At 44.2% G+C, this 57,671-nt stretch carries 51 protein-coding genes and 2 tRNA genes (1 of these 53 running past the window's edge); 7 read left to right on the top strand and 46 right to left on the bottom strand.

All coding sequences use genetic code 11. The features are described 5' to 3' along the window. From FYJ75_RS10485 to FYJ75_RS10445, 9 genes are all read right to left on the bottom strand, one after another. Positions 1-429, bottom strand: the 5' portion of a protein-coding gene (locus tag FYJ75_RS10485) for a xanthine dehydrogenase family protein molybdopterin-binding subunit (RefSeq protein ID WP_154430404.1). It extends 1,884 nt beyond the left edge of the window; the window shows 429 of its 2,313 coding nt (coding positions 1-429); the start codon lies at positions 427-429; the stop codon falls past the left edge of the window. Then, positions 416-895 (bottom strand): (2Fe-2S)-binding protein, encoded by a 480-nt coding sequence (locus FYJ75_RS10480; RefSeq protein ID WP_154430403.1) that lies wholly within the window; start codon positions 893-895, stop codon positions 416-418. The genes FYJ75_RS10485 and FYJ75_RS10480 overlap by 14 nt, the downstream gene beginning before the upstream one ends. Next, complete coding sequence (locus FYJ75_RS10475) at positions 895-1,692, bottom strand: FAD binding domain-containing protein (protein WP_154430402.1); 798 nt, start codon at positions 1,690-1,692, stop codon at positions 895-897. Before FYJ75_RS10475 ends, FYJ75_RS10480 begins: the two co-directional genes overlap by 1 nt. A gap of 15 nt (positions 1,693-1,707) precedes the next feature. Next, the gene (locus tag FYJ75_RS10470; protein WP_154430401.1) at positions 1,708-3,141 is read right to left on the bottom strand and encodes a uracil-xanthine permease family protein; all 1,434 of its coding nucleotides are present in this window, start codon (positions 3,139-3,141) and stop codon (positions 1,708-1,710) included. A gap of 19 nt (positions 3,142-3,160) precedes the next feature. Then, positions 3,161-4,354 carry a pyridoxal phosphate-dependent aminotransferase gene (locus FYJ75_RS10465; RefSeq protein WP_331467524.1) on the bottom strand — a complete coding sequence of 398 codons (1,194 nt, stop codon included), beginning with the start codon at positions 4,352-4,354 and terminating at the stop codon, positions 3,161-3,163. A gap of 298 nt (positions 4,355-4,652) precedes the next feature. Then, positions 4,653-6,491, bottom strand: coding sequence for a methyl-accepting chemotaxis protein (locus FYJ75_RS10460; RefSeq protein ID WP_154430400.1), 1,839 nt, complete (start codon positions 6,489-6,491; stop codon positions 4,653-4,655). Positions 6,492-6,670: 179 nt separating this feature from the next. Then, the gene (locus FYJ75_RS10455; protein ID WP_154430399.1) at positions 6,671-8,263 is read right to left on the bottom strand and encodes a xylulokinase; all 1,593 of its coding nucleotides are present in this window, start codon (positions 8,261-8,263) and stop codon (positions 6,671-6,673) included. A 23-nt stretch (positions 8,264-8,286) separates the two neighbouring features. Next, a complete protein-coding gene (locus FYJ75_RS10450) occupies positions 8,287-8,979 on the bottom strand; it encodes an L-ribulose-5-phosphate 4-epimerase (protein ID WP_154430398.1) in 693 nt (230 codons plus the stop codon). A 17-nt stretch (positions 8,980-8,996) separates the two neighbouring features. Then, positions 8,997-11,663, bottom strand: a complete 2,667-nt coding sequence (locus FYJ75_RS10445; RefSeq protein WP_154430397.1) for a translation factor GTPase family protein — start codon at positions 11,661-11,663, stop codon at positions 8,997-8,999. Positions 11,664-11,794: 131 nt separating this feature from the next. Between FYJ75_RS10445 and FYJ75_RS10440 the strand changes: the two genes are divergently transcribed. Next, the gene (locus tag FYJ75_RS10440) at positions 11,795-13,081 is read left to right on the top strand and encodes a DUF4317 family protein (protein WP_154430396.1); all 1,287 of its coding nucleotides are present in this window, start codon (positions 11,795-11,797) and stop codon (positions 13,079-13,081) included. Between the two features lie 193 nt (positions 13,082-13,274). Here FYJ75_RS10440 and FYJ75_RS10435 read toward each other — a convergent pair whose 3' ends face one another. The 10 genes from FYJ75_RS10435 to FYJ75_RS10390 form a co-directional block, all read right to left on the bottom strand. Continuing rightward, a complete protein-coding gene (locus FYJ75_RS10435; protein WP_154430395.1) occupies positions 13,275-13,832 on the bottom strand; it encodes a phosphohydrolase in 558 nt (185 codons plus the stop codon). Positions 13,833-13,851: 19 nt separating this feature from the next. Further along, positions 13,852-14,334, bottom strand: a complete 483-nt coding sequence (locus FYJ75_RS10430) for a CYTH domain-containing protein (protein ID WP_154430394.1) — start codon at positions 14,332-14,334, stop codon at positions 13,852-13,854. Then, positions 14,334-15,089: an alpha/beta fold hydrolase gene (locus FYJ75_RS10425; protein ID WP_154430393.1), complete on the bottom strand. Its 756-nt coding sequence runs from the start codon at positions 15,087-15,089 to the stop codon at positions 14,334-14,336. The genes FYJ75_RS10430 and FYJ75_RS10425 overlap by 1 nt, the downstream gene beginning before the upstream one ends. A gap of 9 nt (positions 15,090-15,098) precedes the next feature. Further along, entirely contained in the window at positions 15,099-15,974 is an 876-nt protein-coding gene (locus FYJ75_RS10420) for a methionyl aminopeptidase (RefSeq protein WP_154430392.1), read from the bottom strand. Between the two features lie 17 nt (positions 15,975-15,991). Then, positions 15,992-16,693, bottom strand: coding sequence for a hypothetical protein (locus FYJ75_RS10415; RefSeq protein WP_154430391.1), 702 nt, complete (start codon positions 16,691-16,693; stop codon positions 15,992-15,994). Positions 16,694-16,703: 10 nt separating this feature from the next. Then, on the bottom strand, positions 16,704-17,141 hold the full coding sequence (locus FYJ75_RS10410; protein WP_154430390.1) for a GatB/YqeY domain-containing protein: 438 nt from the start codon (positions 17,139-17,141) through the stop codon (positions 16,704-16,706). 66 nt (positions 17,142-17,207) lie between these two features. Then, positions 17,208-18,587, bottom strand: coding sequence for a C40 family peptidase (locus FYJ75_RS10405; RefSeq protein WP_195838991.1), 1,380 nt, complete (start codon positions 18,585-18,587; stop codon positions 17,208-17,210). Positions 18,588-18,781: 194 nt separating this feature from the next. Then, positions 18,782-20,341, bottom strand: coding sequence for a DUF3794 and LysM peptidoglycan-binding domain-containing protein (locus tag FYJ75_RS10400; RefSeq protein WP_195838990.1), 1,560 nt, complete (start codon positions 20,339-20,341; stop codon positions 18,782-18,784). Positions 20,342-20,420: 79 nt separating this feature from the next. Then, positions 20,421-20,663, bottom strand: a complete 243-nt coding sequence (locus tag FYJ75_RS10395) for a Veg family protein (RefSeq protein ID WP_154430387.1) — start codon at positions 20,661-20,663, stop codon at positions 20,421-20,423. A 172-nt stretch (positions 20,664-20,835) separates the two neighbouring features. Further along, a complete protein-coding gene (locus FYJ75_RS10390) occupies positions 20,836-21,252 on the bottom strand; it encodes a protease complex subunit PrcB family protein (protein WP_195838989.1) in 417 nt (138 codons plus the stop codon). Between the two features lie 785 nt (positions 21,253-22,037). Here FYJ75_RS10390 and FYJ75_RS10385 point away from each other — a divergent pair. Beyond that, the gene (locus FYJ75_RS10385; RefSeq protein WP_154430385.1) at positions 22,038-22,778 is read left to right on the top strand and encodes a lysophospholipid acyltransferase family protein; all 741 of its coding nucleotides are present in this window, start codon (positions 22,038-22,040) and stop codon (positions 22,776-22,778) included. A 3-nt stretch (positions 22,779-22,781) separates the two neighbouring features. Here the strand turns inward: FYJ75_RS10385 and FYJ75_RS10380 are convergent, their stop codons facing one another. The 5 genes from FYJ75_RS10380 to malQ form a co-directional block, all read right to left on the bottom strand. After that, positions 22,782-24,431, bottom strand: coding sequence for an alpha-amylase family glycosyl hydrolase (locus FYJ75_RS10380; RefSeq protein ID WP_154430384.1), 1,650 nt, complete (start codon positions 24,429-24,431; stop codon positions 22,782-22,784). Between the two features lie 146 nt (positions 24,432-24,577). Further along, positions 24,578-25,456: a sugar ABC transporter permease gene (locus FYJ75_RS10375; RefSeq protein ID WP_154430383.1), complete on the bottom strand. Its 879-nt coding sequence runs from the start codon at positions 25,454-25,456 to the stop codon at positions 24,578-24,580. After that, positions 25,456-26,850 carry a carbohydrate ABC transporter permease gene (locus FYJ75_RS10370; protein WP_154430382.1) on the bottom strand — a complete coding sequence of 465 codons (1,395 nt, stop codon included), beginning with the start codon at positions 26,848-26,850 and terminating at the stop codon, positions 25,456-25,458. The genes FYJ75_RS10375 and FYJ75_RS10370 overlap by 1 nt, the downstream gene beginning before the upstream one ends. Positions 26,851-26,945: 95 nt before the next feature. Next, complete coding sequence (locus tag FYJ75_RS10365) at positions 26,946-28,184, bottom strand: extracellular solute-binding protein (protein WP_154430381.1); 1,239 nt, start codon at positions 28,182-28,184, stop codon at positions 26,946-26,948. A 71-nt stretch (positions 28,185-28,255) separates the two neighbouring features. Next, the gene (malQ, locus tag FYJ75_RS10360; protein WP_235907083.1) at positions 28,256-29,752 is read right to left on the bottom strand and encodes a 4-alpha-glucanotransferase; all 1,497 of its coding nucleotides are present in this window, start codon (positions 29,750-29,752) and stop codon (positions 28,256-28,258) included. Between the two features lie 291 nt (positions 29,753-30,043). Here malQ and FYJ75_RS10355 point away from each other — a divergent pair, with 291 nt between their 5' ends. Both FYJ75_RS10355 and FYJ75_RS10350 read left to right on the top strand, forming a co-directional pair. Continuing rightward, positions 30,044-31,069 (top strand): LacI family DNA-binding transcriptional regulator, encoded by a 1,026-nt coding sequence (locus tag FYJ75_RS10355; RefSeq protein WP_154430379.1) that lies wholly within the window; start codon positions 30,044-30,046, stop codon positions 31,067-31,069. A gap of 26 nt (positions 31,070-31,095) precedes the next feature. Then, entirely contained in the window at positions 31,096-33,165 is a 2,070-nt protein-coding gene (locus FYJ75_RS10350) for a hypothetical protein (protein ID WP_154430378.1), read from the top strand. A 152-nt stretch (positions 33,166-33,317) separates the two neighbouring features. Here FYJ75_RS10350 and FYJ75_RS10345 read toward each other — a convergent pair whose 3' ends face one another. The 5 genes from FYJ75_RS10345 to FYJ75_RS10325 form a co-directional block, all read right to left on the bottom strand. Continuing rightward, on the bottom strand, positions 33,318-33,821 hold the full coding sequence (locus FYJ75_RS10345; protein WP_154430377.1) for a hypothetical protein: 504 nt from the start codon (positions 33,819-33,821) through the stop codon (positions 33,318-33,320). 32 nt (positions 33,822-33,853) lie between these two features. Continuing rightward, on the bottom strand, positions 33,854-34,759 hold the full coding sequence (locus tag FYJ75_RS10340) for a hypothetical protein (RefSeq protein ID WP_154430376.1): 906 nt from the start codon (positions 34,757-34,759) through the stop codon (positions 33,854-33,856). A 137-nt stretch (positions 34,760-34,896) separates the two neighbouring features. After that, positions 34,897-35,307 (bottom strand): helix-turn-helix domain-containing protein, encoded by a 411-nt coding sequence (locus FYJ75_RS10335; protein ID WP_154430375.1) that lies wholly within the window; start codon positions 35,305-35,307, stop codon positions 34,897-34,899. 101 nt (positions 35,308-35,408) lie between these two features. Then, a tRNA-Leu gene (locus FYJ75_RS10330) sits at positions 35,409-35,492 on the bottom strand. A 24-nt stretch (positions 35,493-35,516) separates the two neighbouring features. Then, a tRNA-Tyr gene (locus FYJ75_RS10325) sits at positions 35,517-35,598 on the bottom strand. 745 nt (positions 35,599-36,343) lie between these two features. On the opposite strand from FYJ75_RS10325, the gene FYJ75_RS10320 reads away from it, so the two are divergent. Beyond that, positions 36,344-37,342 (top strand): alpha/beta hydrolase, encoded by a 999-nt coding sequence (locus FYJ75_RS10320; protein WP_154430374.1) that lies wholly within the window; start codon positions 36,344-36,346, stop codon positions 37,340-37,342. 265 nt (positions 37,343-37,607) lie between these two features. Here the strand turns inward: FYJ75_RS10320 and ftsH are convergent, their stop codons facing one another. From ftsH to FYJ75_RS10235, 17 genes are all read right to left on the bottom strand, one after another. Beyond that, a complete protein-coding gene (ftsH, locus tag FYJ75_RS10315) occupies positions 37,608-39,464 on the bottom strand; it encodes an ATP-dependent zinc metalloprotease FtsH (RefSeq protein WP_154430373.1) in 1,857 nt (618 codons plus the stop codon). A 58-nt stretch (positions 39,465-39,522) separates the two neighbouring features. Next, positions 39,523-40,053, bottom strand: coding sequence for a hypoxanthine phosphoribosyltransferase (hpt, locus tag FYJ75_RS10310; RefSeq protein ID WP_154430372.1), 531 nt, complete (start codon positions 40,051-40,053; stop codon positions 39,523-39,525). After that, a complete protein-coding gene (gene tilS / locus FYJ75_RS10305) occupies positions 40,053-41,486 on the bottom strand; it encodes a tRNA lysidine(34) synthetase TilS (protein WP_154430371.1) in 1,434 nt (477 codons plus the stop codon). The genes hpt and tilS overlap by 1 nt, the downstream gene beginning before the upstream one ends. Beyond that, positions 41,486-43,354, bottom strand: coding sequence for a SpoIIE family protein phosphatase (locus FYJ75_RS10300; RefSeq protein WP_154430370.1), 1,869 nt, complete (start codon positions 43,352-43,354; stop codon positions 41,486-41,488). Before FYJ75_RS10300 ends, tilS begins: the two co-directional genes overlap by 1 nt. A gap of 203 nt (positions 43,355-43,557) precedes the next feature. Beyond that, entirely contained in the window at positions 43,558-43,857 is a 300-nt protein-coding gene (locus FYJ75_RS10295; RefSeq protein ID WP_154430369.1) for a septum formation initiator family protein, read from the bottom strand. Positions 43,858-43,893: 36 nt separating this feature from the next. Beyond that, entirely contained in the window at positions 43,894-44,271 is a 378-nt protein-coding gene (yabQ, locus tag FYJ75_RS10290) for a spore cortex biosynthesis protein YabQ (RefSeq protein ID WP_235907082.1), read from the bottom strand. Beyond that, positions 44,268-44,552, bottom strand: a complete 285-nt coding sequence (gene yabP, locus FYJ75_RS10285) for a sporulation protein YabP (RefSeq protein WP_154430368.1) — start codon at positions 44,550-44,552, stop codon at positions 44,268-44,270. The genes yabQ and yabP overlap by 4 nt, the downstream gene beginning before the upstream one ends. A gap of 57 nt (positions 44,553-44,609) precedes the next feature. Next, on the bottom strand, positions 44,610-44,849 hold the full coding sequence (locus FYJ75_RS10280; protein WP_154430367.1) for an RNA-binding S4 domain-containing protein: 240 nt from the start codon (positions 44,847-44,849) through the stop codon (positions 44,610-44,612). A gap of 67 nt (positions 44,850-44,916) precedes the next feature. Further along, complete coding sequence (locus tag FYJ75_RS10275; RefSeq protein ID WP_154430366.1) at positions 44,917-45,189, bottom strand: HU family DNA-binding protein; 273 nt, start codon at positions 45,187-45,189, stop codon at positions 44,917-44,919. A 188-nt stretch (positions 45,190-45,377) separates the two neighbouring features. Further along, positions 45,378-46,649 (bottom strand): PEGA domain-containing protein, encoded by a 1,272-nt coding sequence (locus FYJ75_RS10270; RefSeq protein ID WP_154430365.1) that lies wholly within the window; start codon positions 46,647-46,649, stop codon positions 45,378-45,380. A 36-nt stretch (positions 46,650-46,685) separates the two neighbouring features. Then, positions 46,686-47,663: a CotS family spore coat protein gene (locus FYJ75_RS10265; RefSeq protein WP_235907081.1), complete on the bottom strand. Its 978-nt coding sequence runs from the start codon at positions 47,661-47,663 to the stop codon at positions 46,686-46,688. 46 nt (positions 47,664-47,709) lie between these two features. Then, positions 47,710-49,053: a CCA tRNA nucleotidyltransferase gene (locus tag FYJ75_RS10260; protein WP_154430363.1), complete on the bottom strand. Its 1,344-nt coding sequence runs from the start codon at positions 49,051-49,053 to the stop codon at positions 47,710-47,712. Next, entirely contained in the window at positions 49,040-52,351 is a 3,312-nt protein-coding gene (locus tag FYJ75_RS10255) for a GGDEF domain-containing protein (protein ID WP_154430361.1), read from the bottom strand. Before FYJ75_RS10255 ends, FYJ75_RS10260 begins: the two co-directional genes overlap by 14 nt. Before the next feature lie 87 nt (positions 52,352-52,438). After that, positions 52,439-53,122, bottom strand: a complete 684-nt coding sequence (locus FYJ75_RS10250) for an RluA family pseudouridine synthase (protein WP_328596922.1) — start codon at positions 53,120-53,122, stop codon at positions 52,439-52,441. 162 nt (positions 53,123-53,284) lie between these two features. Beyond that, complete coding sequence (locus FYJ75_RS10245) at positions 53,285-53,554, bottom strand: hypothetical protein (protein ID WP_154430360.1); 270 nt, start codon at positions 53,552-53,554, stop codon at positions 53,285-53,287. Continuing rightward, positions 53,551-54,891 (bottom strand): MATE family efflux transporter, encoded by a 1,341-nt coding sequence (locus tag FYJ75_RS10240; protein WP_154430358.1) that lies wholly within the window; start codon positions 54,889-54,891, stop codon positions 53,551-53,553. Before FYJ75_RS10240 ends, FYJ75_RS10245 begins: the two co-directional genes overlap by 4 nt. Before the next feature lie 26 nt (positions 54,892-54,917). Further along, the gene (locus tag FYJ75_RS10235) at positions 54,918-56,108 is read right to left on the bottom strand and encodes an ATP-binding protein (protein WP_154430357.1); all 1,191 of its coding nucleotides are present in this window, start codon (positions 56,106-56,108) and stop codon (positions 54,918-54,920) included. Between the two features lie 413 nt (positions 56,109-56,521). Between FYJ75_RS10235 and FYJ75_RS14530 the strand changes: the two genes are divergently transcribed. Both FYJ75_RS14530 and FYJ75_RS14525 read left to right on the top strand, forming a co-directional pair. Then, a complete protein-coding gene (locus FYJ75_RS14530; protein ID WP_235907080.1) occupies positions 56,522-56,869 on the top strand; it encodes a transposase in 348 nt (115 codons plus the stop codon). Further along, positions 56,859-57,548 (top strand): IS3 family transposase, encoded by a 690-nt coding sequence (locus tag FYJ75_RS14525; protein ID WP_235907079.1) that lies wholly within the window; start codon positions 56,859-56,861, stop codon positions 57,546-57,548. Before FYJ75_RS14530 ends, FYJ75_RS14525 begins: the two co-directional genes overlap by 11 nt. The last annotated feature ends 123 nt before the right edge of the window (positions 57,549-57,671 follow it).

Raw genomic sequence — 57,671 nt, 5'->3', positions numbered from 1 at the left:
CGGATCCAGAACCGGCTCAAGTACTTCATATTCGACTTTGATCAGCTTCATCGCTTTTTCCGCAGCTTCCAGTGTCTCTGCGGCGATAATTGCCACTGGATCTCCAATCGCACGAAGTCTCTGATCCAATATCAGTCTGTCATAGGCACTCGGCTCCGGAAAAGTCTGCCCTGCCACCGTAAAACGCTGGTTCGGAACATCTTTATACGTATAGACGGCCTCAACTCCTGGCACAAGATATGCTTTACTTGTATCGATATTTCTGATCAGTGCACTTGCATACGGGCTTCTTAAAAGCTTTACAACAAGGCAGTCAGATGGTGTAATATCATCCACATAGACCGGCTGTCCAGTCACAAGCTGCATGGCATCTTTCTTGCGGATACGCTTGGTTACTACTTTGTATTCACGGTCATCACTGTGTAACATGATTCTGCACCTCCCCCTTTTTGTATGCGAGGTAGGCTTTGATGCCCCTCAGCTGCCCTTCATATCCGGAACAGCGACAAAGATTGCCCGAAAGATACTCGCGGATCTCATCGTCTGTCGGATCTGGATTTTCACGGAACATTGCGATTGCATTCATCATAAATCCCGGATTACAGAATCCACACTGTTCGGCACCTTCGTCTGCCACATATGCACCAAACGCCTTTGCCTCATCCTGAAGTCCCTCTAAGGTAACAACCTCGGCACCGTTCACTCTTGCAGCGATCGTGCTGCAGGACAGTATTGGTTTCTCGTTCACAAAAACCGTGCACAGACCACAGTTAGATGTCTCACAGCCACGTTTTACGCTGTAGCATTTTAATTCTCTCAGAAGGTCCAAAAGAATGGTATCGCTTTCGATACTGCGCGTTATTTTTTTCCCGTTCAGCTGAAATGTAATCTCCATCAGTTCAGACCTCCTTCCTTAATTGCCATAAGGGCACGTTTTGTCAGGACACCAGACATTTTCCGGCGGTATTCGGCTCCTGCACGGTAATTGCTTCCGGTTACCACATGTGTTCTGACATAATCTGCAAATGCAGCCACAGATTCCTCGTTAATTCCATCTTTTAAAAGACCGGTTTCATCCCGGAATAAAACTGCCCGTCCCGGTCTTGCACCGATCGTTCCCTGATATACACCATTCACTTTTGCCATACAACAGGTAAGCACCGGAAAATCGGTTTCACTGTTTCGGATGCACTGATAAGAACAGCCCTCTACCTTTTTCGGAAGAATTACTGCCTCCAAAACATCGCGGTCCAGTTTCTGATCCACATAATCAGCCAGTTCCACTTCGCCAGTGTGATACAGACGCACTTTTGCCCCAAGTGCAAGAAATAACGTCAGCACATCAGAAAAACCATATCTTCCATACAGGCTTCCGCCAACGGTCGCAAGATTACGGAACTGTACTCCGACAATGTGGCGCACGCTTTCGCGTGCTGCCCCGTTTAAATATTGTGCCAGTGCTTCACTGCATTCGATCTGGCGAAGGGTTACCATCGCTCCGATCACAAATGCATCTTCTGTTTCTTCAATCTGATCCAGTCCAAGGTCCGAAAGATCAATCACTCCGCCAATCGTGCGGTTCTGCTGTCTTAACCACAGGTTCCCGGCCATGATATGATTCGCCTTTTTCTGGTTCAGTTCATACGCCTCATCAATTGTTTCTACTCTGTAATACTGCTTAAATCTAAGCATTTATCCACCTCTTCTTTATTCCTGGTCTGCTTTTTCCACAGGCTTATCCTTTGGAAGAATGATATTGAGAATAATTGCAACAAATGCTGCAGGTACAATTCCGGACTCACCACAGATCAGCTGGAATACCTGAGGAAGGTGAGCAAGAATCGTGCTGTTTGCACCAAGACCATATCCAAGTCCAAGCGCTACGGATACGATGGTAATGTTTCTGCCATCCAGCGGCTCTTTCGTAATCAGCTGAATACCACTGATGACGATGGAAGAGAACATCATAACTGCAGCTCCGCCAAGCACGCTCTGTGGCATAATGGAGATCAGCGCTGCAAGCTTTGGAAACAGACCGCAAAGGATCAGAAAGATTGCTCCGAAGGAAAGTGCCATTCGGTTTACAACTTTTGTCATGGTTACAAGACCTACGTTCTGGCTGAAAGAAGTATTTGGAAGTACGCCAAATACCGCTGCAAGAGAAGAACCAAGACCATCACACATAACGCCGCCGGATAATTCATCATCCGTTGCTTCTCTTCCAAGTCCGCCGACCATAACACCGGAAATATCTCCCACGGTCTCAACTGCGGTTACAATGAACATGATCAGCACCGGGATAATGGCACGCACATCAAATACCGGTTTCACCGGAAGAATTGTCGGGAATGCGAACCAGCTCGCATCTCTTACTTTGTCAAAATTCAATACCCATGCTTTGGTATACTGTACACCATCTGCATCGATTCCGGTTGTCGGAAGAACAACACCCATAATACCGCAGATGATATATCCGCAGATAATACCGATCAGGATCGCTGAGGAACCAGCGATTCCTTTTGCAAAATGTTTGATTGCAAGAATGATACAAAGTACTGCAAGACCGATCAGAAGGTTCTCAACAGAACCAAAGTCTTTTGCAGAAGCTCCACCACCAAACGAATTCACACCAACGCTGATCAGTGACAAACCGATGGAAAGTACAACTGTACCGGTTACAACAGCCGGGAAGAATTTACGCAGCGGCTTTAAGAACAGACCGAGCACACCTTCAAAAAGACCACCGATAATGGATGCTCCCATCATTGCGCCATATGCAAGTATTCCGCCGCCCATGATATTGGCAACACTGCTGAATACCCCGATAAATCCGGAGCTTGTTCCCATGATGATCGGAACCTTTCCGCCGACAGGTCCGATGGAAAACAACTGGATCAATGTTACAACACCTGCAATGATCATTGCATTCTGAAGCAGTTCTACATAAACCGATGCAAAATCGGAAGCTGCTCCAATTCCACATGCTCCGCAGATTACAATAAGTGGTGTAAGATTGCCCACAAACATGGCAAGCACATGCTGAAGTCCGTAAAGGATTGCATTGCTGACCGGGATCTTACCGTAAAAGTCATACGGCGAAGTGAACTCATTTGTTCCCTTTGTCTCTTTTGTGATTTTCATAGTTTTCTCCTTGAATTAATTATTTATATTTCTTGTAAAGACGTTCAAACGCTGCAAATGAGCGTCTGATCATGTCTTCATCAACGCAGTAGGAAATCCGGACATAACCCGGGCAGCCAAATCCAGTTGCTGAAACGATCAGAAGATCCTCTTCCTTTGCTTTTTCACAGAATGCATCTGCATCCGGTTCAAGTGCTTTTACAAACATGTAAAAAGCGCCATCCGGCTTATAGCACTCATATCCAATATCGGTAAGTCCTTTGTAAAGGATGTCACGATTTTTCTTATAAAGACTGATGTCGCCGGTTGCTCCAATACATCTTGTCACAACCTTCTGGAAAAGACTTGGTGCACATACATAACCAAGTGCACGTCCTGCACCGCAGATTGCTGCATATATCTTTTTGCTCTCGTATGCTTCATCCGGAACAAGCACATATCCGATACGTTCTCCCGGAAGAGAGAGTGATTTGCTGTAAGAATAACATACCAGTGTATTGTCATAAAATTCAGTCACATATGGCACTTCAACACCGTCATATGCGATCTCACGATATGGTTCATCCGACAAAATAAATATTTCCGTGCCAAACTCCACAGATTTCTTTCTGAGGATCTCTGCAAGATGTGCAATCGTCTCCGCTGAATAAACTGCACCGGAAGGGTTGTTCGGCGAATTGATAATAACCCCCTTTGTATGCGGTGTCAATGATTTTTCCAGTGCATCAAAATCAATCTGGAAATTACTGGTATCCGGTGGAATCACAACAAGCTTTGCACCTGCGGATTCTACAAAAACACGATATTCCGGGAAAAATGGAGCGATTGTGATAAATTCGTCATCACGATCTGTCGTCAGTGCTTTAAAACAGATGGAAAGTGATGCTGCAGCACCCATTGTCATATAAAAATTGTCCGCATGAAAATGCGTTCCATAGGTTCTATTGAGATAATCCGCTGTTGCCTGTCTGCATTCAAGATCTCCCTGCGCAGAAGTATAACCGTGCAACTGGATGGAATTCAGTTCCTCTGTCAGTTCACGGATTGTTTCATTTACACAGTCCGGCGCCGGAACGGTCGGATTGCCAAGTGAAAAGTCATATACATTCTCTGCTCCGACCACTTCTGCACGCTTTTTTCCATACTCAAACAGTTCACGAATGGCGGAACGTTTGCTTCCAAGTTCATACATTTCTTCTGATACCAGTTTCATATTTCCTCTCCTTCATCTTTTATTCATAATAGGTAATTGCGAAACTATTTTAAACTTACTCTGGCATGTGCTGTGAGTACAAATAATCGCAGGCACGCTCTCGCTGCTCATCGCTGGCAACGGTACATAAGACGTCAAAATACAACGTCTAAGTACCGGCCGCTCTGAAGCACCTGCGAGTTACCTGTACTCACAGCACATGCTTAGTTTAGATTTTGATAGTTTCGCAAATGTCTATTATTCATCATGATAAAAGGGGGAATCTGTGTAAGATCCCCCCTGACCTGTTATATGCTGCCTATAAAGTATAAAGCTTAACCTGCTCTTTCAGTTCATCGGAAAGTCCCTTGGTATTCAGACATTCCTGATTAATCTCCTGCATAGAAGCAAGTACTTCCTGTGCGGATGCGCTTGTCTCTTCTGTCGCTGCTGCATTCTGTTCTGCAGATTCGCTGATCTCTACGACTGCATCACGAATTACTTTACAGATATCGGTCAGATCCTGTGTAATACCACCCAATGTATTGATCTGTCCATTGATTCCATCAATGTTTGCTGTGATATCTGTGTACTTCTCCTGAGTATTATGTACGCCTTCAACCTGTTTCTCAACGTTCTGTTTTACGTTCTCGCTCTGATCGGTTGCGTTCTGAACACATTCTTTCAGTTCGTTCAGCATTGCATTGATATCATGTACACAGTTTGCGGATTCTTCGGAAAGTTTACGGATCTCATCCGCAACAACCGCAAATCCTTTTCCGGCTTCTCCAGCCCTTGCTGCCTCAATCGAAGCATTCAGGGAAAGAAGGTTCGTCTGGGATGCAATACTCTGGATCATATCCGATGCCTTTGCAATCCGCTCTGTGCTGACGTTAATTCTTTCAATACTCTCAAAAATCTTATCAAAGGATCCTTCTGCGTCCTTTGTAACAGCAGAAAGCTGCTGTAATACCTCGGTACCTGCTTCGCTGGCCTCGGCAATCTGCTTGCTGGTCTGCATCAGTTCATTGGAGATTTCTTCATTTCTGGTAGCGATATTCTCAAGACGTTCCATCTGCTGTCCGGTCTCTTCAATGCTTCCTGCCTGATCCGATACTCGTGTCGCAATATCCGAAATCGCATCTGTGATCTCACTGACATTCTGACATACCTGATCTGATTTGACATTCATGGAATCCGAAGCTTCATTCAGATTATCACTGGATGTTCCAAGCACTCCCATGATATCTTTCATGGATTTCTGTAATTCATTCGACGCAACCGCAAGACGTGCGATCTCATGTCTTCCTTTTACCGGAATCGGGGTCTTTGTCAGATCTCTCTGTTCAAGCGCCGCAAGCTGTCCGGTTACAGTACGGATCGGTCTTACAACCGTAGAAGTAAAATACCGGATAACGATCAGAATGATGATGATCATAACTGCACTGCTGGCATAACTTGCCTTCTGACATCCGCTGATGATCTTATTGATCGTATCAGCCTGTTCCTCAAACGATTGCTGTGCATAACCAACCAGTTTGTCTACGCACTGGTTGATCAGGTTCGCATCATCGGTAAAAGATGACAGGTAAAATCCGGCAGAATCAACACCTTTGCTCTGTGACTGCTCTGCCATATTCTGTCCTTTTTTATAAAAAGAATCGAATTTGTCTGATACAATCTTCCATCCACTTGCATGTTCATGGTCAATATCACTTACCAGTTCTATGGATGCTTTAAGCTGCTCTGCATAATCATCACTCTTCTCATAGCCATCCTTTGGCACTGCCTGTTTCGCAGTAAGTGACGTCACAATGTTCTGAACCTGCAAAATATCCATGCGGATGTTGGACGCTTCCGTCACAACGACCATGGATTTATCCTCCATCTCCTGTGCTGCCGCTTTCGCCGTATTCAGCACAGAGTTGATTGCGATCTGTGTAACGATATATACAACGAGAATAGCTCCAAATCCCAATGCAAACAATGCATTTAATGATTTTGGTCCTTTCTTTGAAAGTTCATAGCTGACAGCCTTCTTATTTCTGGTCCCCTTCTTGCCTGCTTTGGCTGTCTGCGCTGTTTTCGTCTGTTTTGCAAGGCGTTTCTGTCTGCGCGCCTCTTTCCGTTCTTCCTTCTTCGGATCCTGTTTCTTCATCTTCCCTGATTTCCTTTGTTTCTCCACTGATGATTCCCCCTTATACGAAGAAAAAGTGGAACTCCATAAAATTCCACTTCTTCCTTTTCCCGTGAAAATACTATATCAATATTATATCATAAGTATCATTTTTTTCAATCTTTCACCAGTATTTTGTACTTTTTTGGCATATTGCCTAATTACTTCAGATGGCTTACAGCAGCCTGCTCAATTGCCAGTCCTTCCCTGTAACGCTCCATAAACTTTTCAAAGCCCATAACGGCTTCCCGTTCCGGCTGCACCACGTTCTTTCTGGCCCCAGTAAATACCTCTTCCGCCAGGTATTCTTCCAGAGTCTGATTCTCTTTTTTGTGGATCATGTAAGAGGCTAAAAGTGCCATTCCCCAGGCTCCGCCCTCACCTGCAGTTTCCATGACCGCAACCGGCGTATCCAGTGCTGCTGCAAGAATATTCTGTCCTACCCCGGCAGTCTTGAAAAGCCCGCCATGTCCGTAGATCATATCGATATGGACGTCTTCCTCCTTCAGCAGGATATCCAATCCGCTCTTTAACACTCCAAGTGATGCATAAAGATGTGTTCTCATAAAGTTTGCAAGCGTAAAATGACTATCCGGAGTCCGTACAAATAACGGTCTTCCCTCCTCAAATCCGGTAATGTGTTCACCTGAAAAATAATTATAGGCAAGCAGGCCTCCACAGTCTGCATCTCCTTCCATTGCTTTGCGGTAAAGTGTTCCATAAAGCTCATCCATATCCATCTTTGCGCCGGCTGCCTCCGCAAATTCCTTAAAAATCCCAACCCATGCATTCAGATCCGATGTACAGTTATTACAGTGTGCCATAGCCACCGGATGACCGGTCGGAGTTGTCACCATATCGATCTCATCGTGCACGCTTTTTAAATCCTTTTCCAGGACGATCATTCCAAACACCGATGTTCCCGCGGAAACATTGCCCGTACGCACTGCAACACTGTTCGTGGCTGTCATTCCGGTTCCTGCATCACCTTCCGCCGGTGCCACCGGGATTCCAGGCTGAAGTGTTCCGCTGACATCGAGTTTTTCAGCTCCTTCCGCTGTCAGATAACCGGCGATTTCTCCTGCAGATGCGACTTTTGGCAGAAGTTCTGTGATTTTCCAGCTATATCCCATCTCCTGCACTTTTTCCTGAAACCGGTCTAACATCTTTGCATCATAATCCCCGGTCTTTTCATCAATCGGGAACATTCCCGAGGCTTCTCCGACACCGATCGTCTTCTCTCCTGTCATCTGCCAGTTCATGTAACCCGCCAGTGTCAGAAGCGTATGAATCCGTGAAACATGCTCTTCCTTATTCAGCATTGCCTGATACAGATGTGCAATACTCCATCTCTGCGGAATATGATACTGGAACAACTCCGTCAGTTCCTTTGAAGCCTGCCCTGTGATCGTATTTCTCCATGTGCGGAAAGGAACCAGAAGCGAGCCTTCTTCATCAAATGCCATATATCCATGCATCATCGCACTGAAACCAAGTGCTGCAAGCTTTGTAATTCTGCAGCCATATTTCTTTTCAACATCAGCGAGCAGATTCTGGTAACAATCCTGCACACCCTTCCAGATGGCATCCAGACTGTAGGTCCAGATATGATTCTCCAGCTGGTTTTCCCAGTCATGGGTTCCCACTGCAATCGGTTCATTCTTCTCCCCGATCAGAACCGCTTTAATCCTTGTAGATCCAAATTCAATACCTAAAACCGCATTTCCATTCTCTATGTAACTTCTGTAATCCATAATTTTCCCCCTGTTTGTCTGTTTTACTGTCCGTAATATGCGTTTTTTCCATGTTTACGGAAAAAGTGCTTATCGCGGATGCAGTCCGGCGCCGGTTTCACATCCGGATTGATCAGTTCCGTCTTTGTTGCCATCTTTGCCACTTCCTCCAGTACCACTGCGTTATGCACCGCCTCTGCCGCGTCTTTTCCCCAGGTAAACGGGCCATGGTTCGTGCAGAGCACGCCCGGTGTATAGACCGGATTGATTCCCCGTTTTTCAAACGTCTCAATGATGACGCGTCCGGTGTTGGTCTCATATGCCTCATCAATCTCTTCCGGTGTCAGGCTCCTTGCACACGGGATTGGTCCGTAAAAATAATCCGCATGCGTTGTTCCGTAAAGCGGAATATCCCTGCCGGCCTGTGCCCATGCGGTCGCCTCCGGAGAGTGTGTGTGCACGATGCCACCGATATCTGTGTATTTTTTATACAGTTCCAGATGTGTCGGTGTATCAGAAGACGGCCGCAGACTTCCCTCCACCTTGTTGCCATCCAGATCCATCACAACCATATCCTCCGGTGTCAGTTTGTCATAATCCACACCGCTTGGCTTAATCACAAAATATCCTGTTTCACGGTCGATGCCGCTTACATTTCCCCATGTATATGTGATCAGTCCCCTTTTCGGAAGCTCCATATTTGCTTCATATACCTGTCTTTTCAGTTCTTCTAACATGACTTGTCCCCTTTCTCTCAGGCCTTCCCCTGTTTTTTCAGATATTCCTCATAAATTTCTTTTGCTGTCCGCCCCAGTTCCTCTTTCAGATTGGATGCACTCATTCTGAGCGCGCCCTGCGACATAACGGTAAGCTGTTCAAGTCCATCATTGGTCGCTACTGTTACGCGGTTCTTTTTCCCGATTTCATGCACAAGCTTTTCGATGTACATGTCTGCGGTTTCATCCGTCTTTGTATACACCACACGGATATTATGATATTGCTCCGTTGTCGCCGGATGCCCCTTCGTCCGGTAGGCATCAAAAACGACGATCACATGGCAGCCCCGATATCCCTGGTAGCTGCCCAGCGCGTCTAATAGTTTCCCCCGTGCCGAATCCATATTGGTTTTTGACAGCTCATTCAGATCTTCCCATGCAAAAATGATATTATATCCGTCAACGATCAGATACTCTTCCCCGGGGTCCTTACGCGGATAAATGACATTTCCCTGTTTGTCATGCTTTGGTCCACGGACGCCGGATGCATCTGCCTGGTTCTTTTTCCGCCATTTTTTCCGCTCCTGATCAAGCATGTCATCTTTGTTCATGCCAAACTCTCTCGCATAGATTTCCTGAAGTTCCCGGTCCAGTTCCCATGAACCTGCCGTCTCTTTTGGCTTTTCCGGTTTCCGTCCAAAATTGTTCTCTGCACCAAACGCATGCGTCGTATCCAGTTCACTGTCCGCCTTTTCATCCGGATGATATACATAATCGAGGTGCATATAGTCAGCCACCTGATCCCATGGGACAAGAAATCCCGCTCCGTGTGCACAGAATACCGATGCCGTCGGATTCTCTGTATCCGCCTCGCTGTCATAGCCCATCCGTGCGATCACTTCCTCCGCATTATGGCATACATCATATCCGTGAAGTGTCAGAGTAAGACTGCCTGTTCCGCGCGTATAGGCATGTACCTCGGTCATGTAATCCTGCATTGTTGCCACCGGAGCTGTTCCGGTCAAAACTGCCATATCTCCATCCGCTCCCGAGATATATTCCGGTGTATCCACCTTGCCTGCCCGAAGCCGTATATCAGACATTGCCCTTCCGACACAGTCCGCCGGCAGCATAAGCGTAAATGCATAAACCGGCTCAAGCAATACGTTTTCCGTGGATTTTAATCCCTGTCGTATTGCGCGGTAAGTCGCCTGTCGGAAATCTCCTCCTTCTGTATGTTTCAGATGTGCTCTTCCGGTCAGAATCGTAAATTTCACATCGGTCAGGGCCGATCCGGTCAGAACACCAGGATGTTCCCGTTCCTCAATGTGTGTCAGTATCAGCCGCTGCCAGTTTAGGTCCAGCACATCTTCACTGCACGCGGAAGCAACCTGAATACCGCTTCCCGGTTCACCAGGTTCCATCAGGATATGCACCTCCGCATAATGCCTGAGTGGTTCAAAATGACCGACACCCTCGACCGGACGCGCGATCGTCTCCTTGTATACAATACTTCCGGTTCCAAATGTTACCGTCACGCCAAACCGCTCTTTGATCAGTCTCGTGAGGATCTCAATCTGCACCTGTCCCATCATCTGTGCGTGAATCTCCCGCAGTTTCTCATTCCAGATAATGTGCAGCTGTGGATCCTCTTCCTCTAAAAGCTTTAATTTTCCAAACATATCGGATGGGTTTACATCCTGTGGCAGATAAATTCGGTAATTCAGCACCGGCTCGAGTACCGGAACTTCATCCGCTTTCTCCGCTCCCAGTCCCTGTCCGGGATACGTCGCTGTAAGTCCGGTCACCGCGCAGACCTCTCCCGCCTGCACCTCATCCACAAGTTCGTATTTATCCCCGGAATAAATACGGATCTGATCCGCCTTTTCCACCAGTTCCTGATACGTAATCTTGTCCTTCACATGAAGGTTTCCTCCAGTCACCTTCATATACGTAAGACGGCTTCCCTGCGCATCTCTTCCAATCTTGTATACACGAGCCGCAAACTCGTCCCCATACACTGGCTGCTTTGTATAAGATTTGAGACCTTCCCACAACATTTTTATGCCGTCCAGCTTCAATGCAGAACCATAAAAGCACGGAAAAACCTCCCGATCCGCAATCGCCTTTTTGATCAGCTCCCCAGAGACCGACTGATGCTCCATAAAGCTTTCCAGCATCGCTTCATTGCACATGGCAAGATGATCGTAAAACTCCTCAGTCCCCTGTACATCCCCGGAAAAATCCACACAACCGTCGGATAATTCCCGTTCAAGTTCCTTTTGGATCTTGCCGTGGTCAGTTCCGGGAAGATCCATTTTATTCACAAAAAGAAAGACCGGTACTTCATAATGCCGGAGCAGTCTCCATAGTGTCCTCGTATGTCCCTGCACACCGTCAGTTCCACTTATTACAAGCACTGCATAATCGAGCACCTGCAAGGTACGTTCCATTTCCGCCGAAAAATCCACATGTCCCGGTGTATCGAGAAGTGTGCATTCCATATCTTCGGTCACGATCCTTGCCTGTTTGGAAAAAATCGTGATCCCCCGTTCTTTTTCAAGCGCATTGGTATCCAAAAAAGCATCCTGATGATCCACTCTTCCAAGCGAGCGGATCTGTCCATTTTCATAAAGCAGCCCCTCTGATAAAGTCGTCTTTCCTGCATCCACATGTGCAAGAATTCCAAGAATCAGTTTTTTCATATCGTGTTACCCTTCTGCCTCCATATTACCTAACCTATAGTTTAACTTCAAAATACAAGAATAGCAATACCAGACTTGCGCTTGTGAAGAGCTCTGCGATATAATAGGGAATGCCATCAGGAGGTATACATATGAACAAAAAAGAAGTATTGGAATTAAAAAGACGTTTCAAAAAAGATGACGCAACATTTACCCAGCTGACAGGCTGTTATGTAGACGGAAATCATAACAAAGTCTGCAAATTCGGCGGTAAATTTCTGAACTTAGAAGAAGAGGAATATCATAAATATCTTGAAATTGCCAACAAGGCTTTATCCGGAACACTTGGAAACAACCTGCTTGATCTTTCTTTCCCGCTTCAGGAAGAAGAAGTCGGCGGAAGGCAGCAGATCCTTATGGCTCTGCGCGACAGCAGATTAGAGGATGAAACACTGTTAGATACCTATTATGATCTAATCATCGACACTTACGACCACGCGGGAAACTATCTGATCCTGTTATACCATGACACCTATGATGTCATGACAAGAACAACTGATAATGATGATCTCGATGAATCCGAAGAAGTCTACGATTATCTGATCTGTGCCATCTGTCCGGTCGCATTATCCAAACCGGGACTTGGTTATCTGGAAAACGAAAAACGTATCGGGCCTCGTATCCGTGACTGGGTTGTCGGCGCACCGGAGACCGCATTCTTATTCCCGGCTTTCAATGACCGCAGCACCGATATCCATTCTGCACTGTTTTATACCAAAAACACCAAGGAGCCACACTCAGAATTCATGGCAAACGGCCTCGGCTGTGATCCTGCCCGCACTGCTACTGAGCAGAAAATGGCATTCCACTCCATCGTCCGCAACGTGCTCGGAGCTGAAGACGAACACACTGAAAATCTGCTCGTAAACATCCAGCAGAACTTAAGCGACATGATCGACGAATACGAAGTTGTTCACGAAGATTCCGATGAAGAATTTATGCTGGATCGTGCCACTGTAGGAAAACTCCTTGAGGAGAGCAACATTCCGGAAGAAAAAGCAAGCCGCATCGAAAAGACACTGGATGAAACCTTTGGTGACAAACCTCCGGTTGCAAGCAATGTCATCGACACCAAGGCCATCGAACAGCATGCCATCGTCATGGAAAAAATCGAGCTTCAGGATCAGGTTGACGTGCTCACACAGCAGCTGGAAGAAAAGACGACCAAGCTCAATGAGACCACAACCGAGCTCACCGAGAAATCCGAAGCTCTGGATACCTACGAATCCGAAGTTAAAACCTACGATGTCATCCTGCGTGTAAAACCGGAGAAGGCTTCCCAGATCCACTCTCAGGAGATCGGAGGTAAAAAATGCCTTGTTATTCCAATGGATGAAAATGAACACGCTGCGATCAATGGTGTGAACACTACAATCTGATTTCCTATAAACCTTAGGATGTCAAAAGGGAATTTTTACTTTGAGAACCAAAAATTGCATAAAACAGTGACTATTCTGTTCCGTTGTCCGAAAATCTGTCACTGCTTTATGCAATTTTCTGTTTGCAAAACTATGAATCTCTTTTGACATCCTGACCTTATAAGACAAAAGGATGAAACAGCATATCGCTGCTTCATCCTTTTTCTGATTCCAGGATTTTCTGGAGCTTATCAAACAGGATCAAAAATTCCTTCTCCACTTCTTTGAATGGACGTGTTTCATATTCCGGTGTACTGATGAGAACCGGTTCTATTGGAAACAGGCATTCTCCCATAAAAAATTTAAACTCATAGTACAGACATCCATCATCGATATTGTGAATCAGTTCCTCTTCTTTTTCGGTCGGAAGTGAGCCAAGATACTTCTCATAGACGATGTTCTGCACCTGTTCTTCGATCTGCAGATACATCGTCATGTTCTTTTTGACCGGACGCGTTACATCAGACAGATATGCCTCACTTGCGTCATGCAGAAGACATGCCATTGCCACACGCGGGCTGTAATTTCTTTCCAACGCTTCATCACAGCACTGGATACAATGCTGCGCCACGGAGAAGAACTCCGGAAAATGTCCATTTGCTCTCGGTATCATGGAAAGTGCATGTGCAATATCTTCAATTGCTACATTTGCAGCTACCGGATTCATCGTATCAAATTTAATCTTGGTATATGTTGTAATACAATCTTTCATTTTTTCACCTGTCTTATGATTACTGGAAAAGCCTTGTACGCCTCCAGTAATTTTTCATCTTGTAAGCATCATCATCCGTGACCTCAGTGCCAAGGAAATCTTCCGGGACAAAAGCCTCCGCAGCCGCTTCGCTCTCAAATTCGATCTCGCCGTAATAAAACTCGTGCTCCGTGCCTGCATCAACGCAGCAAACCTCAAGAATATAGCCATCCAGATCATAGCTTCGGTAATCCTTGCAGATCATTGGATGTCCTACAAATTCTACTGCGTCCTGATAAAACTGTTCCTCAATCCCGGTCTTGATCTCGGTTCTGGAAAGTGTTCCATTCCCCTTTACCGTGAGACGGTAATTTGTCTTACCGGTATTGCGGTCTACCGCCTTGTGTATCCGTATTTCCGGTTCAACACTGATATACCCCTGCTCAATGTCCACCTGGCGCAGACATTTTAAATGCTCCGGGAATCCATTCATTCTGAATTTACGTTCAATCTCCAGTGCCATTACGACTCTCCCCACATGACGATCACCTGGTCTACGACCTCCTGCTGCTGTTCCTTTTTCGGGATTTCAGCCTCTCCATCGCCTTTTTGTTTTCCATAATTGCCGTAACCGGCATGATTTCCGCCTTCAATTACGTATTCCGTAAAATCCGATGGTAGATTTTTCTTCTCTGCCTCGTATTTTTTCCGGTTCAAAACGCCATCCTGGCTTCCGTAAATGCTTAAGACCTCCACATCTTTCTGTGACAGGTCTGCCGTACTGTATGCCCCCAGCAGTACAAGTCCGGTGATCTGATCCGAATGCTTTGCCGTATAACTTGCAGCCATCGCTCCCCCAAGCGAATGTCCCATCATATACCATTCATGAATATCTTTTTGCTGCTCGATCACCTGATCTGCTGCATTCACGTCAAATATTGCAAGATGAAACGGCATCCGCATCAGATATACCGTGTAGCCAGCCTGCATCAGGTTCTCCATAAGCGGTGCATAGGCAGTCTCTTCCACCTTTGCTCCCGGATAAAAGATGATTCCTCTGTCCGCAGGCTCGGTTCCCTGAAAAACATAATAATCTTTTTCTTCTGTAACTGTTCCGTTTGGGACACAACGCATTGCATCAAGTGCTTTCTGTGATGCATGATAATAGCTTCGCAGATAGAATATACAACCGTATACCACTACGATCACGATTGCAGCAACAGCCATAATCATCCAGACTTTACGGCTGTTCTCCATCTTCTTTTTCTGTGTCGACATATTTCTCTCCTACCAGGACAGAACTTCTGCCCCGTCTTCTGTTACAAGAACCATGATCTCCCACTGTGCTGATGGAAGACCATCCTGTGTATAGATTTCCCAGTCATTTTCTTCATTTACAAAAATATCCGGTTTTCCCATATTGACCATAGGCTCGATTGTAAAAATCATGCCAGGAACCATTAACATATCGGTTCCACGTTTGGTGTTATAACCAACCCATGGCTCCTCATGGAATTCCAGTCCGACTCCGTGTCCGCCGATCTCACGTACTACGGTATAGCCGTTTGCAAACGCATGGTCGTGTACCGCCTGTCCCATGTCGCCTAAAAATCCCCATGGTTTTACTTCTTTCAGTCCAAGCTCTACACATTCCTTTGTTACTTCTACGAGTTTTTTCTTCTCCGGACTTACTTCGCCAATGCAGAACATTCTCGAAGAATCCGAAAAATATCCATTCAGGATCGTAGAACAGTCTACATTGATAATATCTCCGTCTTTTAAGATCACATCTTCAGACGGGAATCCATGGCACACCTGATCATTTACAGAGGTACATACGCTGTATGGATAACCTTCGTAATTCAGCGGTGCAGGGATTCCTCCCATAGATGTGGTCATATCATAAACGATCTTATCGATTTCTGCCGTTGACATTCCTGCATGGATATGCTCTTCAATATAATCTAAGACTGCAACATTGATCTTTGCACTCTGTTTGATTCCGGCAATCTGATCTGCATTTTTAATGATATCGTGTGTCGGAACTTTGTGTCCTTCTGCTGCGATTTTTGCAATTCTTTCATCAAAATTCTGGTGGCAGGCTTTATATTTTCTGCCGCTGCCACACCAGCAGGGATCATTTCTTCCAATTTTTACTGACATACTACTCTTCTTTCTATCTACAATTCTGTGCCAAGTGTCACATGTCCAAAGGAAACGCGGCTCCAGACATTCCTGTAGATCTTACATTTATTCTTTTCTTTGAGCTGTTCATATGCTTCCCCGGAAAAATCATAATCTCCATGGTCCGCATTCTGCAGTTCTTCATAAACATACTGGTACTTCTCGGCGAGAGCGATTCTCGACATGGTATCCACAATATCGTCCTTTGTGATTCCAAGTCCGTCCTCTCCATTCCGGTCTGTCAGATCCGACCAGAAATCCTCGATCTTATTCTCCAGTTCTTTTTGTTCTTCCTCATTCAGGGCTGTTCCATCTTTCATTGCCATCTGATAGAAAATCTCATCATGTATCGCCATCTGGATTGCTGCATTTCTTGCTGCCACACGTACAAACTGACCATCGGTATGTACATTCCAGTACTGCTTCGGATCATCCGGATTGTATACCTCAGCCTGTTTCTCCACTTCGCCTTCCTCATATGCCACGTAAAATGCAAGCTGGCGCAGTGTAAGGTCTGTTCCATTCACGCATACTGCTTTCTGGTCCAGACTTTGCGGATAAGAAAGTGCCTTTTTACTGGTCGATGAGTCATAGGACTTCCACCCGAGTACAACAACAAGGACAGCCAGAACTACGGTAATGATGTATTTTTTTCTGCTTCTTCGGGCTTTTTTCAGCCACGTGAGAAATTTATCCATAGTGATCCGTTTACTGACAAAGTTTTGCAACTACCTGGTTGATGACTTTTCCGTCTGCTTTGCCTTTTAATTCCGGCATAACATTCTTCATGATCATTCCCTTGTTCTTAGAAGCAAGTACATCTGCAAATTTCTCTGTGATGAATTTCTCTACTTCCTCTGCTGACATCATTGCAGGTGCGAACTCCTGATAAATATCATAACGTGCCTGATATTCCTCTTTCAGATCCGGGCGTGATTCCGGGCAGCTGTCGATCTGCTCTTTTACCGTCTTTAACTCTTTTAAGATTACACGGTTTACAAGTTCTTCCTTGATGTCATCACGGCATCCCTCGTCAATTGCAACTTTTTTAGCTGCAGAAACAAGTCCGGAGATTGCGTCCTTTCTTACCTTATCTCTTGCCTTCATTGCAGCGATCATTTCTTTTTGTAAAGTTTCCATTTCCATGGTTCATTTCCTCCTGGTCTTTCATTTTATATGAAGTCTTTTGACTCTATAAGCTTGTCTGTTACTTTATCCGGCTCTTCGGATTGCAAGGATCGTATGGCAGTTTACACTACGATACTGGGTAATTCCCGCACTGGTGGACTGTGCCTCTACAATGCATCCATTGCCCATATAGATGGCAACATGTCCCGGATATACCACGACATCGCCTGCCTGCATATTGTTATAGCTTACCGGCTGTCCCCATGATGCAAAGGACTGGGAATATCTCGGTGAGCTGATTCCAAAGTGTTCCATGACAAGATGTACAAATCCCGAGCAGTCACAGCCTTCCGTCAGACTGTTTCCTCCCCAGACGTAAGGGTTTCCTACAAACTGACATGCATAGCTTACAATTGCACTTCCCGATACACTGGAAGACGGATTGTTGGAATCATCCGTCAGATAACCGGCACTTCCAATGCCACTGGCGCCACTTCCGCCACCGGCATCTTTCCCACTGCTGGAACCACTTCCGGATGAACTGCTTCCCGAGGAGCTGCCTCCGGAGCTGCTGCCCGATGAACTGCTGTTTGAGCTGCTGCCGGAGCTTGTATTTGCAGAAGCAGATGCCTGCTGTGCTGCCTCCTGTGCTTTCCGCTGCTCCTCAGCCTTTTTCGCTGCTTCTTCTTCCTGCTGTTTGATAACCGCATTCTGCTGTGCAACCGTCTGTGCATACTGATTTGCCAGATTCTGTGCTGTCGCAATCTGTGATTCATAATCTGCGGACTGTGCTTTCAGGTCCGAAATTACTCCCTCGAGTGCTGTCTGCTGTTCGGTATAGCTTGCCTGCATGGATTCCATATCTGCATACTGCTGTTCCAGCTGACTCTTTAAATCAGCCACCTGCTGTACCGTTGCCTGATAGTTATTTAACATCTCACGGTCAGAATCATAAACCTTATTGACATACTCGATACGGTTTAACATATCAGCAATTCCATCTGCCTCAAGGATTGCTGTCCAGATTGAATCGGATGTTCCGTTTTCATACATGAACTGAATCCGAAGTTTCATTGCGGCATACTGTTCTGCCTCTTTCTGCTGTGCCGCCTCAAGATCTACCTCAGCCTGATCGATCTGATTCTGTGTATCATCCATATCATCCTGAAGTAACTGCTGGTTAGTCAGAATGCTGGCCATTTCCTGTGCCTTATCAGACAACTGACTGTTGATCTGATTCTGAATTCCCTGAAGTTCACTGATCTGGCTGTTTGCATTATCCAGATCGCTCTGTGCCTTGTCACGCTTGTCCTTTGCGGACGTCGCATAAACAGTGAGTCCTTCAAATTTTCCTGTTTCTATTCCATCTGCCAGTGGAAACGCAAGCAGCATGGCAGCAACAAGTCCTGCCGATACGATACGCTTCCGAAACTGTTTATTTTTTATGTATTGATATAATTTCATTTTTCCTCCGATAACCCCTATTATGTATGCAGGCATACCTATATGTATTTTGGCACAAATTGACGGATTTTTCCATAGGTATTTTCTAACAATATGCGCTATTTGTATATCCTGCCATGCAAATGATAACATTCCTCAAAAAACCAGGGCATACTCTGACGCCCTGGTCTATTATACTACTGTTGTGCCATGAATCAACCGACCTTTTTCACAATTAAGATTCTGCTTCCCGCCTCCGGCTTTTCGGCCTTCAGCGAATTGGTCTGCATCAGTTCTCCGACCGTTGTATGATACTGTTTTGCAATATCCCAGAGTTCTTCTCCTTCTTTTACCACATATCCCATGATTCCAGGCTGCCTTTTTAATTCCTCAGGATCAAACGGTTCTTCCTGCAGATCCGTGATCCTATTATAATGATGTTCTCTGATTGCAAGCACTTCAAGGCTTACCGCTGCCTTCACTTCGTAGGTACTGTTGTCTAACAGGTTGACATTGATCTGGTCAATTCCGTGTCCCATATAAAACTGTACATCCTTTGACATTCCAGGCACTTCCACCAGCTGCTCAAAAGGCAGAATCTCCCGGATATGTTCTACAGGATAATTATCATCTGCCGTCACATACAATAAATGAACCGTGAGTACGCCACTTACAAAAATGCCCTCCGGTGTCTGCGATGCTTCATCGATATGAATATCTCCACGGCAGGAACAGATCTGAAGGATTTTTTCTTTTTCGCCTTCCAGATGCATCTGATCGCCCATCCGGATTTTGGCATGGTTTTTCACAACAAGTTCCTGATAGATGGCATCCTGTGTCTGCGGAAGTACCTTTTTATTCACCGCAAAAATATCCTGCAAAACACGGACTGTCTCTTCTCTCCATATCCGGACATTCGCTCCAAAAACCATCTCAATTCCAAGAAGCCGTTCTTCTCCGTCATAATCGCCGCGGCTTTCGATCTCCATACTTGCAGGTTCCAGCTGAACCCAGAATATATCACCAGAGGCAGCATCTTCACACTCTATATTCCCCTGAAACGGCATTGTTGTCTCAAACCACTGAACCTGCTCATCCTCCTCGGTCCGGTACAGGATTCCCACCTGCGCTTCTCCACGGATGCGTATCTCTCCGTTTTCCAGCTCTTTTTCTATATTCTGTGGCTGAATGCTCTGCCAAAGGATCTTATAGATATTCGGCTTTGCATTGGGAAGTGTGATCTCATTCCGGACACGTAAAATATCCTTTTTATCTATAATAAGATTCATTAGTGTACATTCTGTGTTTTTCTGCTGATACTCCACGGTGCATTCCGCTGACTCCGGAATCTCTTCGCTTCCTTTTTCCTCTGCTTCGGCCCGGATATCGAGGAGTGCTCTTACATCCAGTTTTCTGGAATTGATAAAATTCACAGACAGATCTTCCATATCCCAGCTGAGGTTCACCGGATCTTCCTCATCGACGCCGTCCATGCTGATCTTCTCCTGAAATGGAATCGCCCCCTGCAACGCCTCCACTTTGTTTTCTGCCTGATCACTCCGGTAAAGCACTGTAAAATCCATTCTGCCTTTCACCCATACCGATTGTCCTGTTACCTTCGGCTCCTCAAATGTGACATTTCCCATAGTATGTATGATTTTTACAACATCAGCTTTGCTATCGGGAACAATATAATCGTCATCCAGCGTGATCTGTGTAAACGCTCCTGCCTTTTTTCTGTTCTGCCTGATTTCATGCTTCTTTAGCTCCAACAAAAAAATTCCTCCACTTCGAACTTTGTATAAATACATATTCGAAGCAGAGGAATTTTATTCCAATCTTACATACAAAAGCTTAACAAAGCTTCATTCTGATGTCTTTCGTAATAATGTCTGTGTAGCTGAATGATAATAACTGAGGTGGGTTCTCCTCTTTGTCGTCATCTACCAATACCGTAAAAACACTTGGATATGCTTTCTGGATTACGCCTTCCTGGATGTCTACCTTGTTGCGTCCCCGATCCAGCTGGATCATAACTCTACTGCCACACTGCTGATGAACGGATGCCCGAACTTTGCTGATGTTTGCCTGTTCCATATGATGCCTCCTCTATTTAGGTATTTGATACCGCTTGTTACACAATATCTTGTTGCTTTAGTATAGCATAGCGTTAAACTGTCTACAAGTGTACGAAAGTACTATATTCATATTCTATTGAATATTTATACATTATGCATATTTAATGAAAAATTTTATCCAGTTTCCTGTTCTACTCAAAAACGACAGGTTCTTTCACCAGTTCCGTTTTCACGACAATATACGGACAACTTGGCGACTGTGAAATTGTTTTTCCCTTTTCCGGTCCGGATAATTCCGTTTTAAAAAACACCGCATTGGACGATAAATACAATTCCTTCACCTGGATGTTATACCCTCCAGTTTCCTGTTGCCCGTATCCCATAACTATGTATAAATATTCACCAGTTTCATATGTGAATTTAAAATGTGATTCTTTTTTTAAATCAATCTGCTCTTTGAGTTCCTCCGGAAGATCTTCATCCTCCACTACCGTATACTCCAGATCCCTTACTTTCTCCTTCTCCGCTTTCCTTACTCCGCAGCTGCAAAGCAGCAGCCCGCAGACCAGAATGCAAAGCAGCATTCCTGTTATCCCTGTTCGAAACATATCATTCATTCTCCGATAAACGGCCTTACTATAACATATGCCCTATAGCTCATTCACTATTCCGGTGAACAATCGTTTGCTTAATCAAAACAGGGTGGGCGAAAGGTGGGGTTGATTTTAGAATTGTCTAATTGCACCAGACAGCAGCTATTATGTTCCATTGTCCGAAAATAAGAAAATCTATGTCTGCCTGATTCAAGCTTTCTTAAAACGACGTGTACGTCTTAAACGTCCCGTCCATGGGACGTTAAGACTTTTGCTGCCGTCCATGGCAGCAAAACACTATGTCCAAACAGGCAGACTAAGATTTTCTAATTTTCTTCCAGGTCACAAAATCAGCTACTGCCTGGTGCAATTAAACAATCACTATACTTTGAACCACCTTTCACCCCCTGACCTGATTGATCGAATGATTGCTTTTCGCACGATGCTCTTGTATAATAAGTAAAGATTGCGAGCGCCAGAAGGCGCTTGGAAATATTTTTCAATAAGATTACACATGATGCCGTTTTTTGTACTCTGGAAGAGAATTAGCATTTCTTAATGCATCTATCTGCACATAGCAATGTTCTGCCATGGAAGGCAGAACAAATCCTAACGTGCCACGGATGGCACGTTTAGGATGGTTGCGTCAACCATATTACACATTAAATCAGATGCATTTAGAAATACTTATTCTCGGACAACAGAACAAAAAACCGGTATTATGTGTAATCGTTTTAAAGAAAAATATAAGCGCATTTTGGCGCTTAAAATCTACAAACATAACAAATGAGGTGTCTTTTATGCGTACCATTATAACTGTCATATTCGTATTTCTTTTTCTGGTCATTGGTCTTCCGGTGCTCGGCATCGAATGGATCATTTCCAAATTCAACAAGAAAGCAGCAGATCTTTCCACACTGCGCATTGTACAGTGGGGATTTAAAGTTGTGCTTTTCCTTTCCGGAACAAAACTGACTGTAATCGGCAAAGAAAACATTCCAACCGATGAGCCGGTGCTTTATATTGGAAACCACCGCAGTATCTTTGATATTGTGGCAAGCTATGCACAATGTCCCGGACTTACCGGTTATATTTCCAAAAATACGATCGAAAAGGTTCCGATCCTGCGGCTTTTCATGAAGCGTATCTACTGCCTGTTCATCGACCGTGATGATATGAAGCAGAGCATGAAGGTGATCCTGACTGCGATCGACTATGTAAAACATGGTGTTTCCATCGGTATTTACCCGGAAGGAACCCGTAATAAAGATAAGAGCGATTCTGCTTCTGTCCTTCCATTTAAAGAAGGCAGCTTCAAAATCGCCCAGAAAACAGGTTGTAAAATTGTTCCAATGGCAGTTACCGGAACCGCCGAAGTATTTGAAGATCACTTTCCATGGCTGCACAGCCAGCATGTGATCCTGCAATATGGGGAACCGATCGATATGAAATCTCTTGATAAAGAGACTCAGAAAAAGATCGGCACTTACTGTCAGGAGCGTGTTGTTGAGATGCTCGAAACCCATAAAGCAATGTTATAACTTTTATTTCAAGATACAGATCGATCTTGCCGGCATTTCCAATGCACCGTCTTCCAGTGTAATGACCGAGCCATCCACGGTCAGATATCCGCGGATCTGCATATCTTTTAATGCACTGTCACCAATTGTAATGGAAGCCGCCTCATCTGAGGTATTGTATACAATTCCAATCGTGCTGTCCTGATAAGTCTTTGTGATTGCTGCCTGTGTATCTCCACACAGCTCATCAATTTTGGAGATCTGTCCACGTGCGATTTCCGGATTCTCATTGCGGATACGGATCGCGCGTTTATAATAATTCAGAAGAGAAAGCGGGTCTTTCTCCTGCTCCTCTACTCCAGAAAATTCCGAGGTAATGTCCGGGTCTGCGTCCTTTGGTCCATCGGTCATACCAGTCTTATCTGTATCTGACCAGATCATTGGAAGCCTTTTATTCTCATCCTTTTGTCCGGAGCTTGCCATTCCGATCTCTTCCCCATAGTATACAAACGGGCTTCCACTCATCGTCATAAGAAGTCCCGCTGCAAGCTTCATTTCGTCCTCATCATCCTGCAACACATTAGATACACGTGTCATATCATGGTTTGTAAGGAACGGTGCGTCAATATAATCCGGATTTTTTGCCGAAAAATCAGTCTGGTATTTGATCATGCGGTTTACCAGTGAATCCGCCTTCATTCCGCCCTGTGCCGTCTTGATCAGTGCGCCATCTGTATTTCCTGCATCAAAGTTAAACATACTTGGCGTTCCACTCTGATAGTAATCCGCGATCGTCATTTCATCTGCCCACACCTCAGATACCATGTAAAAATCAGGATTCAGCGACTTGCAGTACTCATAATACCAGTTCATGATCTCCGTATTGAACGATGTTTTATTCTCCTCTAAATGCATGATCGCATCCAGGCGGAAGCCATCCACACCTTTTCCAATCCAGAACGCTGCAATATCCTCAAATTCTTTTTTCACATTCTCATTGGCAAAATTCAGATCCGGCATTTCCGACCAGAAACTGCCCTCATAATACCAGTTTGTTCCCGCAACCTGATAATAGGAGTTATTTTCCTTCTTATTTGAAAAATGATAATAATCCACATATGGACATTGTGCCGCATCCGGCTGCTGTCCATCTGGAAGCGTCTTCAGATACTCACATGCCTGTCTGAACCACTCATGCTGGGATGATGTATGATTCATCTCAAAATCCATCACAACACGGATTCCACGTTTATGGCACTCCTCGATCAGTTTTTCAAAATCCTCGTTGGTTCCATAAGATTCATCCGTTTTGTAATAATCCTCTACGTCATATTTGTGATAAGTCGGCGACTGCAGAACCGGCATAAGCCAGATTCCGTTAAAGCCCATATCCTGAATATAATCCAGTTTGTCGATCACTCCGTTGAAATCTCCGATTCCATCCCCATCGGAATCATAAAATGAATATACAAAGATCTCATAGTAATTCCGGTAATTGTCATCGATCACATTCAGACCTTGCTCATAATCATAGACAACCGGTTCATAATTCTGTTCCTGTGCAGTCTGTGTCTCTGTCTGATCCGTCTGACTGCCCCCATTCTGCCCACATCCGCATAACAGCCCCAGTGTCATGCCCAGTGTCAGGATTACACTTAAAATTCTTTTTTTCATTTCCTTTTCTCCTTTTTACCACGTTCTCCGCATTCATGCTGAGTGTTTCTCATTCATGGAAGCCGAAAGACTCAAACAAAAAACCTGCGCAACTTTCGATGCGCAGGTTTTGAAAGCTCCCCTCAGAGTTTCGCATTTTATAATGATTAGCCTTTGACAGCTCCGCCCATTCCATCAACATAGAATTTCTGTGTTGCAAGGAAGAGGATTGCGATTGGGATTGATACGACAACGGCTCCGGCTGCGAAGCAGGTATACCAGCTGTCGATATATTCTTTCTCCAGCATCTTCCAAAGTCCGATGGATACTGTATAATAATCGGAATCTGCACGGCAGATAACTTTTCCGAAAATGAAGTCTACCCATGGTCCCATGAAAGAAGTCAGGATCGTGTATACGATGATTGGTTTACTAAGCGGAACTGTGATCTTTGTAAAGATCTGCCATCTTGTAGCCCCGTCGATTGTTGCAGCCTCATCCAGTGATTTTGGAATCGTATCAAAGAATCCCTTTGCTACGTAGAATCCAACACCGGAGCCGGCAGAGAATACAACGATCAATGCAATACGGATCATGGCACCTTCTGCCATTCCAAGTGCACTTAAGATATAGTACACAGCGATCATGGACATGAAGGATGGGAATAATCCTAAAATCATTGCAACGTTCATGAATGGTTTTCTCATTTTAAAACGCATTCTTGACATAGAGTATGCAACGGACAATACAAAGATTGTTGAAATAATACATGTAAAGATTGCGATGATAAAAGTATTCATAAACATTTTTGGGAAGTTTAAGATACTTGTATCAGTAAACAGTTTTACATAGTTACTCAGTGTATAGGTTTTTGGAAAGAAAGTGGTTACGTAGGAACCTTTTTCTCCACGGAAACTTGTTATAATTACCCAGAAAATTGGCAGTACCCAGATAAAAGAGAGAACTGCAAGGAAAATATGGATTAACACATTTCCAACTGTTTTGCGGGCTTTTGCACCACTTGAAATTTTTGCTGTTTTGCTCATTACATGAATCCCTCCTCATCTTTGTAGGATGCAGTATTACGATAGGTCACAAGTGCAACGATTGCAAGGACGATGAAGGTCATAATACCGATAACGGCACCCAGGTTGTAGTAGTTCTTATCAACAGTCAGCTTGTACAGCCATGTAACAAGAAGGTCTGTCTTTCCGGCTGTTGCATCGACTGCTGTCGGGTTACCACCGGATAACAGGAAGATAACGTTAAAGTTGTTGATGTTTCCTGTAAACTGTGTAATCAGATATGGTGTCATTACAAATAACATGTATGGCAGTGTGATCTTAAAGAATGTCTGCACTGCGTTTGCACCGTCGATTTTTGCTGCTTCGTAAAGTTCTCCAGGAATGTTCTGTAAAATACCGGTAACCTGAAGGATCGTATATGGAATACCAACCCAGAGGTTGATTACGATAACTGTCACTCTTGCCCATGTTGCATTGGTGAAGAATGGAAGTGCCTGATCAATGATGCCATATTTCAGTAACAATGTATTAACGATACCTGTCTGTGAAAGCATTGTTCTCATGATCAGCAGAGAAACGAACTGTGGAACTGCGATGGATAATACAAAGCAGAATCTCCAGAATCCTTTCCAGTGTGTATCTTTACGGTTGATAATGATCGCAAGGATCATACCAAAGAAGTAGTTCAGTACTGTTGCAAAAATTGCCCAGATCAATGTCCAGCCAAGTACTGAATAGAACTGTTTACCAATACTGTCGCCGAAGTTTAAGATCTTTGCGAAGTTTGCAAGTCCAACCCAGTCAAATAATACCAGATGATCATTTACCTTACTGTAATTGGTAAACGCCATTGTGATATTGTAGATCAATGGAAGAATTGTGAAAACTAAAACTCCCATGATTGGTGCTGCCAGTAACAATTTATATAAATTTTGATCGAACAAACTCTTGATGTCTTCTTTAAATGTGTTCAGGTGCTTTCCTGTAGAAGCAAGCACTTCCGATTTGTAGGAGCTTTTTACAGCCTCTCTCCATACAACAATAAACATCAGTGTAATGAATACTGTTGCAACTCCATACAGCAGAATCAGTGATGACTGATCACCGGCTGTATACTCATAAACCATCTTACTGTCATTCCATACCTTTTGCTGTTCTCTCCATCCTAATGATGGGAGCATTGATAAATTATAAACTCCGGATTCTATCATAAATGCGATATATCCGATTTCAATGAGAAGGAACATAAGTCCTTTTCCGATCTGTTTGTGAACAAGATTACCTAAGCCCATAATCAGAAGGGACAGCTTGGTTATAGCATTACCCTTTGTTACAGCGCCCGTTACGGTATATGGATTCACAAACTCACTCTTTCTTTTACCAGCCTTTTTCACGTTATGGGCCTCCCTTTTCATACTCTTGTGTAGCATTACTAATCCAATGTATTGAATAATCCCCAGAGCGCCTTACGGCGCCCCGAGGTTTGTTACTTTGATAAAACTTACAGATTTTACTGTGCAAGATCTGTGTTCATAGCATCGTTCATAGCTTCTGTTTTCTCAGCTGCATTGTCATGAGTGATTTCTCCAGCAACAAGTGCTTTACCCATGTTCTCAGCTGGTGACCAGTAGTTACCCATTTCAGATACTAATGGCTGCATGATAGATGTATTTTTCATAACATCTGTAACTGCTGTAGCGATCTCATCATCAGCGATTTCAATGTTTGTATTTGTAGGAAGGATGTTTCTCATATCATAGTGATCTTTCTGAGCATCCTCGCTTGCAAGGTAAGCTGCAAGTGCCATAGATACCTGCATGTTCTCTGTGTTAGGGTTAACACCGATTGCTTTTGATCCCATGAAGGATTTCATCTGGCAGTCTGTTCCATCACAGTTGAATGTTGGAAGTGCTGCAACACCCATGTTGTCGCCAAGAGCTTCTTTAACTGCTTCAGCATCCCATGTTCCAGAGAATACTGCGTTTACAGAACCATCACGTAATCCTGCAAGACCAGCTCCGTCAGCATCGTTGATGAAGTTTGCGTTTGTTGTTAAATCTACTAAGTAGTTTGTAACTGCTGCAGCTTTATCTCCACCGAAGTCAATTCCTTCAGACTCTTTTGTTCCGTCTCCGAATAATGTACATCCGTTTCCAGCGTAGAATGCCTGAATATACCATGAGTTAGATAATGGGAAAGAAACTTTTCCTTTCTCTAACATTGTATCAAGGCTCTTGATATCGTCATCAGAGAATACACTCTTGTCATAGTACATGAACCATGTATTTGATGTGAATGGGAATGCTACTACCTGATCATTGTATGTAACAGATGCTGAGATTGTATCTGAGTTTGTTGTGTTTACATAATCAAGGTAATCTCCACCGAGCTCTGCAAGTGCATTTGCGGAAACCAGATCAGGGATATTATCGTTTGCTAACATGTAAACATCAGCAGCTTTCTTAACATCCTGTGTAACTGTTGATTTTGCATCACCCTCAGCACATACGCCATATTTGAATGTGATATCCCATTCCGGATGAGCTTCGTTGAAAGCGTCACACTCTTTGGATAACCAGCCTGTATCCTGGTCTTCCTGTGGGCTCCATACGGTAATTGTACCACTCCATTTGTCATCTCCGCTTCCTTCTGTGTTAGAAGCGCTGTCGCTGCCTTTGCTTCCGCATCCGGCTACCATTGTTGCAGTCATTGCTGCAACGAGTAAAACTGATACTACTTTCTTTTTCATCGTTTTCCTCTCCTTTTATTTATTTTCCCAAAAGTTGTTATATAAAATGCTCTGCGCACCCTATATCGATGTTATCTGCGGTATACAGCTGCAAGATTTCTGATCCATGCTCTTCGTTCCTCACTGAGCTGTTCCGTTCCAAGTCTCCATCTCCAGTTAAATCCGACTGTCGATGGTGCATTCATTCGTGCCTCATTTCCGAGTTTTAAAACATCCTGCATCTGGATGATTGCAATGTCAGCAGTGCTGGCATATGCCGCCCGGATCAGGGCATCCGGAATATCTTCTTTGCTTGAGATATTCAGGTATTCATATAAGTATGCAAGTTCATATTCCGTCTTCTCGTGGAAGTAACCCACGATGGTCTCATTGTCATGCGTTCCTGCATACACAACAGTATGATGATCTATGTAATTATGTGGAAGATGTTCATTTGCGGTGTCACCATCGAATGCAAACATCAGGACTTTCATCCCCGGCCATCCGGCTTTATCCAGAAGCTTCTTCACTCCCGGAACCGGCGTCTTTCCACCATAATCATCTGCGATAAAACAGCAATCTCCAATCACTTCATTCAGTGCATTGGTAAGTTTTCTGCCAGGTCCTTTCAGCCATTTTCCATTAGATGCATTCCATGCACCATACGGAACCGTATAATCTTTGACGATTCCAAGGAAATGGTCGATTCGGATGACATCGAACATCTTTGTCCGGTTCACCACCCGGCTTTTCCACCACAAGAATCCATCTTCTTCCATTCTCTTCCAGTTGTACAGTGGGTTGCCCCAGACCTGTCCATGTGAAGAAAATTTATCCGGCACTGCAGCAGCGACACAGCTTGGTGTTCCATCCGGTTCCAAAAGGAATAATTCCTGATTGGCCCAGACATCTGCGCTGTCGAGTCCTACATAAAAAGATACATCTCCGATGATCTGTACCCCTCTGGAGTTTGCGTACTCTTTTAAGGCTTTCCATTGATTATAAAATTCATATTGACAGAACTTCCAGAAACAGATGTCTTCTTTCAGTCGTTCCCGGCTGCTTTCCAAAGCCCCCGGCTCTCTTTTCCGAAGATCTTCTTCCCATTTCTCCCAGCTTTCATCACGATGTTCATGTTTAATTGCCATAAACAATGCGTAATCTTCCAGCCAGTCTTTCTGTTCCATCTGGAATTTTAAAAATGCTTCCTGTTCCCGTCTGAACCGGCTGAAAGCCTGTCTCAGGATTTTGTATCGGTTTTCAAAAAGCACAGCATAGTCAATTCCCGTGCGGTCATTTCCCCATTTGTAACTGCTGATCTCATTCTGACTGAGCAGCCCTTCATCGATCAGATTATCCAGATCGATCAAATACGGATTGCCTGCGAATACTGACATTGCCTGATACGGACTGTCCCCAAAGCTTGTAGGTCCAATTGGAAGTACCTGCCAGTACTTTTGTTTCAGATCAACCAAAAGATCAACAAACCGAAATGCCGCATTTCCCAAAGTACCAATACCATAGGATGATGGCAGACTCGAAATCGCAAGCAGGATTCCGGATCCTCTGGTTAATTCTTTTTGCTCCAAAATATCTCCCCTACTTCGTTTTGAATAATTTTCGTTGTTTTTCGTATCTGAGTTAATTTTAGATTTATTTCGTGAATTTGTCAATGTTTTTTGGTCAAATCGAACCGTTTTTGCCGTTTTGAACTGTTTTTTATTATCATTTTTGTCAATTTTTACAATAATATCATTCATAATTTTCGAAAAAAATCTACACAAATGATTGCGAACCCTTTTTTTCTACCTTATAATGGTAACGAACATTAGAATATTGAGAATTTACATAAAGAATATCGAAACAAAGGAAGGATCTATATGGCTACGATTAAAGATATTGCAACAAGACTTGGCATCTCTGTCAGTACCGTTTCCAAAGGACTGAACGGAGCCAGCGACATCAGCGAAGAACTTCGCCAGGTCGTACTGGACACAGCGGTTGAAATGGGATACAGCACCAAACGTTCCCGTAAAGAGGAGAACCGTAAACTCTGTCTCTTCATTGAGAATATGAACTACGAAAAAATCGACGAATTCGGATATGACATCGTACTTGGTTTTAAACAGAATGCATTCCGCCACAAATGGGATGTTACCGTTGTTCCGGTAACTCCGGCTTTTCAGATGGAGGAAAAATACGACACTTACCTATTAAAGAACGGATACTGCGGTGCATTCCTCTGTGGATTTGCACTGCACGATGAATGGATGAAGCAGCTGCAGCATACAACCATGCCGACGGTGCTTCTGGATAACTTTATTGCGAACAATCCAAATGTATGCTACATCGGTACCGACAGCTATGAAGGTATCGCAATGGCAGTAAACCATCTGTATACACTTGGCCACAAAAACATTGCTTTCCTGAATGGTTCGTTACATTCCATGGTATCAGAACAGCGTCAGGAAGCTTTTGAAACAAGCATGGCTTCCCTCGGTCTTGAGATCCAGCAGGATCTTATGGCTTACGGTTACTATGTTGCCGACAGTGCACAGTATCATGTACCGGGTTTCCTTTCAGCCGGAGCTACCGCAATCATCTGTGGTAATGATCTGATCGCATCCGGTGTCATCTCCGAATGTACGCAGCGTGGTTTCCGCGTTCCGGAAGATATCAGCGTCATCGGTTTCGACGACATTCCACTTGCCCCAGCAATGACTCCACCGCTTACTACGATTCGCCAGGACAGGAATGAATTAGGAAAAGGTGCATATGTTGTATTAAACTCACTCATTCACCATATCTCAATCAGCAAAATGCTTCTGCGCCCGCAGCTGATCGAGCGTGAATCTACAACACGGGTTTCCAAAGAGCCCCGCATCATAAAGGATGATTTGAAATAACCCTGTTTTTATCCGGAGGGATTTATATGAAGAAACACAATCTTCTCAGAAAATTTGGAATTGCAGTCCTGCTTTTGTCCCTGACACTGACCGGCTGTTCCACACGAACCATTGAACGCGCTCTCATGAGTGAAACGGAACGCTATGAGGACTCACACTCTTCTCCGTTTTTCTGGGATAATGCCACTCTGATCGAGGGGTATGATAACCTTTATGAACTTACGCCGTTTTCCTTCACCGGAAAACCTTATAATAATGTTACGAATTTTGGCGATAACCTTCTTGTCATCGGAGAGGGGTATTCTGCCAATGACTCCAATACGATCAACCATTATTTTTCCATCTACAGCCCATGGGAAAACCGCATCTTAAAGACTCTTGATCCGGACGACACCGACTGCACCGATTATCAGGTAGCCGGAGATCTTCTGCTTCTTATCAACCGTGACAAATCCACGATGTCTGTTTATAACACCGAACTTTCTCTGGAGCACACGTTTGACATCAGCAGTCTGTCTTACGATGATTCCACCCGGTTTTATGCCGGAAACGGTGGAAATGTCCTGTATACCGCAGGTTCCAATGGCACTTTACTCCGGCTCGACATCTCTTCCGATACACTTTCGATCGATCAGCCTGAGATTCCATATTATAATGTAAATCTCTGCGGGGCTTCCTCCGATGGCAAAGACCTGATCATCACCGGAATTGCACAGTCTTCTTTAAAATATGTAACTGCATTGCTTTCCTTTGACGACCTTTCAACGGATACCGAATATACCGGTCTTGCATATTATGTTGCCGGTGCTTCTAACGACGCTTTTCTTGCAGAGACAGACTATAACAAGTCAGGCTGGACCTATCAGACCCCAGATCATGATACATCCTACTTTTCTTTGTACGGTTTTCAGGATATTTCGCTCCTTTCAAACAATCAGATGCTTGTTGAACGGACTTCCGAATATCAAAGCGACAGTGAAAGTACTGCATCATTTTCCCTTTATGATGCCACCGGAAACTGTGTTTCCGCTTTTTCCTATGACCTTGGTGTCTATGACTCTTCCGATCTGCTCTATCTCTCCACACAGGGCGCTTACCTGGAAAGCTGCAATTGCTACTTTATGATCCTGTATGATGTAAACTGCAATCCTTCTTTCCTTGTATGGGATCTGAATACCAAAGGAACTGCTTCCGATCCGATCACCGTATACGGAAACGAAACCGATCTGGATAATTCGGTTCCCGATGTCCAGACAACTGAGAACGATTCTGAGGATTCTGAGCCGGAAGAATACGGCGATGAAGTAACTGCGATTGCAGACAGCGACCAGTATGACTGGGGCGATCTTTCCGAAGCCCATACATATGCTGCTGAACTGGAACAGAAATATGGAATTGAACTGTACATTGGGCCGGAAGTTCCCGATATGCTTGACGTTTTCCATGTAAAACAGGTGAAAAAGCCCGATCAGGTCATGAATGCGCTGGAAACACTGGATCAGATCCTAGCCATTTATCCTGCAAATTTCTTTGAACAGCTCTGTTATGGTGAGCTGAAAGGAGTACGTATCTATCTGGCCGGAACAATCAGCGGCTCACAACAGGATACGATCAGCGATCCAAGCGGCTTTGTCAATACGATCAATGAGCATACGGTCATGGTACTCGATACCGACTATTCGTGGGACTGGAATTACACCGTAAACCATGAACTTTCGCATATGATTGACCGGAGACTGGATTTTTACCATACCTGTAACCCGGGTTCAACCTATTCCGAAGAAGCATGGAACAGCTATAATCCGGATAATTTTACTTACCTTAATTCCTACGATTCCTATGAAGATAACCGCGCTTATACTTCAAACCGCACTTATTTTATCGATTCCTATGGAACGACCTACGCAACGGAGGACCGCGCAGAGATCTTCGGAACCGCCGTTGGTGATTATCTCGATGGCTTTACCGATGATTCAGTATTTTCCGGTGATTCACCGATATCTTACAAATTACAATATTACAGCAGTGCGATCCGCGATGGATTTGATACGACAGGCTGGCCAGACCAGCTTCCGTGGGAAACAATCTGTCAATAAAATAAAATCGGTTGCAATAAAACCTTAAATTTTATTGCAACCGATTTTTTAATCTTCATAACCCTTAACTATATGAGGATCGCCCTGAAACCAATCATCAAAATTTTTATCTGCCCATGAATCTTTATACAAATGAATATGAACCGTTCCATCTATCTTTGGGTTATCGCTGTTAAAACACGAACAAATACCATAAAAAAGATCCATGGATAGCAGATACAAAACAGTTGATATAAATACCCGACCCTGTTACTGGCTTCGCTCCAAAAAGCTTTTCTCGGATTATCCAGCCAATATACCTTGATCTTTGTCCTTAGCGGTGAGCCAGTATGTTCTCTTGGATCAGAATAAAATGTTTTGCAATATGTTTTTCCATTGACAACATAAGTATACCGGGCTGAATAGTACTCTCCCATGTTACCATGGACTCTTCTTGACCGGTTCCTTCCCAGTCTGTATGCATCGTCTTTGTGAATTGTGGCTTCTGCTATATTCCCATTCTTTACAGCCTTGTCAATTTTTTTCTTTAATCCTACTTTTTTATCATACAAAACTTTAATCACAAAAATATAGGATGGTATCAATGTCAAAAATCCAACATTAAATTGCCAAGGCTGTGAGTTTATCTCCTCCATAAACATATTGAAACTTTCCATAATCTTTCTCCCTTGCTTTTATACTGCATATGCTATGCTGCAGCAGGTGCCTTTGCTTTCTCCCAAAGCTTCTTGAAGTTACTTGATAACTTGCAGAGTTTTTCGTAAAGATCGAATGAAATCTCTGTCTGTGGAGCTACTTCCATGTAAGAGAACATCATCTTTACAAGCATATAACTATCGATAAATGCTACCTTAATGCAGATTGCAATAAGGATTGCAAGAACAACTGCGATTGTTGTGTTCCACTGTAATGCACCAAAGATCAGTGCTAATAAAAGAAATGGAACCATCCATGCGAAGAATGTCGAAACCATTACTACGATCGTTGTTACTGCTGCGTTCTTTAATAAATGTTTTGTGTTCTGGAAGTAAATTACGACACCGTCACAGCCTGCTTCAAATGCACCTTTGTCTTTCTGTAAAAATGAATATCCCAAACAGCACTCATCTACATAGCCCAATGATATTCCGATAAATTTCTGGGCAAATTCTGTAACCCCACTCATTCCAGGGATAAAATCAAGTGCGTTTCCTACATTTCCTACTACTTTCTGAAGCTGTTTCACTGCTCCGCTTACAAGATGGTCTAATACAAGATACACGTTTGTTTCAACAAATCTTTCTTTTACCATGTTCTTTCCGGTTTCCACCATGTTTTCCGGAATCTGTCCTGTTGTTACAGCCTGTGAAATTACTGCTACGTGTGCGGCTTTGATCATGTAACCGATATAATTCATAATGATCTTATATGCTCCGCATGATCCAAAAATCCATATGATAAACATTACCAATGTAACTACACCATTATTACACAGATAGGTAAGTCCTCCACACATAAGAAGCAGAATCAGTGAGATTGCAGTTACCGCTGCTCCTAATCCCAGCTTAATCATGTTGAATTTCATAGTTTTTAAATATACGTCTTTTACACTCATAACTTTTTTCTCCTCCATAAAATTTGTTCTGTTGTATCTGACGTATCAAACTATATCGAAATTGACGGCTTTATTCTACCAATCAGAATTGGCGGTTTTTCGCAACTACCGGTTGTTGGAAATCACATGATGTATCTCTACTGGATATTCATCTTCTGTTTTATCTCATTGATAATACATGCAATCTGATCGAGTGTATCGATGATCGCATCCATTCGTATTTTCTCTTCATCATCGATCACACCATCTTTGACGATGTCGAGCAGTTCTTTCGATATAACATCCATATCCTGTGCCGAACCTAAAAATTTGATGATTACCCGGTCTAAGCTTTCATCTCCATTAATATGGATCGTATCTTTCAGCAAAGAATCAATGCTGACATCAAATGTTTCACTAATCGCGATCACCTTATCTGTGTCAGGCATTGCAGTTCCAAGCTCCCACTTTGAGATGGCCTGTCTGCTGACTCCCAGTCTTTCTGCTAATGATTCCTGTGAATATCCGTACTGTGTTCTTAAAGCATACAGTTTTTCTGAAAAAGTCATTTTTTCCCCTTTTATTACCGCAACCAAAGGTTGCTTTCTGTGTTTTTCTACAAATAAAAAAGCCCCAAGCACTGATCTGCGTCAATGTCTGAGACTCTTCATGCCGGCGACCGGAATCGAACCGGTACTGTGTCACCACAACAGGATTTTAAGTCCTGCGCGTCTGCCAGTTCCGCCACGCCGGCAAGCTGTAAACATGTTGTTTACAATGGGCAGAGGTGGATTCGAACCACCGAAGCAAATTGCAGCAGATTTACAGTCTGTCCCCTTTGGCCACTCGGGAATCTGCCCATTCATATGAAACTATGAATGTCAGAAAATGTTTCTGACAAGATAAGATTATAACATAGCATTTTATCATGTGCAACATGAAATTTAATTTTCTTATACCCTGTGCTCCACATGTGATGCCTGTAGCTGATATTTGTGCGCATTCGCGTGTGATATAATTCGCTACGCTCATTATATTGCTTCTCATATGATAACACTGTAGCGAATGCTGATGCCATGTATTATAATTAGTATGTAAATAACGAAAAAACATTGATTACGCCCAATAATTTACAAGTTTCATCATGTAAAACAGCTGATTCTCCGTAGAGAAAAGAAAATGTGTGATTACACCGCCAATTTCGCATGATTTGACGGTGTAATCAATCACAAATGCTGCGTTACGGAGAATATGCCAGATATCCTGCATATTATGGCTATGAAATTAGGTGTAAATCCAACCAAATTCTCAATTACGGAGAATCATCTTACAATGGTTTATAAAGAATTGGAATATCCAAAGGTGATATCGACATTTGCGAAACTCTCGCCAATATAAATGAGCATGTACTGCGGATACAAGTGACTCGCAGGTGCTTCAGAGCGGCCGGTACTTAGACGTCGTGTTCTGACGTCTTATGTACCGTTGCCTGCGATGAGCAGCGAGAGCGTGCCTGCGATTATTTGTATCCGCAGTACATGTTAACATAATTCTTGAAAGAGTTTCGCACTTGTCGATGAACCTCCCCCATGAAAGGAGCATTTTATGAAGACATTTTTTACAAAAGCAAAAAAGATTTTACTTTCCGTATATTCTGCGATCCTTCTTCTGGTTCTCGGTGCGGCAGCGCTGTTAAACCGCTATCTGTTGAACTATGCGATCGGACGCGGAGGAAGTGGCGGCGACCGCAAGGTTGCACTGGATGTTACAGGGCCGGATAATCAGGTTCAGAAAACGATTGAAGAAAACCGGGCTGCCCAGATGAAGAAAAACCGCGAATTCCTTTCTGAACATAAAGAAAAACCGGTGTCCATCCGTTCCAATGATGGTTTTGTCTTAAACGGTGGTTATTTCCCAAATGGGAAAAGTCATCTTTGGGCAATCACCATCCACGGTTACCGGAGCAACCACACAAGGATGACTTCTGCCATCCAGCATTTTTATGATGCAGGCTATCAGGTTCTTGCACCGGATCTTCGTGCATGCGGCACAAGTGAGGGAAATTTTGTCGGTATGGGATGGCTGGACCGCAAAGACATTTTAAAATGGATCAACTGGATCATCCGTCATGATCCAAAAGCAGAGATCGTTGTCTACGGGGTCTCCATGGGTGCTGCAACAACCATGATGACAGCCGGTGAACATACACCGGATCAGGTGAAGGTATTTATCGAAGACTGTGGCTATACGAGCGCCTGGGATATTTTTGCAAACGAGATGCGCCTGCGCTTCCACCTTCCTGCTTTTCCAATCCTTCATACCGCAAACATCATTTCCAGGATCGTGGCAGGCTATTCTTTCAGCAGAGCATCCGCACTTGCACAGGTTGCGCGCTGCGAGAAACCAATGCTTTTCATTCACGGCACTGCAGATGACTTTATTCCATATAGCATGATGAATGTTCTGTATCAGGCAAAACCGGGAACAAATAAAGCCTCTGTGACTGCAGAAGGTGCAGGTCATACAGAGGCCATGTATGTATTAGGGGATCGGTACTGGAATGCCGTATTCCGTTTTATTGCCAAATATAACAGGGTATCCTAATTTTATAGATAAAAAAAAGACAGCCTTTCGATCCGCTGTCTTTTTAGGAGAAGGTATTTTTACTATGGGGTATAGCAAAAACTATATAATGTATTGGGGGTTTTTACAGGTATTATAATAGCATGTCCCATTGAAAAAGTGTGCACAAACTTCACAAAAACCATCGTTTGTTTTTGTACATTCTGTACACACTCTTGATCAAAATTTCTCGTTTAACTTTAAAAACAATTTAAGCGATATCTCTACGTCTGCAATAAGCAGTCCCCTATGCCTCTGTCTCAGAAGCAGGTGCTGCGCTATTGTCAAAGAGCGCCTCAAACTCATCTCTCGAAATCTTTTCTTTCTCAAGAAGAAGCTTTGCACAAGCATCCAGAACACTTCTGTTCTCGATGATCATCGTCTTGGCTTTCTGGTATGCATCATCGATAATGCGTTTTACTTCCTCATCGATTGCAGATGCAACACCCTCACTATAACCTCTTGTATGGGCAAGATCACGTCCGATAAATACTTCGTCATCATCATTGTCATAACAGATCAGTCCGATATTGTCAGACATTCCGTATTTGGTAACCATCGCTTTTGCCATTTTTGTTGCCTGCTTGATATCCTGGGAAGCACCGGTTGTAATATCGTCAAATACCAGTTCCTCGGCAACACGTCCACCGAGATCCACGATAATCTCCTGAAGCATATGTCCCTTGGAGTTAAACATCTCATCCTTTTCCGGCAATGGCATTGTGTAGCCTGCTGCCCCTGCGCCAGTCGGAATGATCGATACCGAATACACCGGTCCAACATCTGGAAGAAGATGGAACAGAATTGCGTGTCCGGATTCATGATATGCAGTGATCTTCTTCTCCTTCTCTGAGATGACACGGCTTCTCTTCTCCGCACCAATTCCAACTTTGACAAAGGATTTCTTAATATCATCCTGGGTAATATATGCACGTTCCTCACGTGCTGCAACGATTGCAGCCTCATTGAGCAGGTTCTCAAGATCTGCACCGGTAAATCCTGCGGTTGTCTGTGCGATCTGCTTCAGATCCACATCATCTCCAAGTGGCTTGTTCTTGGCATGTACTTCAAGGATTTCCTCTCTGCCACCAACATCCGGTCTTCCAACGTGGATCTTACGGTCAAAACGTCCTGGACGCATGATTGCTGGATCAAGGATATCCACACGGTTGGTAGCTGCCATTACAATAATTCCTTCATTGACGCCAAAACCATCCATCTCAACAAGCATCTGGTTTAAAGTCTGCTCACGTTCGTCATGTCCGCCGCCCATTCCGGTTCCTCTGCGTCTTGCCACCGCATCGATCTCATCGATAAACACGATACAAGGAGCATTTTTCTTGGCATCTTCAAACAGATCACGTACTCGTGAAGCACCAACACCAACAAACATCTCTACGAAGTCTGATCCGGAAATACTGAAAAACGGAACGCCTGCTTCTCCGGCGATTGCCTTTGCAAGAAGTGTTTTACCGGTTCCAGGAGGTCCGACAAGCAGAACTCCTTTCGGGATACGGGCACCAAGTTTGGTGTATTTTTTCGGAGCTTTCAGGAAATCCACGATCTCCTCAAGTTCTTCTTTCTCTTCCCGGAGTCCGGCAACATTCTGGAATGTCACTTTGTTATTCTCATCGGTCGAAAGCTTCGCCCTGTTCTTTCCGAAATTCATCATCTTGCCGCCGCCATTTTGTGCAGCCGCCTGATTATTTAACATTGTAAAGAGGATGAAACATGCTCCGAATATCAACAGATACGGAAGCAGCGTCATAAGCCAGCTCTCTTCCGGAACATCTGCACAGGTATAATCGGTAAAATCATATTTATCCATCAGATCCTGCATCTCGTTGACATCCGAGGTATACAGAATCTGCTGTGTTCCATTCTTATATTTCACTTTCAGGCTTCCGGTCGGGATCTCGCGGTTCTGGACAACTGTAACTGTGTCCACTTTTCCATTATCTAACGCATCCTGAAACTGGTCTTTCGTGTAGGAATTTGTTGCGGTGCTTCCACTCAGCCAATACCAGATCAGTATGACTACAAGAATCAGCGCAATATAAAATCCAAAGCCTCTGAGTGTACCATTCTTTTTCTTATTCACCATTTTTCTCCTTTACGCACCTGCTGCCATAAAACAGCCGGTATTTTTTCAGATGGAAGACTTATACCTCGTCTTCGATAAATCCGATATATGGAAGATTGCGGTATCTCTGATCGTAATCCAGACCAAATCCGACTACGAATTTGTCCGGGATCTCAAATCCGGTATAATCAACAACGACATCATCTACCACACGTCTGTCCGGTTTGTCTAACAGTGTTGTGATCGTAAGAGTCTTCGGATTTCTTGTGCGCAGCAATTTGCAAAGATGGCTGAGTGTATATCCTGAGTCAATAATATCCTCTACAAGAATTACATTTTTGCCCTCGATCGAACTCTCCAGATCTTTCTTGATATTGATAATTCCGGATGACTTTGTCTCTGATCCATAGCTTGACACCGTCATAAAATCAATGTTCATCGGAAGCTCAATTCTTTTAGCAAGCTCCGTAGTATAAAAAATCGATCCTTTTAAAATGCATACAAGATATACCGATTCTCCCTGGAATCTCTTCGTAATCTCTGCTCCGATCTCTGCGATTCGTTTGTTCAGCTGCTCTTCTGTCAAATGCACGCTTATGTTGTGATCCATTATTCTTTTCCTCCGTCGTATTTAATTTCCAGGATGTACCGGGTCTGCTCCGTCACCAGACAGGATGCACTGCTCCTGCCCCCAAGTATTGCAAAAACTTCGGATTCTTTTGCAACCAAAAGCATCTGATCCCGCTGCTCCTGAGGTATTTTCTCATTTACAAAATATTCTTTTAACTTTTTGCGATGCCCCTTGTGATCCGCGTAAAAAAAGTCTCCGGAACGTCGGTATCGTAATAAAAAGCCATTTTTTATCATATCATAATCGAGCCATTTCGTATATGGTTTTTTCGGAATTTCCTGCATGTTTCCATCAAAATCCATAACCCGGATCGTCACGGTTCCTCCGCCCGGAATATCCGGTATGCAAAGTCTGTTTCCAGGCATAAGTTCAGACTCCCGGATTTCGTATTCCCATGTACTGCGGACCATTTTGCCAGCCTTGAATAACCGGATCGTATCGTATTCTTTTCTGGCAATGATGCCATATGGAAGCCGGATCTGTTTTCCCGACTGCATCCCGCACAAAGCCAGCACATCATTCACATGGACTGCAGTGATATCCTTCTGTTTTCCCGCCGCCAGAAAAATTGCCCTGCGCACAAGTTCCTTTGCAACCGCAGAAGCATTCTGTTCCAGAAGATCTGCTTTCAGGATCACTGTATCCTCTCTTTTTTCAAAAATACGCTCCGCTTGCCTGTCCACCTCAGATTCCAGGAAATCCCACACCTCCTGCAGACGTTCTGCTGTCTGTCCGATATGTGGCACTGCCTGTGTATTTAACTGCATCAGCTGTGGAAGAATGACATTCCGGATACGGTTTCTGCTGTAATCCAGTTCAAAATTTGTTGCATCCGTGCGATACTTCATGCCCTTCTGGCGCAGATAAACTTCGATCTGTACTCTCGATACGCAAAGCATCGGACGGATATAACAGATCCCATGCTCATCCTGACGCACCGGCTGCATTCCACACATTCCCTTCAGGCCACTCCCCCGGATCATCTGAAAAAGGATCGTCTCGGCATTATCATCCAGATGATGCGCAAGCGCAACTTTTGCCTTTTTCCCGGCTTTTACCGCTTCTTTCGCAATGTCCGCAAATGCCTGATAGCGCAGAATCCTTGCCGCCTCCTCAACGCCAAGGTGACATTTTCCAGCGTACTCCGGCACATCGACTTCACGCATATGGAACAGAATTTCATGTTTTCTGCAAAGGTTATCCACAAAGCAGGCGTCTTCCCTGCTTGCTTTTCCACGGATTCCGTGTTCTACGTGGATGACTTCCATGTCAAAACCGATGCGGTCCCTCAGTTCCAGCAGCACGGTCATAAGACTGACCGAATCCGCCCCACCGGATACACCAACAAACACGGTATCTCCCTGTTCGATCATATGATATTTTGCGATATAAGCCTGAATTTGATCCACCATTATTTTTTCCAAAAGCCGGTAACCAGTATGGTCATGTCATCCTTCGCATGCCCTCCTGTAAAAAGCATGACACGGTCCATGATCGATTTTGCCAGTACTCCGGCATTCTCCGTCGTAATTTCTTCTATGATGCCGGAAAGCGTTTCTTCCGGCTCTTTCACATGAAGATATTCTACCACACCGTCTGTTACCATTACAAGAAAATCCCCGTTTTCCAGCGTTCTTTCGGTCTGTTCCAGCGCCGGTTCGCACTCTGCCCCGGCCGGAAGCGAGGACGATGCGATCCACTCTACCCCATCTTTGTGCTTGATAAACGTTGCTGCAGCACCGATCTTGGAAAGTGCAAGTTTTCCGGAATACAGATCGATCGATGCCAGATCCAGCGTGGAAAATTTGTTATTCTCCCCTTGCAGAACCATTGCGGAATTCATCATCTTGATCGCTGTTTCCTTGCGGAATCCCGCCTCTAAAAACTTGTCCAGAAGTTCCACGACCATCTCACTCTCCTGACTGGCCTCAGCTCCCGATCCCATTCCATCGGACAATGCCACCACATACTGCCCGTCATCCATCGAAAGCATGGAAAAATTGTCCCCACTGATCGTAGACTGATCCTTTTTTCTGGAAGCGATCCCGGATAAGACATAAAATGTATTCTCCTCATACAGCAGAATGGAGACAGGGTCCGATGTGATCAGTGCCCTCGTATCCTTTCCACCGCGGAATTTTCTCCCCATAGCGCCAGATACCGCTTTAATATAATTTCTGACCGGAATGCCACCGCCCCACTTGGCAGCTACTTCCGCGCGGATATACAGATGACCGTTTTCTTCGCGGAATACATGCGCATTGTTCACGATCAGCCCGCGCTCCTTCACCTCAAGCTGCATGCGCGCCAGCTGGATTCGGTATCTGGTATCCACACACTCATTTCCACGCACCCATTCCCCCATCATATCCGCCATTGCATCCAGCTGCTGCGCGATCATGATACGGTTTTCCATCAGTCTCGCATACCACGCGCGGTTCAGTTCCAGCCGGGAAAAGGCGTTGACCGCCTCCTCCACCATGCCAGGGTAATTCGGGCAATCGGTAATATATTCCTGCTGCACGATCTCCTCCTTCGTCTTATGCGCCACGACTGCCAAGAGCATCTGTCTGATATTTTCCGCCGGAGAAAATGCATTGTTATTCCAGCAAAGTGCACAGCCATCACAGGACGCACACATTTTCCCTGTGATTTCCCGCTGCAGCAGACCGACTTCATCCCCCTGCACCGCCTTTTTTGGTCTGCTCAGACTTGTAAACGTATCGGAAAGCCCGCCAAATGCTGCCGCAAAAGCCTCCATTCTCGCATCCGTATCCTGGGGCAGCACCTCTGTCTGCATCTGTGGAGTTTCCCCGATCCGAAACAGGAACTCGGGCAGAAACACGATCAGATAATGGAATAACACTGTCAGTCCAAGCACCATAATGCTCTCGCTGCAGGCAGCGACCAGCTCGTTTCTGTCCGGCATCAGCAAAAGCATTCCGGAAATATTCATCGCCATCGTTGCCATTGCCGCAATGATACCGGCTGCCCATCCGCCAATCTTTCGGTTTGCCCACAGATAAAAACGGATTCCGAGCACTCCGAGTATCAGTACAAACATATATTTCACTACATCTGCAAGTCCCATAAAACGTGCCATTCCAATTGCAATTCCTATGTACAGCCACACATTTTTCTGCTGTTCTATACTGACGGCCGCCACATACGCCGGCACCAGCGGGTAACACCCCATGACCGGGAACATACTACACAATATTCCTGCGCATCCGCTGATTCCCCTCCACAAATTCATCTTCCATGTCGTATTTGTCTGCATCTCATCTGCCTCCTATCACTTTTTTGCCTTTTCGGGCAAGTGACTCGATTATAGGACGGCGCCGATAAAATCTTTGTCAAATCAGATTCCGGTTTCAAAAAACTTTTCGTCAAAACCTCTATCCAGATGGCGATTCGATGCACTTTGAATCCGGTCGGAAAGTTTAAGAACTTAAAAAAAGAGCAAAGAATAACGGATCTCTCCTATTCTTCACTCTCTTTAAAAATAATCTCATTATCATATGCAAGTCCGAGCTTGCTCTTTGCAATATCTTCAATATACTTCGTCGTCTTCGTATACTGTTCATATTCATCAAGCTCTGTCTGGCGTTCGGTCTCTGCATCATACTGCTTCTGCAATTCATTCTGTCGCTCAGCGTAAGCTTTGTCTTTCTGTTTCAGATGTACAATCTGGATTGACATGACAACCAGAAATGCAATTACGATAAGTCCAATGCATACCGCACCTGTATTACGACTCTTCTTTCTGCGTTTTGCACTCATAATCTGTATCCTTCATCTCCTGATCAACAATCCCGTTTATCGCTTTATCAGCTTTATTTTAACTTTTTCCATGGCTTTTTTCAATCGTTTTTTCAGGGAGCGGATCAAAACGCCCATCCATTTCATCAGCCATCTGCCAAGCAGCTGATAATACAGAAAAAGCCCGACCGCAATTCCGCCCACGATAAATCCTCTCACTGCTCCATCATTTTCCCGATATAAAAGAATAAATACCGCAATGCCGAATACGATCCAGTAGATCACATCCTCGATCGACACCAGAATGATTCCTCTTGGCAGAATCCTGCGGCAGATCCGTATCACATCATATAAAAGCATCAATGCTGCACCCAGAAGCACTGCACTTCCGAAGAGCATCATTTCATTTTGAATGCTCCCGCTCACTGACATCATCGGAACAGCCTGCTCAAAAATGATTCATTCTTACCACCCGGCCCCGGTACATCCGAGTATTCCAGAGAACGGATGTCGCCTTCAATATCCACCTCACCTTTTTCCAGGTTCAGGCGGTTCACATGAAGGTCCGCCCCTTTTACCAGAAGCATTCCCATCTCTGTCTCGAGCAGGATCTCGGCAATATCAAAAGACAAAACATCAAGGATTCCTGTAAAACTCCCTGTATTCCTGTTGTTTAAAAGTAATTTATGGGCTTTGCCAGCTGTCTTCTCGTCCATCTTAACCCCTCCTTGTATTAACAATATATTAAAAACAAAGGGGAATTATTCCACATTCTAAATATATTCAAAAAGATCCTTAGCCTGTTCTTTCTTCGTTGTATCCTGCAGATCCAGAACACGGACCTTTACCGTCTTCTGTCCAAAAAGGATCTCAATGATATCACCGACTTTTACCTGAACAGAAGCCTTTGCCGGTTTGCCGTTTACCATGACTCTGCCTGCATCGCATGCCTCGTTTGCAACCGTACGGCGCTTGATCAGACGCGATACCTTTAAAAATTTATCTAATCTCATACCTTTTTCTCCAAAAAAATGGAGCGCAGGAAATGCGCTCCACTTATCATTCATATTAACATCTAAATTAGTTGATAGAATCTTTTAAAGCTTTTCCAGCTTTGAATTTAGGTGCTTTAGAAGCTGGGATAACCATCTCTGCTCCTGTCTGTGGATTTCTTCCTGTTCTCTCAGCTCTCTCAGATACCTCGAATGTACCAAAGCCTACTAACTGGATCTTCTCACCTTTCTTTAATTCTTCAGCAACAACCTCTGTGAATGCTTTTAATGCTGCTTCTGCATCTTTTTTAGAAATCTCTGCTTTCTCAGCCATAGCTGCAACTAACTCTGCTTTGTTCATGTCAAAATTCCTCCTATGGATTTCAAATTATATAATTCGAGCTTAACTCCCAAATTACCTACATGAATATATATACTTGTTTTTCCCCCTTTTGTCAAGGAAAAATCCCATATTCTAGGCATTTGCGAGGGGTAAAAGCACACAAAAATATGTCCGTAAAATCGTCATTTTGTCTCTTTACAATTCGATCAATCTGTGAGAGAGTTCAACATCTGTGACAAGGTTGACAGATAATCCTGCAGATCCTCCTTGTCTTTTTCGATGCTCTCGGAACTCTTTTCTGTGCTTTGTGAGCTTGTCTCACTGTCTAACGGTTTGTTGATCTTACCGCTCTCCGAACTGCTCTCAGAAGAACTTTCCGTGGACTTTTCAGTGCTCTCAGAGCTTCCGCTGCTGTTATTCTTACTGCTTTGTCCGGTTCCTGCCGCATCCAGATCAATCAGGATTGTGGCTTCCTCTGAGTTGACATAAAGATACCTTGTCCAGTCTTCATATCCGTCTGCTTTCACCACAAGAATATGACGTCCATACTGCAGATCCACCGGCTCCGTATAATCGATCTGCGTTCCGTCCACCGATACCGTGGCATTCTCCGCATTGACCGTAAACAGGATCTTGCCGTACTTCGGGCCATCGCCCTTTAACGCGTCCAGATCGACCGTCGTTGTCTCACCTCTTGTGATCGTGATCTCCTGGCTTCCGCCCCATCCATTGTTGGCAACGGAAAGCGTATACGTTCCCTCTGGAACATCCATGCTCATATTGGAAGTGATCTGTGCAAAGACCTTCTTATCCAGCTGCAGATAACTGCCATCAAACAGCTCGGTATTGGTCAGCGCAAGTGTTCCATGACCGGTCGTAACGATCACTGATAAAATGCGGTTATCCATTCCAATCACAGAGATCGTGTCATCCGATGTGATATCCGCCGGCGTAATGACCTGGTCTCCGGAAAAAACATAAGTCGTCGGGTCACAGATGTAACGGTTATCTGCGATCGTGAGCATGCTCTTATCCATATCGACCGAGAAGCGGGTGATATTGTCATATTCCCATACTTCATCCGCGATCTGCACCTGCGACACGATTCCCGACGGGTCTATGGTTCCCGCGTGGATCACCTTTCCCGGTTCAAAATTAACCGTGGAAACCTCGGTTCCGTATTTATCCATAAACTTTGTTCCAAGGTTATAGTGGAACTGATATTCCAGACCATTCGAAAACAGATACGCTGTGAAAGACTCTTCCGCACTGTTCATTGAGGTGATCAGATATAATTTATCATCGGTTTCTTCCGCCTCTTCGGTCTGTGTATTATCGGAAGCTGTATAATAGTGGACTCCGCTCTCTGGCTTCACAGTCAGCGAATCCTTAGATGCGCATCCCATCATGCTGCACAGGCAAAACACCAGAAGCAGCAACAGTCCAGGCAACAGCTTTTTTCGTCGTATTTTCTGCATATACCAACCTCTCTTTTCGATAGTAAGTATACAATATCAACCGTGAAAAGAAAATAAATTTTGTAAAAAACGCATACGTTCTTCTTCCTGTTCAATGACCTTATCCAGTTTCTCAATATTCCGTCCCGACAGCCACGCTTTATGGGAATTGTAATAATGATTGGCAAGCTTCCAGAACTTCTCCGGATACGCAAGTGCGAGGCAGAGCTGTCTGCGTTCTTCCTCCTGCAGCATGCGCTCACTTTCATATGCTGTGATCAGTTCTTCCCCGAGCCTGCTGTTCCAGCTGTTCTTTTCGAGCATCTTGCGCATAAAGTTGGCAATGTCCTGTACTGCTGCATGATATCCCATATATTCAAAATGGATCAGCCGCCATCCGTTCTCTGTGTATACAATATTATGCTGATTGCAGTCTCCGTGACAGAGCATCCGGCATTCCTCCGGGAGGTCAGATTCTACAAGTTTTTCCAATGTTTTTTGTGCATTCTCTATAAAATGCGCATACTGTTCCTGGAACTTCATTTCAAATTCATTCTTTTTTCTTTTCGAGCGCACATAATTTTTCACTTTTACAAGTTCCCGGTTATGTTTTGCATAGAGCTGCGAAAGTTCGTTCTCACCGTTTTTCATAAACTCCGGTATTTCCTTCTCAAGCGAAGCTGAAACAGTGTGAAAACGGGCGAGAAGCCGCATGGCAGCCTTCATCTCATCCCTGTTTTTTGTGCTGCACTCCGTTCCGCGGATCATATCCTTTAAGATAAAACGGTCTCCGGTGTCCTCGGTGACAAGTGCTTTTCCCTCCTTATCCCGGATGATCTGTTCCGTCTCAAACCCGGATTCCAGAAGCCTTGCCAGTATTACCGCCAGAAACTCGGCTCGTTCTTCCGAACCACGGAACTCCTTCAGGAGTTTCACGCCCTGATCTGTTTCGCAAAGATATGCGCCCCTTCCTTTTGTGATCTTCCCCACTTCAAGATCGTATTGTTCCATAATAACTTCCGGCTGATTATACAAGAAAACCCCTCCATATGACTCATTCATGGTTATCCATGTCTGTTTATCATATGAAAGGGTCTGCAAATTTATGAGCAAGTTGAAGTAATTTTTCCCGGTCATTCAGCTCCGGTTGTTCCAATACCGCCTCAAACAGCTGGTTTAAGATCTCTCCCATCTGTTTTCCAGGCTTCATGCCATATGCGATCAGATCGCGTCCATTCACGGACATATCCTTTTTCTGAAGGCACTGGTTTTTCCTTAAAATATCCTGATAAATTGCCTCATATCCTGCAATATAGGCAAGCTTTTCTTCTCTCTGATATGCACTCTGCGCAAGTGTATCCGCACGCTTGACTTCAAACAACTGTGGATACTGTTCAAGACCGATCCTGCTTACTGCCCTGCGGATCGCCTTCTCTGTAAGTGGTGGACGGTCATCATGTGCCGCTACAAGTTTTGCCGTGCGGTCGATCGTGTCATTGTCAAATTTGAGTCTGCGCAGGATCTGCTTTGTCATATCGGCGCCCATCTTCGGATGCCCGTGGTAATGTTCCTCTCCGTTGTCATCCACCGTAATGCAGAGCGGCTTCGCCACATCGTGAAACAGCATTGTAAGGCGCAGCACCTTGTCTGCCCGAATCTGCATGAGTGCATGGATCGTATGCTCTCCCACCGAATAGCAATGATGGATATTCCTTTGCGGAGTCTGCATCATACGGTCAAATTCCGGCAAAACCTGAGCGCTGAGTCCAAGCTCATACACCTGACGGATTTCCTCAGGATGATCGGACACAAGCAGCTTGACAAGTTCTACCTGGATCCGTTCCGCACTGACCTTCTGAATGGTCTCTGCAAGCCTGCTTACCGCATCCTTCGTATCCGGTGCGATCTCAAATCCCAGCTGCGCTGCAAACCGCACCGCTCTTAACATACGCAGAGCATCCTCCGAGAATCGCTCCATCGGATCTCCGACACAGCGGATCACCTTCCGCTTCAGGTCTCCGATGCCGTCAAATGCATCCACAAGACCTGCCGCCTCATTATATGCCATGGCATTGATGGTAAAATCCCTGCGTTTCAAATCCTCGATCAGATTCGCAGTAAATGTCACTTCCTTCGGATGTCTCGCATCCTCATACTCGCCGTCGATGCGGTATGTCGTAACCTCATACCCTTCATGATCCAGCATGACCGTTACTGTCCCATGCTGGATTCCGGTGTCGATGGTATGGGAAAAGAGCTCCTTCACCTGCTCCGGTCTCGCAGAAGTGGTAATGTCCCAGTCCTGCGGATTCCTGCCAAGAAGCGTATCTCTCACGCATCCGCCCACAGCATACCCTTCGAAGCCGTGCTCCATCAGCGTATGAATTATGAAGTTGACATTCTCTGGAAGCTTAAATGAATGCATAGGTTCCTTTCTGGTTCATCTTGACGTGATAAAGCATATCATCCGCTTTCCGGATCAGTGCGTTCACGTCATTTTCCTCACAGATGTCATCCGAAGCTGCAATTCCGATCGAACAGGTAATTCTCTGATTCTGTCCAATCTTAATATCCTGCCCGATTTTCTTCGAAATATCCTCTTCAAATCCATCTGTGCTGTCGATTTTTCTGTAAATCTCCTTTGCGATCTCTTCCAGCCTGGTCTTTTCATCCGTATCCAGAATAATAATGAATTCGTCCCCGCCAAAACGGCTGACAAATCCCTGCTCTCCGGTAACTTCTGTAAAAATAGCTGCCATGCTCTGAAGGATCACATCTCCGATATCATGTCCGAAAGTATCATTATAAAGCTTAAAGTTATCCAGGTCAATGAACATAAGACCCATTTTTCCACTTTCCCTGCGTTTTTTCAGATCTCTTACCTTGCGCTCCACCTCCTGATACATGCCGGCGCGGTTATAGATTCCCGTAAGCATGTCCGTTGTGGCTGCTGCCGCAAGTTTACGGTTCATTTCAAAAATCTTGTCGTACGCCTCAATACGGTTAATGGAATAATTCAGATCCCTCATCAGAAGATCATAAATGTTCAGATCATCCTCATTTAACATATAACGGTCAATCGAAGAATGCCAGTTCTCCCGCATGCGGATATAGGTAATAAACATGCTTTTTAAGCTCCGGTTGTTAAAAAACGGAACTGCCGCGATCGAACATACATCATCCGCCCCAAACAAAGAAATCAGGCGCATATGCTCCGGATAATTACCACTGATCTTGGAAACTGCAAGTCCCTGCGGATATTTGCGCATACTTCGCCGGATCTCGGCAACGACCTCATCGGTGATCACAACTCCGGTATCATTATAGAGGATCTCGTTGCCCTCAGAATGAAAACGGATGTAAAGTGCACAGTCATTGTTAAAATGATTGAGGAACATATGCATGGAAGTCTCAACAACCTCATGTACCTCCGCTCCATTCACGTCAACAAGCTTCTGCCAGCTTGAGAGGAATTCCATCTGACTTCTCGTAGTCTTTAAATCCCTTGCCACGCCTTCCTGTTTCATCAATGACTCCAGCTGTTCTTCTGTTACGCCTTTTCCGGCAAAATCCCTGGACTCTTCCACTTCTTTTAAAAGTGCATCCGATAACAGAGCATGCATCTTTCCTGCACGGATCTGATATTGTTCCAGCTGCTCTTTTTCTTTCTCATAGCGGTCTTTTCTGCCAAGAAAACGAAACAGTTCCATTCTCTTTTGCCGGAACAGTTCATATGCAAAAAACTGATTGCCTTCCGCATTCATCAGAAACTGCTCCGCCCGGTCCAGTTCGTGAACAGCCTCTTCGTATGCTTCATCCTGCCAGCACAGCAGTCCCTTCGAAAACATATAAAGGAACATATCATCATCACATTTGGCATAATCATGAATGATTCCGATCAGGTTATTATTCTTTTCTTTTTCCAGAACATAGCTTAAAAACTGACGGCAGCTTAACAGATAACGGTCACAGTTAAACCGGTCTTTCTGCAGGATGCTGACAAGCGCCAGAAGCCCGTAGAGCTTTGACAGATTACATACCCTCAGACTGTTCATGTGAAGCCGTTCTATCGTCTTCATGACAAATAACAGTTCCCGCTCTGCATCGGCATATTTGCCACACATGATATCGTTTAATGCCTTGTTATAACGTACTTCTGCAATATCATCCGGAAGTTTCAGTTCATAAAACAGATCGATCGCATGCTGATAGAACGTTTCCGCCCGGTGGTTCTCTCCCATTGCGCTCAGATTATAGCCAAGACCGGAATAGATTCTTCCGATCTGCAGGCTTCTCTTGTCTTTCAAAAACTGATAAGTCCGCACTGAATACAGAATCGCAATCTCGTTCATTCCGCTTGTTGATGCGATCATAATGTTCTTCTGATATGCATCATACACCAGCTGTTCATTTCCGATTTTCTTGGCAAGTGCGATTCCCCTGCTGAAATGCACCAGCGACTCCTCCGAATGATATGCCTTGGCAACGACCTCCGGCTGATTGTCATATGCATAAACATAAATGTGTGCCAGATTGTTCCAATATCCATATTGTTTCAATTTTTCGATCAGATATTCCTGAATCGGTACATCCTGTGCACAGAAAAAGATATTATACCAGCCTGACATCTGATTCTGGACCGCCAGAAGGCCTGCTTCAAATTCCAGTCTTTCCGCTTTGGCATTCTTTGCGATCTGCTGTGCCTTTTTTGCATATTCCACACCTTTTGCAAGCTTGCCCTGGTACATGTAGCAGTTTCCGCGGAAATACGCCTGATAATACTGTGCTTCCCAGTTCTGCTGGTAAATGCGCAGCCCCGAAAGTTCATCCGTCAATTCAAGTGCTTTCGGAATATCTCCACAAAGGATTGAGATCTTAATGTAAAGTGAATACAATTCGATCTTTTCTTCATCGGAGATTGTCAGATCTTCAAAACGGATCTGACGGTCAAGTTTCCGTATGTAAACCGATGCCTGTGCAAAATCCAGAAGTTCCACCATGTTGCGCAGACGGGTGAACATCTGCTCCCAGTCCTCTTCCTCGTCTCCGGCTGCTGTTTTATCATTGCTGTGGTCTGTGGAATTGCCGATATGATAGACCTGGCTCAGATCCTCCAGAGCCTCTGTAAACTGATCCCAGTCTGTCCCGTAATTCCCGGATGCATTCATCTGCTCATTGATTCCGAGAACAACACCGATATTCCTGCATCCCATCTGAAGCAGACGATTTAAAAGCTTGACCGTGCTTCTGCTCGCGTACTGGAAACGATTGATTACAATCATCACCGGATGTGCTTCTGCAAGTCTGCAGATCATCGTTGCAACCGCCTCTGTCATCCGGTGCTGTTCATATACAACTTCATTTAAAAGAACATTCTCGCTCCGCACGCACTGTCCGGTCTCATAATAGGACTTTAACACGCCCATCTGTAGATGATATACATCACATTCTTCCAGAAAATCCTCAAAACTTCCTGTTTCATATCTTCGGAACATCTCACAGATAATATCCAGAAACGGCTCGTATGCCCCCACAATACGATCCTGCTCCAGTTCTGTACATGCGAAAAAAACGCCATCCGGTTCTTCCGAATAACGTTTTACTGTCTCAAGTTCGGACACAGACAAAGAATTGCCATAGCATGCCATGACAATATTCTGCTCCTCCTGTCCGATCCGATGATATACCTGTTCAATTACCCCGTTAAAATATTTACCGATCATGGCCTCTCCCCCATGCCCCAAAAGATTTCTAAGACTTATTACCTATTTATACTGATAAGTTCATCTTAGAGGAATCTTTTGCGCATGTCAAGAATTTAGCCAAAATTCCCGAAATTCTTCGAAACTTTTTCCTTTTGGTACGATCTGAAACTCCTCGCGCCTGCCACTCACCGGGTGATCAAATGCGATCCGGTAAGAACAGAGCGCAAGATTGGCTGTGCGGCCATTTGCTGTATGACCGTATTTTCCGTCCCCAATGAGCGGGCTGCCCATGTGTGCCATCTGGACACGGATCTGATGATGCCGTCCGGTCTTAAGCCCTACATCAAGCAGTGCATGGCAGCTTGTCTGTGCCAGCATGACGTAGGAAAGTTCTGCCTTTTTCGCATCTTTATTCTCTGCTCCTGTAACAATGGACATATTCTTCTTCCTCTGGAACAGAAGATAATCGGTCAGCGTCCCTTCTGTGCTCTCCGGGATCTGCTCCGTAACCGCATAATAATTCTTACCGATCGCGCGGGACTGAACCTGCGCAGACAATGCAGCCGCAGCCTTTGGATTTTTGGCAAAAACCATGACACCTTCGACCGGCTGATCCAGACGATGCACCACGCCGATATATGGTGCTTCCCCTTTTGCTGCAAGATAGTTGCGGAGAATGCTTTCCATATCTTTTTGTCCGACTCTTCCGGTCTGTGTTGCAATTCCCGCCGGTTTATATACGACAAGAACGCTGTCGTCCTCATAAATTACCTGAAGTTCCATGTTCATTTTCTGCTCCTTTCCAAAAGCCAATTGACTGCCATGCTATGAAAAATCTGCTTTTATTTTCTTCTTTAAATGCAATCCTGTCAATCCGTTTCCAAGCAGGATCAAACCAATTCCCGGCACACATAAAATCAGGATTGCCGGTAATGTTGCGTCCTCCCACGGTCAGACCGCACATATCTTATTCATCAATATTACTTCCGGTGTTTCCAGTAACAGCTGGATCATTCCCATCATAAGCTGCATCCTGCCAAACAACTTCTGTGCATAGTTCCACATTGTTTCATTCTGCAATGCGATCCTGCCCTCATAATGTGGGTAACTGGCTTTTTTATGCTGCCAGCGAAGCGGACATTTCAAAGCAACAATTCCACTGATAAGCATCATACCACTGAATACACTTGTAATGACATAAAAAAAGATGATTCGTTTCATAATATTCGCTGGGTTCTCCTCCCTTTTAAGATTTCAAAAGCGATCACGCATATGATCACCGATAACAACGAGCCGCCCGGTGCAGCCAGTCCCATCGGATACAACGTGTCCGGGAAATACATTGATGCAAAATATGCCCCTGGAATACGTACGAGCACGATTGACAAAATGTTATGCAGGAACGAGATTCCCGATCGCCCGCAGGCACAAAAATATCCGCTAAAGCTGAAATGGATTCCTGCAAATATGCAATCCCAGATGTATGCGCTCAGGTATTGTTTTCCCATCGTGATAACGATTGCATCCTCTGTAAATATCCCCACAACGCCGCCACCGATAAACTGCATGGCTGTTGCAACTACAATGCCGTATCCAACTGCAATAAAAATTGCATAGCGCAGAGTCGCCGTTGCCCTATCATATTTTTTAGCTCCGATATTCTGAGCTGAAAGCGCTGATACCGTAGAAAGCATTGTCGATGGCACAAGGAATACAATGCTGATGATCTTTTCGACAATTCCAACGGCAGCAGCATCGTTTAATCCTCTCCTGTTCGCAATGACTGTAATCACAAGAAAAGCGATCTGCACAAATCCATCCTGCAAAGCAACGGGAATGCCGACGCGAAGTATCTGCCCCATCGTTTGCATCTGTGGCTTAAAATCCGACTTTTTCAGGGAAATTCCAGTCCTGCGTTTTACAATGACAGTTACCGCAACCATTACACTGATCGTCTGCGACAATGTTGTTCCAAGCGCAGCTCCCGCCGGTCCAAGATGCAAGGCTCCGATAAACAGATAATCCAGTAAAATGTTTGCTACGCATGCGACCGCAATAAAATACATCGGACTTTTGGAGTCGCCCAGTCCGCGAAAAATTGAGCTGATGATATTATACGCCGTAATAAACGGAATACCAATAAAACAGATCGTCAGATACAGAATCGTTCCGGAAACTGCTTCTTCCGGTGTCGACATCCATGTCACGATCGGTCTTACAAGCACCAGCAATATAGCCATCAGAGCCACAGCAACACCCATAAAAAGTGAGATCGTATTACCAACTGCAAGAGACGCCTGTTCCGTCTTTTTCGCACCGATGGCTTTTCCGATCGTTACCGTTGCTCCCATCGCCAGTCCAACGATCATAACCGTTATCATGTGCATGACCTGACTGCCCACCGAAACCGCTGTAATGCTGTCAACTCCCTCAAACTGTCCAACGATAAACAGATCTGCCATACCATACAGCGTCTGCAAAAAATAGGACAGCAGATACGGCAGTGAGAAAATCACAATATTCCTTCGTACACTTCCAGTTGTCAGATCTTTTTCCATTCTTTCCTGTCTCCTATCCCTGAATTTTAATCACCAAAAGACTGCTTCCATTCCTCATAATCTGGCAGTCTCTTTATGAATCCGCTAAATTCCGGAACCGTAAAGTCTAACTCTTTATATTTAACAGCATATATAATACCTTTATTAATCAGCTGCGCTCTGGCAGTGGATATCGATTTTACCTGTCTGTTCATGATCATTGCCACATTTGAAATCGTACACGGAAGCTTATTACATGCAACCATTGCAAAAATAAATTTCTTATCCGACTCTGTACATCTCTCGTATCTCACTTTAAAAAATCCACTATCCAGAATATCAAAAAATTCAGAGATACTATCCTTCACATCAGAAATGTCAATCATATTCCCTTTCTTTTTTTGAAAAACAATCTGACATAACTGCTGAACGAAAAAAGGATATCCCTTTGTAATATCAATAATTTTTTCAACAGCGGCCTCATCATATGAGACATCAAGTTTTTTGGCCGGTTTACAAATCGCATCCCTGCATTGGTCCATGTCAAGTGAACCGATTTCCTTGTAATTGAAAAGTCTCTCTGAATACGACTTTGCCTCTGAAAGCATACTGTAGATTTTAGGAAGTCCTGCTCCAACAAGCATCACCGGATAGCCCAGCTGGTTTGCTCTGTGAAGAGCTGCAATAAGCGCACTTAATTCCTCTTTTTTCATATACTGGATCTCATCAATAAAAAAGCAGATTGGCGAATTTGTCTTTGCTGCGGTTTCTCCTAATGTAGTAAAAACATCTGTAAGACTCTGCACAAGATTTGTAGACGTATATAATTCTTTTTCCTGTAAAGACAGAGAAAATACTTTATTATCCGGATCAAAAGACACAACAAGGGCTTTTACTGCATCCAGTGGCTTTTGAATTAATGATTTAAACTTCTCAACTGTACTGATTTTTCGGAGAAATGCCTGCGAACAACTTGCAATCTGCGATATAAAATCGTTTCGTTCTTCAACTTCAATATGTTTACAGAAAATTCCTTTCTCTTCGGCTATTTCCTGTAACTTATTAATGAGAACCGTCTTACCAACGCCACGTAAGCCACTAAAAATCACAGATTGTGTTGGAATATTTAAACACAATGCTTCAAATAGATTTTCCATTTCTGCAATGTCTGACTGTCTTCCAGCCAGATATGTTGGCATTAATCCAGCACCCGGTCTGTATGGATTCACTTTAAACATAACGCTCACCTCTTTGCTCCATTATCCCGCTTCATACCGTACCTGTCAACGCTGCGCCGTTTAAAACTATCAAAAAGTATCTTTTTTTTGCTAGAAATTGTCGCACGACAATGATAAAGCAAGATTCCTATACCGTTTCTGCTCCCCATGTGCATTGTAATTTATCTTTCTTTCATTTTTATATTTTGAAGTAAAGATATGGTTTTTTCTCTATAAATCTTTGCCTTTTCTATCTCATTAGTGTTAGCATCTAAATAGTACAAAACAAAATGAGATATCCCATTAAGTGTTGTATAATAAAGAAAGAGGAGGAACTCATTATTATAATGGTCTCATAAATTAAGACACTTTTTCGGACAGTTTTTAATGAATCTGATATACTAAAATCAGTAACAAAGAAAGGATTCATAAACATGTCCAGACAAAGAAGAAATTTCAGTGCTAAATTCAAATCAGACCTTGTAATCGAACTACTTAAGGGTGAGAAAGATCTCAATACCCTTGCTGTTGAAAATAATATCCAGCCGAATCTGCTCCGCAACTGGAAAAAAGAATTCCTCGACAATGCTTCTGCTGTCTTTGATGATAAGCGTGAGGATAACCTCAAAGAAAAGCTTGCTGAAGAACGCAAGGAAAAAGCGGAGTATGCCAAAAAGGTTGGTCAGTTAACCATGCAGGTTGACTGGCTCAAAAAAAAATCTGAAGAAATTTGTGGACCTGACTACGAGAGTAAGTTTAGTCCAAAACCTTTTGACGACTAAAGAAATCCCGGCTTCTGTCGGCGCAAAACTGCTTGATATCAATCGTACAAGTATTTATTACAAAGGCACGCTTACATCCGATGAAGAACTGGCTTGTAAAGAGATTATCGATCATCTCCATACAGATAACCCATCCTGGGGTGCAAGACAAATGTCCGCCCAGCTGAAGGCTAGAGGATATCATGTGGGACGTCGAAAAACACGACGTTACATGAATGAAATGGATATTTATCCAATCTACCCTAAGATGAACCTTTCCAAGCGTATGCAACAGGCCAAGGTATGTCCTTATCTGCTCCGTAATGCTATCATAGATAAGCCAAATCAGGCATGGTCTATTGACATTACATATATTCCAATCAAGCGAGGTTTTCTATATCTGACAGCCGTTATTGATTGGCACAGTCGTTGCATCGTTGGCTGGGAAGTAGATGATACGCTTGATACCAGAATGGTCATTAATGCTTTAAAAAAGGCTTTCAATGTAGCAAAACCGCAGATATTGAATTCTGATCAAGGCTGCCAGTTTACAAGTCAGCAGTACATTGATTTTGTAAAGGTAAACGGCATCCGGCAAAGTATGGATGGAAAAAGCCGCTGGGCAGATAACATCATGATTGAGCGTTGGTTCCGCAGTTTCAAGTATGAGGAAGCCTATTTTAGGTATGGGAAGTCCTAAGACTTCCCATACCTAAAATAGGCTTCGCACCTTGAAAATTCAATACTTCAGCTAACAAAATAGCAATTTATGCCACCACAGCCTCTGGATGGAGTGCATTACGCAGATATTTCGGTAGTCTTG

This window comes from Roseburia porci (genome assembly GCF_009695765.1).
In the GTDB taxonomy this organism is placed as follows: domain Bacteria; phylum Bacillota; class Clostridia; order Lachnospirales; family Lachnospiraceae; genus Roseburia; species Roseburia porci.
The sequence above is the reverse complement of the archived record's forward strand: the minus strand, read 5'-3'. Positions and strand labels throughout refer to the sequence as shown.

Coding starts and splice junctions, on each gene's coding strand:
- FYJ75_RS10480 (WP_154430403.1), bottom strand. CDS start 895: ATGGAGATTACATTTCAGCTGAACGGGAAAAAAATAACGCGCAGTATC.
- FYJ75_RS10475 (WP_154430402.1), bottom strand. CDS start 1,692: ATGCTTAGATTTAAGCAGTATTACAGAGTAGAAACAATTGATGAGGCG.
- FYJ75_RS10470 (WP_154430401.1), bottom strand. CDS start 3,141: ATGAAAATCACAAAAGAGACAAAGGGAACAAATGAGTTCACTTCGCCG.
- FYJ75_RS10465 (WP_331467524.1), bottom strand. CDS start 4,354: ATGAAACTGGTATCAGAAGAAATGTATGAACTTGGAAGCAAACGTTCC.
- FYJ75_RS10460 (WP_154430400.1), bottom strand. CDS start 6,491: ATGAAGAAACAGGATCCGAAGAAGGAAGAACGGAAAGAGGCGCGCAGA.
- FYJ75_RS10455 (WP_154430399.1), bottom strand. CDS start 8,263: ATGGATTACAGAAGTTACATAGAGAATGGAAATGCGGTTTTAGGTATT.
- FYJ75_RS10450 (WP_154430398.1), bottom strand. CDS start 8,979: ATGTTAGAAGAACTGAAAAGACAGGTATATGAAGCAAATATGGAGCTT.
- FYJ75_RS10445 (WP_154430397.1), bottom strand. CDS start 11,663: ATGAAAAAACTGATTCTTGGAATTCTTGCACATGTGGATGCAGGAAAG.
- FYJ75_RS10440 (WP_154430396.1), top strand. CDS start 11,795: ATGAACAAAAAAGAAGTATTGGAATTAAAAAGACGTTTCAAAAAAGAT.
- FYJ75_RS10435 (WP_154430395.1), bottom strand. CDS start 13,832: ATGAAAGATTGTATTACAACATATACCAAGATTAAATTTGATACGATG.
- FYJ75_RS10430 (WP_154430394.1), bottom strand. CDS start 14,334: ATGGCACTGGAGATTGAACGTAAATTCAGAATGAATGGATTCCCGGAG.
- FYJ75_RS10425 (WP_154430393.1), bottom strand. CDS start 15,089: ATGTCGACACAGAAAAAGAAGATGGAGAACAGCCGTAAAGTCTGGATG.
- FYJ75_RS10420 (WP_154430392.1), bottom strand. CDS start 15,974: ATGTCAGTAAAAATTGGAAGAAATGATCCCTGCTGGTGTGGCAGCGGC.
- FYJ75_RS10415 (WP_154430391.1), bottom strand. CDS start 16,693: ATGGATAAATTTCTCACGTGGCTGAAAAAAGCCCGAAGAAGCAGAAAA.
- FYJ75_RS10410 (WP_154430390.1), bottom strand. CDS start 17,141: ATGGAAATGGAAACTTTACAAAAAGAAATGATCGCTGCAATGAAGGCA.
- FYJ75_RS10405 (WP_195838991.1), bottom strand. CDS start 18,587: ATGAAATTATATCAATACATAAAAAATAAACAGTTTCGGAAGCGTATC.
- FYJ75_RS10395 (WP_154430387.1), bottom strand. CDS start 20,663: ATGGAACAGGCAAACATCAGCAAAGTTCGGGCATCCGTTCATCAGCAG.
- FYJ75_RS10390 (WP_195838989.1), bottom strand. CDS start 21,252: ATGTTTCGAACAGGGATAACAGGAATGCTGCTTTGCATTCTGGTCTGC.
- FYJ75_RS10385 (WP_154430385.1), top strand. CDS start 22,038: ATGCGTACCATTATAACTGTCATATTCGTATTTCTTTTTCTGGTCATT.
- FYJ75_RS10380 (WP_154430384.1), bottom strand. CDS start 24,431: ATGAAAAAAAGAATTTTAAGTGTAATCCTGACACTGGGCATGACACTG.
- FYJ75_RS10375 (WP_154430383.1), bottom strand. CDS start 25,456: ATGAGCAAAACAGCAAAAATTTCAAGTGGTGCAAAAGCCCGCAAAACA.
- FYJ75_RS10370 (WP_154430382.1), bottom strand. CDS start 26,850: ATGAAAAGGGAGGCCCATAACGTGAAAAAGGCTGGTAAAAGAAAGAGT.
- FYJ75_RS10365 (WP_154430381.1), bottom strand. CDS start 28,184: ATGAAAAAGAAAGTAGTATCAGTTTTACTCGTTGCAGCAATGACTGCA.
- FYJ75_RS10355 (WP_154430379.1), top strand. CDS start 30,044: ATGGCTACGATTAAAGATATTGCAACAAGACTTGGCATCTCTGTCAGT.
- FYJ75_RS10350 (WP_154430378.1), top strand. CDS start 31,096: ATGAAGAAACACAATCTTCTCAGAAAATTTGGAATTGCAGTCCTGCTT.
- FYJ75_RS10345 (WP_154430377.1), bottom strand. CDS start 33,821: ATGGAAAGTTTCAATATGTTTATGGAGGAGATAAACTCACAGCCTTGG.
- FYJ75_RS10340 (WP_154430376.1), bottom strand. CDS start 34,759: ATGAGTGTAAAAGACGTATATTTAAAAACTATGAAATTCAACATGATT.
- FYJ75_RS10335 (WP_154430375.1), bottom strand. CDS start 35,307: ATGACTTTTTCAGAAAAACTGTATGCTTTAAGAACACAGTACGGATAT.
- FYJ75_RS10320 (WP_154430374.1), top strand. CDS start 36,344: ATGAAGACATTTTTTACAAAAGCAAAAAAGATTTTACTTTCCGTATAT.
- ftsH (WP_154430373.1), bottom strand. CDS start 39,464: ATGGTGAATAAGAAAAAGAATGGTACACTCAGAGGCTTTGGATTTTAT.
- hpt (WP_154430372.1), bottom strand. CDS start 40,053: ATGGATCACAACATAAGCGTGCATTTGACAGAAGAGCAGCTGAACAAA.
- tilS (WP_154430371.1), bottom strand. CDS start 41,486: ATGGTGGATCAAATTCAGGCTTATATCGCAAAATATCATATGATCGAA.
- FYJ75_RS10300 (WP_154430370.1), bottom strand. CDS start 43,354: ATGCAGACAAATACGACATGGAAGATGAATTTGTGGAGGGGAATCAGC.
- FYJ75_RS10295 (WP_154430369.1), bottom strand. CDS start 43,857: ATGAGTGCAAAACGCAGAAAGAAGAGTCGTAATACAGGTGCGGTATGC.
- yabQ (WP_235907082.1), bottom strand. CDS start 44,271: ATGATGTCAGTGAGCGGGAGCATTCAAAATGAAATGATGCTCTTCGGA.
- yabP (WP_154430368.1), bottom strand. CDS start 44,552: ATGGACGAGAAGACAGCTGGCAAAGCCCATAAATTACTTTTAAACAAC.
- FYJ75_RS10280 (WP_154430367.1), bottom strand. CDS start 44,849: ATGAGATTAGATAAATTTTTAAAGGTATCGCGTCTGATCAAGCGCCGT.
- FYJ75_RS10275 (WP_154430366.1), bottom strand. CDS start 45,189: ATGAACAAAGCAGAGTTAGTTGCAGCTATGGCTGAGAAAGCAGAGATT.
- FYJ75_RS10270 (WP_154430365.1), bottom strand. CDS start 46,649: ATGCAGAAAATACGACGAAAAAAGCTGTTGCCTGGACTGTTGCTGCTT.
- FYJ75_RS10260 (WP_154430363.1), bottom strand. CDS start 49,053: ATGCATTCATTTAAGCTTCCAGAGAATGTCAACTTCATAATTCATACG.
- FYJ75_RS10255 (WP_154430361.1), bottom strand. CDS start 52,351: ATGATCGGTAAATATTTTAACGGGGTAATTGAACAGGTATATCATCGG.
- FYJ75_RS10250 (WP_328596922.1), bottom strand. CDS start 53,122: ATGAACATGGAACTTCAGGTAATTTATGAGGACGACAGCGTTCTTGTC.
- FYJ75_RS10245 (WP_154430360.1), bottom strand. CDS start 53,554: ATGAAACGAATCATCTTTTTTTATGTCATTACAAGTGTATTCAGTGGT.
- FYJ75_RS10240 (WP_154430358.1), bottom strand. CDS start 54,891: ATGGAAAAAGATCTGACAACTGGAAGTGTACGAAGGAATATTGTGATT.
- FYJ75_RS10235 (WP_154430357.1), bottom strand. CDS start 56,108: ATGTTTAAAGTGAATCCATACAGACCGGGTGCTGGATTAATGCCAACA.
- FYJ75_RS14530 (WP_235907080.1), top strand. CDS start 56,522: ATGTCCAGACAAAGAAGAAATTTCAGTGCTAAATTCAAATCAGACCTT.